The organism is Streptomyces daqingensis, from assembly GCF_014645895.1.
Taxonomy (GTDB): Bacteria; Actinomycetota; Actinomycetes; order Streptomycetales; family Streptomycetaceae; genus Streptomyces; species Streptomyces daqingensis.
This window is the reverse complement of sequence record NZ_BMMP01000029.1, coordinates 1-49,352: the sequence shown is the minus strand read 5'-3', so window position 1 is coordinate 49,352 and position 49,352 is coordinate 1. Positions and strand designations below refer to the sequence as shown.

The 49,352-nt window shown below is 72.9% G+C and carries 43 protein-coding genes and 1 pseudogene; 18 read left to right on the top strand and 26 right to left on the bottom strand.

Annotated elements, in window-relative coordinates; all coding sequences use genetic code 11:
• Positions 1–117: 117 nt before the first annotated feature.
• Positions 118–1,005: a GntR family transcriptional regulator gene (locus IEY56_RS27645; protein WP_308424183.1), complete on the bottom strand. Its 888-nt coding sequence runs from the start codon at positions 1,003–1,005 to the stop codon at positions 118–120.
• A gap of 197 nt (positions 1,006–1,202) precedes the next feature.
• Between IEY56_RS27645 and IEY56_RS27640 the strand changes: the two genes are divergently transcribed.
• The gene (locus IEY56_RS27640) at positions 1,203–2,063 is read left to right on the top strand and encodes a (2Fe-2S)-binding protein (RefSeq protein ID WP_189040020.1); all 861 of its coding nucleotides are present in this window, start codon (positions 1,203–1,205) and stop codon (positions 2,061–2,063) included.
• A 182-nt stretch (positions 2,064–2,245) separates the two neighbouring features.
• Entirely contained in the window at positions 2,246–3,268 is a 1,023-nt protein-coding gene (locus tag IEY56_RS27635) for a DUF2637 domain-containing protein (RefSeq protein ID WP_189040019.1), read from the top strand.
• 129 nt (positions 3,269–3,397) lie between these two features.
• On the opposite strand, the gene IEY56_RS27630 is transcribed toward IEY56_RS27635, so the two are convergent.
• Both IEY56_RS27630 and IEY56_RS27625 read right to left on the bottom strand, forming a co-directional pair.
• The gene (locus tag IEY56_RS27630) at positions 3,398–3,760 is read right to left on the bottom strand and encodes a hypothetical protein (RefSeq protein ID WP_189040018.1); all 363 of its coding nucleotides are present in this window, start codon (positions 3,758–3,760) and stop codon (positions 3,398–3,400) included.
• Positions 3,761–3,922: 162 nt separating this feature from the next.
• A complete protein-coding gene (locus tag IEY56_RS27625) occupies positions 3,923–5,269 on the bottom strand; it encodes a protein phosphatase 2C domain-containing protein (RefSeq protein ID WP_189040017.1) in 1,347 nt (448 codons plus the stop codon).
• A gap of 126 nt (positions 5,270–5,395) precedes the next feature.
• Between IEY56_RS27625 and IEY56_RS27620 the strand changes: the two genes are divergently transcribed.
• Positions 5,396–5,785, top strand: coding sequence for a PPOX class F420-dependent oxidoreductase (locus IEY56_RS27620; RefSeq protein WP_189040016.1), 390 nt, complete (start codon positions 5,396–5,398; stop codon positions 5,783–5,785).
• Between the two features lie 40 nt (positions 5,786–5,825).
• Here the strand turns inward: IEY56_RS27620 and IEY56_RS27615 are convergent, their stop codons facing one another.
• The 5 genes from IEY56_RS27615 to IEY56_RS27595 form a co-directional block, all read right to left on the bottom strand.
• On the bottom strand, positions 5,826–7,352 hold the full coding sequence (locus IEY56_RS27615) for an AlkA N-terminal domain-containing protein (protein ID WP_189040015.1): 1,527 nt from the start codon (positions 7,350–7,352) through the stop codon (positions 5,826–5,828).
• Between the two features lie 80 nt (positions 7,353–7,432).
• A complete protein-coding gene (locus IEY56_RS27610) occupies positions 7,433–8,695 on the bottom strand; it encodes an MFS transporter (protein ID WP_189040014.1) in 1,263 nt (420 codons plus the stop codon).
• Between the two features lie 90 nt (positions 8,696–8,785).
• On the bottom strand, positions 8,786–9,352 hold the full coding sequence (locus IEY56_RS27605) for a hypothetical protein (protein ID WP_189040026.1): 567 nt from the start codon (positions 9,350–9,352) through the stop codon (positions 8,786–8,788).
• Between the two features lie 163 nt (positions 9,353–9,515).
• Entirely contained in the window at positions 9,516–10,685 is a 1,170-nt protein-coding gene (gene rsgA, locus IEY56_RS27600; protein ID WP_189040025.1) for a ribosome small subunit-dependent GTPase A, read from the bottom strand.
• 307 nt (positions 10,686–10,992) lie between these two features.
• Entirely contained in the window at positions 10,993–12,123 is a 1,131-nt protein-coding gene (locus tag IEY56_RS27595) for a YihY/virulence factor BrkB family protein (protein WP_189040013.1), read from the bottom strand.
• 18 nt (positions 12,124–12,141) lie between these two features.
• Between IEY56_RS27595 and IEY56_RS27590 the strand changes: the two genes are divergently transcribed.
• On the top strand, positions 12,142–13,830 hold the full coding sequence (locus IEY56_RS27590) for an acyl-CoA dehydrogenase family protein (protein WP_189040012.1): 1,689 nt from the start codon (positions 12,142–12,144) through the stop codon (positions 13,828–13,830).
• Between the two features lie 169 nt (positions 13,831–13,999).
• Positions 14,000–14,620 carry a DUF1707 SHOCT-like domain-containing protein gene (locus tag IEY56_RS27585; protein WP_189040011.1) on the top strand — a complete coding sequence of 207 codons (621 nt, stop codon included), beginning with the start codon at positions 14,000–14,002 and terminating at the stop codon, positions 14,618–14,620.
• Between the two features lie 293 nt (positions 14,621–14,913).
• Here IEY56_RS27585 and IEY56_RS27580 read toward each other — a convergent pair whose 3' ends face one another.
• Positions 14,914–16,881, bottom strand: coding sequence for an LTA synthase family protein (locus IEY56_RS27580; RefSeq protein ID WP_189040010.1), 1,968 nt, complete (start codon positions 16,879–16,881; stop codon positions 14,914–14,916).
• Positions 16,882–17,184: 303 nt separating this feature from the next.
• Positions 17,185–18,171 carry a carbohydrate kinase family protein gene (locus tag IEY56_RS27575; protein WP_189040009.1) on the bottom strand — a complete coding sequence of 329 codons (987 nt, stop codon included), beginning with the start codon at positions 18,169–18,171 and terminating at the stop codon, positions 17,185–17,187.
• A 294-nt stretch (positions 18,172–18,465) separates the two neighbouring features.
• Here IEY56_RS27575 and IEY56_RS27570 point away from each other — a divergent pair, with 294 nt between their 5' ends.
• From IEY56_RS27570 to IEY56_RS27530, 10 genes are all read left to right on the top strand, one after another.
• Entirely contained in the window at positions 18,466–20,208 is a 1,743-nt protein-coding gene (locus IEY56_RS27570; protein WP_189040008.1) for an ABC-ATPase domain-containing protein, read from the top strand.
• A gap of 14 nt (positions 20,209–20,222) precedes the next feature.
• Positions 20,223–20,909: a GNAT family N-acetyltransferase gene (locus IEY56_RS27565; protein ID WP_373292206.1), complete on the top strand. Its 687-nt coding sequence runs from the start codon at positions 20,223–20,225 to the stop codon at positions 20,907–20,909.
• 92 nt (positions 20,910–21,001) lie between these two features.
• On the top strand, positions 21,002–21,085 hold the full coding sequence (locus IEY56_RS29165) for a putative leader peptide (protein ID WP_373292205.1): 84 nt from the start codon (positions 21,002–21,004) through the stop codon (positions 21,083–21,085).
• Positions 21,086–21,313: 228 nt separating this feature from the next.
• Positions 21,314–23,011: a nitrite/sulfite reductase gene (locus IEY56_RS27560; RefSeq protein WP_189040006.1), complete on the top strand. Its 1,698-nt coding sequence runs from the start codon at positions 21,314–21,316 to the stop codon at positions 23,009–23,011.
• 121 nt (positions 23,012–23,132) lie between these two features.
• A complete protein-coding gene (locus tag IEY56_RS27555) occupies positions 23,133–23,390 on the top strand; it encodes a hypothetical protein (protein WP_189040027.1) in 258 nt (85 codons plus the stop codon).
• A complete protein-coding gene (locus IEY56_RS27550; RefSeq protein ID WP_189040005.1) occupies positions 23,387–24,094 on the top strand; it encodes a phosphoadenylyl-sulfate reductase in 708 nt (235 codons plus the stop codon). Before IEY56_RS27555 ends, IEY56_RS27550 begins: the two co-directional genes overlap by 4 nt.
• Before the next feature lie 41 nt (positions 24,095–24,135).
• Positions 24,136–24,681 carry an adenylyl-sulfate kinase gene (gene cysC, locus IEY56_RS27545; protein ID WP_189040024.1) on the top strand — a complete coding sequence of 182 codons (546 nt, stop codon included), beginning with the start codon at positions 24,136–24,138 and terminating at the stop codon, positions 24,679–24,681.
• Positions 24,678–25,613: a sulfate adenylyltransferase subunit CysD gene (gene cysD, locus IEY56_RS27540; RefSeq protein ID WP_229712250.1), complete on the top strand. Its 936-nt coding sequence runs from the start codon at positions 24,678–24,680 to the stop codon at positions 25,611–25,613. The genes cysC and cysD overlap by 4 nt, the downstream gene beginning before the upstream one ends.
• A gap of 2 nt (positions 25,614–25,615) precedes the next feature.
• Positions 25,616–26,998 carry a sulfate adenylyltransferase subunit 1 gene (locus IEY56_RS27535; protein ID WP_189040004.1) on the top strand — a complete coding sequence of 461 codons (1,383 nt, stop codon included), beginning with the start codon at positions 25,616–25,618 and terminating at the stop codon, positions 26,996–26,998.
• A 53-nt stretch (positions 26,999–27,051) separates the two neighbouring features.
• Complete coding sequence (locus IEY56_RS27530; protein ID WP_189040003.1) at positions 27,052–27,840, top strand: sirohydrochlorin chelatase; 789 nt, start codon at positions 27,052–27,054, stop codon at positions 27,838–27,840.
• On the opposite strand, the gene IEY56_RS27525 is transcribed toward IEY56_RS27530, so the two are convergent.
• The 7 genes from IEY56_RS27525 to IEY56_RS27500 all read right to left on the bottom strand — a co-directional run bounded on the left by IEY56_RS27525 (position 27,830) and on the right by IEY56_RS27500 (position 35,009).
• Positions 27,830–28,369: a winged helix-turn-helix domain-containing protein gene (locus tag IEY56_RS27525; protein ID WP_189040002.1), complete on the bottom strand. Its 540-nt coding sequence runs from the start codon at positions 28,367–28,369 to the stop codon at positions 27,830–27,832. The genes IEY56_RS27530 and IEY56_RS27525 overlap by 11 nt on opposite strands.
• Before the next feature lie 328 nt (positions 28,370–28,697).
• Entirely contained in the window at positions 28,698–28,892 is a 195-nt protein-coding gene (locus IEY56_RS29160) for a putative leader peptide (RefSeq protein WP_373292204.1), read from the bottom strand.
• 195 nt (positions 28,893–29,087) lie between these two features.
• Positions 29,088–30,323, bottom strand: a complete 1,236-nt coding sequence (locus IEY56_RS27520) for a S8 family peptidase (protein ID WP_189040001.1) — start codon at positions 30,321–30,323, stop codon at positions 29,088–29,090.
• A gap of 414 nt (positions 30,324–30,737) precedes the next feature.
• A complete protein-coding gene (locus IEY56_RS27515; protein ID WP_189040000.1) occupies positions 30,738–31,265 on the bottom strand; it encodes a DUF1697 domain-containing protein in 528 nt (175 codons plus the stop codon).
• A 72-nt stretch (positions 31,266–31,337) separates the two neighbouring features.
• Positions 31,338–32,564, bottom strand: coding sequence for a macrolide-inactivating glycosyltransferase (gene mgt, locus IEY56_RS27510; RefSeq protein WP_189040022.1), 1,227 nt, complete (start codon positions 32,562–32,564; stop codon positions 31,338–31,340).
• A 164-nt stretch (positions 32,565–32,728) separates the two neighbouring features.
• Positions 32,729–33,991 (bottom strand): DUF5919 domain-containing protein, encoded by a 1,263-nt coding sequence (locus IEY56_RS27505; RefSeq protein ID WP_189039999.1) that lies wholly within the window; start codon positions 33,989–33,991, stop codon positions 32,729–32,731.
• A 388-nt stretch (positions 33,992–34,379) separates the two neighbouring features.
• Complete coding sequence (locus IEY56_RS27500) at positions 34,380–35,009, bottom strand: FHA domain-containing protein (protein ID WP_189039998.1); 630 nt, start codon at positions 35,007–35,009, stop codon at positions 34,380–34,382.
• Between the two features lie 300 nt (positions 35,010–35,309).
• On the opposite strand from IEY56_RS27500, the gene IEY56_RS27495 reads away from it, so the two are divergent.
• Positions 35,310–36,293 (top strand): GNAT family N-acetyltransferase, encoded by a 984-nt coding sequence (locus IEY56_RS27495; protein WP_189039997.1) that lies wholly within the window; start codon positions 35,310–35,312, stop codon positions 36,291–36,293.
• A 63-nt stretch (positions 36,294–36,356) separates the two neighbouring features.
• Here IEY56_RS27495 and IEY56_RS27490 read toward each other — a convergent pair.
• The 6 genes and pseudogenes from IEY56_RS27490 to IEY56_RS27465 form a co-directional block, all read right to left on the bottom strand.
• Positions 36,357–37,005 (bottom strand): annotated as a pseudogene (locus tag IEY56_RS27490) (LysE family translocator).
• A gap of 100 nt (positions 37,006–37,105) precedes the next feature.
• Positions 37,106–38,638 (bottom strand): MFS transporter, encoded by a 1,533-nt coding sequence (locus IEY56_RS27485; RefSeq protein ID WP_189039996.1) that lies wholly within the window; start codon positions 38,636–38,638, stop codon positions 37,106–37,108.
• Positions 38,639–38,842: 204 nt separating this feature from the next.
• On the bottom strand, positions 38,843–39,250 hold the full coding sequence (gene msrB, locus IEY56_RS27480) for a peptide-methionine (R)-S-oxide reductase MsrB (protein WP_189039995.1): 408 nt from the start codon (positions 39,248–39,250) through the stop codon (positions 38,843–38,845).
• 120 nt (positions 39,251–39,370) lie between these two features.
• On the bottom strand, positions 39,371–40,801 hold the full coding sequence (murC, locus tag IEY56_RS27475; protein WP_189039994.1) for a UDP-N-acetylmuramate--L-alanine ligase: 1,431 nt from the start codon (positions 40,799–40,801) through the stop codon (positions 39,371–39,373).
• Positions 40,802–41,045: 244 nt separating this feature from the next.
• Positions 41,046–41,513 carry an indole-3-glycerol phosphate synthase gene (locus tag IEY56_RS27470; RefSeq protein WP_189039993.1) on the bottom strand — a complete coding sequence of 156 codons (468 nt, stop codon included), beginning with the start codon at positions 41,511–41,513 and terminating at the stop codon, positions 41,046–41,048.
• Between the two features lie 118 nt (positions 41,514–41,631).
• Complete coding sequence (locus tag IEY56_RS27465) at positions 41,632–42,495, bottom strand: pyrimidine reductase family protein (protein WP_189039992.1); 864 nt, start codon at positions 42,493–42,495, stop codon at positions 41,632–41,634.
• Between the two features lie 74 nt (positions 42,496–42,569).
• Here IEY56_RS27465 and zapE point away from each other — a divergent pair, with 74 nt between their 5' ends.
• Together zapE and IEY56_RS27455 are read left to right on the top strand one after the other, a co-directional pair.
• On the top strand, positions 42,570–43,712 hold the full coding sequence (gene zapE / locus IEY56_RS27460) for a cell division protein ZapE (RefSeq protein ID WP_189039991.1): 1,143 nt from the start codon (positions 42,570–42,572) through the stop codon (positions 43,710–43,712).
• A 128-nt stretch (positions 43,713–43,840) separates the two neighbouring features.
• Positions 43,841–45,238, top strand: a complete 1,398-nt coding sequence (locus IEY56_RS27455; RefSeq protein WP_189039990.1) for an alkaline phosphatase PhoX — start codon at positions 43,841–43,843, stop codon at positions 45,236–45,238.
• A 79-nt stretch (positions 45,239–45,317) separates the two neighbouring features.
• Here the strand turns inward: IEY56_RS27455 and IEY56_RS27450 are convergent, their stop codons facing one another.
• From IEY56_RS27450 to IEY56_RS27440, 3 genes are read right to left on the bottom strand one after another with little or no spacing between them, the layout of a single operon-like run.
• On the bottom strand, positions 45,318–47,522 hold the full coding sequence (locus tag IEY56_RS27450; RefSeq protein ID WP_189039989.1) for a xanthine dehydrogenase family protein molybdopterin-binding subunit: 2,205 nt from the start codon (positions 47,520–47,522) through the stop codon (positions 45,318–45,320).
• Complete coding sequence (locus IEY56_RS27445) at positions 47,519–48,508, bottom strand: FAD binding domain-containing protein (RefSeq protein WP_189039988.1); 990 nt, start codon at positions 48,506–48,508, stop codon at positions 47,519–47,521. The genes IEY56_RS27450 and IEY56_RS27445 overlap by 4 nt, the downstream gene beginning before the upstream one ends.
• Positions 48,495–49,019 carry a (2Fe-2S)-binding protein gene (locus tag IEY56_RS27440; RefSeq protein ID WP_189039987.1) on the bottom strand — a complete coding sequence of 175 codons (525 nt, stop codon included), beginning with the start codon at positions 49,017–49,019 and terminating at the stop codon, positions 48,495–48,497. Before IEY56_RS27440 ends, IEY56_RS27445 begins: the two co-directional genes overlap by 14 nt.
• Positions 49,020–49,352 lie beyond the last annotated feature (333 nt).

Genomic DNA, 49,352 nt, shown 5'->3' with positions numbered 1-49,352 from the left:
TTCGACAGGGGGCAACAGTCATGCCGGGCCCGGAGGCCAACGGCCCCATTGCAGGACCGCGAAAAACATAACGGGGGCGGCTCCCCGCCGCTCGCCGTCAGCCGGGCCGAACCGGCCTCAGCACGCGACGTGTTCGCGCATGAGCCTCTCGACGGTGGCCAGGTCACGCGTCCGCAGGGCGTCGAGCATCTCGAAGTGCCCGCGGGCGTCCTCCAGCAGCTCCGCCGCGCACGTCGACGGCGCGACGGGAGCCGGGCGGCGCTGTGCGCGGCGCTGTATGTCCGCGGCGACGGCGACGAGTTGGCGGTTTCCCGTCAGCTCCAGAAGAGCGCCGTGAAAGGCGCTGTCGGCCTCCGCGTAAGCCGTACGGTCGCCGCCCTGAGCCGTGCGGAGCGCCTCGTCGGCATAGGGGCGCAGCCGCTCCCAGCACTCGGGCGGCATCGCGCGGGCCGCCTCCAGCACCGACGGGACCTCCAACAGAGCTCTTATCTCCGCCAGTTCGGCGAGGTCCCGGTCGCTGCAGACGGCGACGCGGAATCCGCGGTTGGGCACCGTCTCGACGGCCCCTTCGCAGACGAGCCGCTGCATGGCCTCCCTCACCGGCGTCGCGGAGACGCCGAACCGCTCGGCCAGCGCCGGTGCCGAGTAGACCTCGCCGGGGACGAGTTCTCCCGAAAGCAGCGCCTCGCGCAGGGCGTCGAGCACCTGCGCGCGCACGGAGTGGCGCTCCGGCTGCTTCGGCGCTCCGGCCTCGCCCGGGTCGCGAACGCCCCTGGCACCCCTCGCGGGCGTGCCGCGGCCGGACGGCCGCGGGCCCGCGGCGCCCATGGCGGTCGCGGCGGCGCCCACGCCCGCCGCCCGTGCGGCGTCGCGCGATCCCGACGTTCCCCGGGCCCGCGGGACGACCGGGACGCTGGTCCCTCCCGGTGCCGCGGGCTCGCTGTGCACATGCTCACCCCGTGCCCCCTGGTCGTCGTCGGCCCCCGCGGGGTGCTGCTCTCCCACGGGAAGCGACTGAGGCAAAAGGCGGGGGTGGAGTGCGGTGCGACCCTCCTGTTCGGGCGCATCCGCTCCGGTCTGCTCCATCTGCCCCTCCAGGTCTCGCTGTGCACCATAGGCGGACCCGGCGCGAGATCAAACCTCCGCGGCATCGGATAAGGTAAGGCTAACCTGCCGGTGATCTTCGATTCGGTGGTCCGCCCATGACCCTGCACGCTGTCGCCCCCGCCCCGTCCGAGCCGTCCCTCGCCTCGCCGCTCACCGCGGCCTACGCGCGCCTGACCGAGGTGTTTCCCGCCCTGCGCGTACGAGAGGTGCCCCGGGGAGGGACCCCGGCATCCGGTGCCGGCTGGGTGCGGGCCGCCCGTCTGGCCGAAGGCGGCGCGACTTTCGAGAACTTCCTCTCCTGGGACGCGGAGCAGGCGCGGCGGGACTACGGGCAGGAGCCCCGCCCCGACGTCGTCGCGAGCTTCGCTCTGCACCGCTACGCGTGGCCCGTCTGCCTTCTCGTCACGATGCCCTGGTTCCTGCACCGGCGGGTGCCGCGGATCCCCGTCGAAGCCGTCTCCTTCCAGCGGACGCTCGGTGAACTCTCCGTCCGTATCGAAGAGTTCGCCTGCCTGCCGGGCGATCCCGCCGCGCACGAGCCCGGCGCCCGCGTCGTGGCGGACGAGGAGGCGCTGCGCGCCGAGGTGCGCGCGGCCGTCGCGGAGCACCTGACCCCCGTACTGGAGGCGTTCCGCTCCAGGGTGCGGCGCGGCAGCAGGGCGCTGTGGGGCATGGCGACCGACGAGATCACCGAGGGGCTCTGGTATCTCGGGCACCTGCTCGGCGAGGAGGAGCGCGCGATGCGCGAGGCGGGTGCGCTTCTCCCCGGCGGCACCACTCCGTACGCGCAGGGCGCCGGTTTCCGTCGACTCACCGGCAAGAAGGGCGAGTTGCTCACCACCCGGGACCGGGCGAGCTGCTGCCTCTACTACACGCTGCGCCCGGAGGACACCTGCGTGACGTGCCCCCGCACGTGCGACGCGGAACGGGTCGCGCGCCTGTCCCCCGATCGCTGAGCAGTTCGACACACAACGCCCCCGTCGATGCGGACTGCCCCCCGTTGGCGGCCAGTTGTACCGAATTCACCTTCTTGCGGCCTCCGCTGCGCCAGGATGCTCCGCGACAACGCAGCAGCCGAGGCGAGCACGGCGCCGGCGGGCCACCGGCCTGCCCGCTCCGGGCGGCAAGGGGCAGACCGATGAGAGTGACGGACATACCGCTGAGCTGGGTGGTGGCGAGCGCCGTGCTGCTCGCCGGCGCCCTCGCGGCGGCGGTGGTGATCGCACGGACACGGGCCGCCGGAGGGAAGGGCGGCGACGAACACGCGGACTCCTGGGAGCAGATGGAGCAGCGGCGCAGACGCAAGGAGACCCTGTACGCCACCGCCGCGTACCTGCTCCTGTTCTGCTGCGCGGCGGTCGCCGCGGCGCTCTCCTTCCACGGCCTCGTCGGCTTCGGAAGGCAGAACCTGCGCCTCTCCGGCGGATGGGAGTACCTGGTCCCCTTCGGGCTTGACGGAGCGGCGATGTTCTCGGCCGTCATCGCGGTGCGCGAGGCCAGCCACGGGGACGCGTCCCTCGGGTCGCGGCTGCTCGTCTGGGCGTTCGCGGGGGCCGCCGCGTGGTTCAACTGGGTGCACGCGCCGCGGGGCGACGGCCATGCCGGGGCGCCGGAGTTCTTCGCCGGCATGTCGCTCTCCGCGGCGATCCTCTTCGACCGGGCGCTCAAGCAGACACGGCGGGCCGCCCTTCGCGAACAGGGCCTCGTCCCGAGGCCGTTGCCGCAGATCCGCGTGGTGCGCTGGCTCCGGGCACCGCGCGAGACCTTCCGCGCCTGGTCCCTGATGCTGCTCGAGGGCGTACGGACGCTCGACGAGGCGGTGGAAGAGGTCCGGGACGAGCGCCGCCGGCAGGAGCAGGAACGTCTCCGCCGGCGCGAGCAGGAGAAGCTCGACCGGGCCCGCGTCAAGGCGCTGAACCGCCAGCACCGGCGGCGGGGACGCGGCCGGGAACACCCCGACACGGACGCTCCGGCGCCCGCTGCGGCCGTCCCGGCCCAGGCAGTGGGCGAGGCCGGTACGGGGATGCTGCCGTTGCGTTCGCGACCCGCGAGCGGAATGGGCGGCGGCGTCGGCGATCTGGACGGATCCGTCGGCGCGGCGAGCCCGCGGCTCGACTCGCTGGAGGAGAAACTCTCCCAGATCGAGCGGCAGTTCGGGTGACCGGCCCGGCTGACGCCGGCCGCCCGGAGAACGGAACCGGCCCGGCCTGCCCCCTGGGGGCGGGCCGGGCCGGTGTCCGTCTGTTTTCAGGCCGGTGCGGGGTCTACGCGTTCAGGCCGGGGACGCGGCTCAGCGGCCGGTGTAGGCGCAGATCGCGAACACGCTGATGCCGACGGTGGGGCTGCCGGGCTGCCTGCCCAGGCCGATCCAGCCGCGGTTGTCGTCGGTGGGGAAGCTGCCGACCAGGATCGCCTCGTTGCCGCGCGCCTCGGCGCCGCCGCCGATGACCTTCTTGCCCTTCGGGCAGCGGGCGACGCGGCGCTGGAAGTTGGGAACGTTCTGGTTCTCCAGCCTGACGACCTCGTAGCCCGGGATCTTCGCGCCCCCGGCGGGCTTCTGCGCGCTCGCCGAGTCCGCCTGCGCGGACCATCCGCCGCCGGCCAGCAGCCCCAGGGCCAGCACGCCTGCGCTGATCGCACGGTTCATCTTCATACGCGTCTCCTCTCCTCGACGGCCGGCTGGACGCCGGCTCACCCGAGCAGTATTGAGCGCGCGTAATTCGCATGCGTGGACGGACACGGACAGATCGGGTGAACCTGTCTCATCGTCAGGAAGCCGCATTTCCGGGCCGTCCTCGTACCGGCCGGCGCCCGGTCAGCCTTCCCAGACGGCGACGGCCGTGCGGTCGTCCGCGTAACCCCGTACCCGGAGCTGGACGTCCGCCAGGAACGCCGCCAGGCCCGGCGGTTCGGGATTGTCCGTCCACGCACCGGCCAGCTGCCGGGCGAAGGCGGGCTCACCCCGCAGCGGAGCCGCGAGCCCCTGGCTGCACAGCAGCAGGACATCACCCGGCTGCGCCTCCGTGGCGCGGAACCGGAACGCGTCGGGGTCCTGGCGGGGAGCGGGCGGCGGCACGGGCACGCGCTGCGTGGAGGGGACGCTCAGCGCGGCCAGGTCGGCGAGTTCCGAGGGGTCGAGGAGCCCGGCGGAGGAGGCGGCCGGCTCCTGCCCGGAGCCGTTCGCCTCGGATTCACCGGGGTGCAGGGCGGAGCCGCCCGGGCCGGTCTCCAGGTCGCGCCAGGACCCGGAGCGCAGCCGGAAGAGTCCCGCGTCCCCCCAGCCGAAGAAGACCCGTGTACGGCAGCGCGGGTCGGCCGACAGCAGCAGGCAGCGCAGGTCGGCGGTGTACTCCTCCGGCTGGACGCCCAGCGCCGCCGCCTGCGCGCGCAGCTTGCCGTAGCAGCGCTCCGTCAGCCGCTGCAGGCCGGGCTTGAGCGCATCGCGCCGGTCGGCGCGTATGTCCTCGGCCAGGCGTGCGTGGCTGCGTCCCGCCACCTCTCCCATCGAGTGGCAGATCTCGCGTGCCGCTCTGTGCCCGCCCGTCGCCGCCCGGCCGCCCGCCGCGACGGCGACCAGCAGCAGGGCGGACTCCCCCGAACCGAACCGCGCGGTCAGCAGGGCGTCGCGCCGCAGCGCGCCGCGGTGGCGGGCGGAGTCACCGCGCAACGACGCGGCACGCAGGGTGAGTCCGCCGTAGTGCGCCCCGTCCAGCACCGTGTCGGGGACGAGTTCGGACAGGGCGGCGGGGTCGGCGGCGGGGAAGGTCGCGGGCTCCGCTTCGTACGTCGGCGGCCGTTCTCCGACGTGCGCGGGGCTCCGGGGGACGTCCGGCGTCACGGCCTCCGGCCCGGCGGGCTCGGACGCCACGGGCCCAGGGCCGGCGGGCTCGGGCCCGTCCGACGCGGGCGTCGTGGCGGGCGGCTGCGCGGGCGGCTCCTGCTCCGTGGCGGGCGGCGGCGAGGCGGGTGGTGCGGCGGGCGGCGGCGAGGCGGGTGGTGCCGTGGCGGGGCCCATCGTGCGCCGCACGGACGCGTAGCGGTCGTCGAGGGTGTCGCCCGCGCCGCTGCGGCCGGTGTCCGGTGACCCCGGGTCGTACAACTGGCTCCACCAGTCGTCCTGCCGGCCCGAGTGCGGTCCGCGAGGCCTCCCCTGCTGAGTCATGCTCATATTGTTGCCCGCACTCGCGGCGGGGAAGACCTCCCCGGGCGGCAGTCCCGGCCCCGCACCGGCCGCCCGGTCGGACCGGCGCCCGGTGCGTGCGCGTCCCCGGCGTGTGAGCCTTCCGTCATGAGCGCTTCACCACGCGGCCGGTCCCTCGGCGAGGCCGAACGCGCCTATCTCGCCGGCCGGCGGCTGTGCCGCATGGCCACGGTCGACCCCTCGGGCCAGCCGCAGGTGAACCCCGTGGGGTACTTCCTGCAGAACGACGGGACGGTCCTCTCCGGCGGTGTCGCCCTCGCTCAGACCCGGCGCTGGCGCAACCTGCTGGCCGAGCCGCGGCTCGCGCTCGTGGTCGACGACGTCGTGAGCACAGACCCGTGGACGGTGCGCGGGGTCGAGATCCGGGGAGAGGCGGAGCTGCTGACGGGGCCGCACGACCTGGCGCCCGGTCTGAGCGACGAGCTGATCCGCGTCCACCCCCGCTGGGTGCACAGCTGGGGACTCGACGAGGTCTGACGGGGTGTGAGCGCACGTCCCGCCCGGCGGCCCCCGGCGCTCAGCGCCCGCCGCTCGCGGCGAGCTGCCACAGGTGGTGCAGGGCGTAGGAGCGCCACGGCCGCCACTGCCCGGACAGGGCCGCGTCGGCGCCGCAGAAGGCGAGTCCGTTCCGCACTCCCACGTCACCCGGCAGGAAGACGTCCGGGTCGCCCAGCGCCCGCATGCGCATGTAGCCCGCGCTCCACGGCCCGATGCCGGGCAGGGCGAGCAGCGACCGCTCCGCCTCGTCGCGGTCCGCGCCCGCGTGCAGGGAGACGGTGCCGTCGGCGAGCGCCGCGGCGACCGTACGGATCGTGGCCCGGCGGCGCTCCGGCATGCCCAGCTCGCTCAGCGGTGCCTCCGCGAGCGAGTCCGCCTCGGGGAAGAGGTGGGTGAGAGCTCCGTCCGGCGAGGGCAGCGGCTTCCCGTACGCGGCGACGAGCCGTCCGGCGAGGGTGCGCGCCGCCGCGACCGTGATCTGCTGGCCGAGGACGGCGCGGACGGCCAGCTCGTGCGGGTCGGCCGTGCCGGGGGCCCGCAGACCGGGGCGCCGCGCGACGAGCTCGCCCAGCACCTCGTCCGCGCCGAGCCGTTCGGCCACCGCAAGGGGATCGGCGTCCAGGTCGAAGAGCCGCCGCACGCGCTGCACCGCCGTCGTCAGGTCACGGAGATCGGCCAGGTGGAGCCGGCAGTCGAGCCATCCGCTCGTCTCCCCCGGCGCGCCCGGCTCCCGCCCCGACGGGCGGTCTCCGGCGTGGTGTTCGTCCACTTCGACGATGCCCGTGCCGCACGGCAGCAGCAGCGTCCGCCGGTACGTGCGGGACCCGGCAGCGCCTGAAGTCTCCTCGACTCCCCCGATGGCGCGGCGCTCCAGAAAGTCGAAGACCTCCCGCGCCGCGTACGGCCCCCTGTACGCCAGCCGCAGGGCGACGCCCGTGGTGGCGGGACGGCCCGCGCCCTCCTCCGCCGGCTGCCGGCCGTGCCCGCCGCGCGGTGCCGCGCTGCGCAGCTGCCCCGGCGTACGTGCGTAGATCTCACGCATCGTGTCGTTGAACTGCCGGACGCTCGCGAACCCGGCGGCGAACGCGATGTCCGTGACCGTCAGGGACGTCGTCTGCAGCAGCACCCTCGCGGTGTGCGCCCGCTGGGCGCGTGCGAGGGCCACGGGGCCGGCGCCCAGCTCGGCGGTCAGCTGCCGCTGCACCTGGCGGGGGCTGTACCCGAGCCTGCGGGCGAGCCCCGAGACGCCCTCGCGGTCCACGACGCCGTCCCCGATCATGCGCATCGCCCGCCCGACCAGGTCCGCGCGCACGTTCCACTCGGCGGAGCCCGGCACGGCGTCCGGACGGCAGCGGCGGCAGGCGCGGAACCCGCCCCCCTGGGCCGCTGCCGCCGAGGGGTAGTAGCGCACGTTCTCCCGCTTCGGAGTGACCGCTGGGCAGCTCGGGCGGCAGTAGATGCCGGTCGTGCGCACGCCCAGGAAGAAGACCCCGTCGAAGCGGGCGTCACGGCTGCGTACGGCCTCGTACCTGCTCTCGTCCGTCATCACGGCATCCAGTCTGCTCCGGCCGCAGGGTCCGCCACTCGCGGATTTCGGACGTCGCCGTCCCACGCCGCCGGCGGACGTCACCGCCGGGCGCCCCGCTGCCCCTCGTCCTCGCCCTCGTCCTCGTTCTCGTCCTCCCCTTCGTCGGGCGCGCCCCCCGGGGCCGGTGGTCTCCGGCCGTGCCGCAGCAGTGCGAGCGCGATCAGCAGGTACGGGACCGCGGCGAGCACGAACAGCGTGCTGTGCCCCCACCGGGCGGAGCCCAGGCCGTAGGCGGCGCACAGCAGCACCGAGAACACTTCGGCGCCGAAGCCCGCCACGGAGGCGACCGTCGCGCGTGCCCGGTCGGTCACCCGGTCCTGGAGCAGCGCGTCGCAGGTGACCATCGCCCATTGGAAGATCCCGAACGCCAGGGCCAGCAGCGGCGTTCCGGCGGGACCGCTCACCGAGCCCGCCGCCAGCGCCAGGGCCGCCACGCCCAGCGCGGGTCCCAGGAGCCGTGGCGTACCGCGGCCCGCGCACCAGCCGCCCACCGCCACACCCGCCGAGACGAGCAGCATCAGCGTGGGCACCGTCGACGCGGCGACGTCCATCGACCCCACGAGGAGCGGCACGTACTCGTCGATCATCAGCGCACCGGTGACGGCTGAGCTCAGCAGCACGGCGCGCAGAGCGGCGCGCGAGCCGCGCAGTTCGGCGGCTCCGGCGCGGAGTACGGCGCCGAACCCGCGCTCCGGCGTACCGCCCGCATTCCGCTCGCCGTCGTCCGGGCGGGCTCCGCGCGCGCTGCCGCGCCGCGGCTCGGGCAGGGTGAGGCCCACGGCCGCGCCGATCAGGCACACCACGACGCTCGCCGCCCCGACGGCCTCGTAGCCGCCCGCGCCGAGTACCGGTCCGGCCAGGGCGGTCGCCGCCATCATGGCGGTGGTGCCCATCGCCTGCGAACGGCCCATGATCCGGGCGTACGAGGCCGTCGCGCCGTGGCGGGCCAGCTCCTCGTAGACGAGGGCCTGCAGCGAGCCCGAGGACAGCGAGCCGCCCGCCCCCCACAGCAGGAACCCGCACGCGAACGCCGGGTACGAGGGCAGCCACGTCCACAGTGCGAAACCGGCACCGGTCAGCAGGGGCGCGAGGACGACCAGCAGGCGCCGTGAGAAGAGGTCGGCCCACATCCCGGAAGGCACTTCCAGGACGAAGGTCACGCACGACCAGATGATGAACAGGGAGGAGATCTCACCAGTGGACAGGCCGTGCTCGGCGAAGAGCAGCGCGTAGACCGGGTAGAGCAGGATCAGGTCTTCGAAGAAGGCGTACGCGCACAGCCGTCGGGCAAGGCGCCCCACTGCGGCGGAACGCCGGGGCCGGGCCCGGGCCGTCGCCGCGGTGCTTCTGGAATCCCGTGAGGGTCAATGTCGCCAGGTCATGCGTTCAGGCTACGGCAGCTCCGGGCCGCCGGGTAGGGCGCGCACCTCGGGGAGCCGCTGCAGCAGCCCCCAGGTGAACTCGGCGATCACTCCGTGCCGTAGGCCCGCGGCGTCGCGGACGGTGAAGCCCAGACGCCAGCGGCTCGGCGCCGAGCCCTCCAGGGGCCGGGCCGGGGCGAAGGCGCGCGCCGCCTCGTCGACCGTGCAGGACCACGGGGTCAGGTCCTCCAGGGTGTTCAGCGGAGGCGGCGCGGCACCGGGAGCCCGCACCAAAAACTCCGTGACGGCCCCGCCGCCGGGGAGGCTCAGCACCTCGAAGCGGAGGTCGGGCCAGAGCGGCAGCCGCCACGTCAGCGCTTCGCAGTCGAGATCGCCGAGCTGCCGCCGGACGGCCCCGTCCGGCGGGCCGAGCACCGAGCGGTACCGCCCCGCGGCGCTCCGGCCGCCCGGCGCGCGCAGCATGGCCTGCCAGCGGCGGTTCGCCTCCCTCATCTCCGCGCGTCCGGCGCCCAGTTCGACGAGCGCCTCCTGGACGAGGTCCTGCTGGAAGTCGGCCATCCGGCGCAGCAGCACCATCTGGAACTCGCGCGGCCCGAACGGGCTCACCGCGGCGTCCGCCGGGTACGGGCTCCGCTCCCGCCCGCACGGGAGCCGACGCGTGCGGAGGGGCCGTCGAGCGGGCTGCCGGGCGGGAGGGGCATGGGGGGACGGTAGCAACCGCCCTCCCATGCCCCCGCGGTCACGGCTTGCGCCGCACGCCCCGCTTCCGCTCCGCCATGTGCCGGCCCAGGGCCGACATCTGCTTGAAGCGCTGCTTCTCCTCGGCTCTCAGCCGCGCGTCCGTGCGGGCCGCGAGGCGGGTGTTCTCGCGCAGCAGCTTGCGGTAGCTCTCCAGACGGCGGTGCGGAAGGGTGCCGTCCTCGACGGCGGCGAGCACCGCGCAGTCCGGTTCGCTGTCGTGACGGCAGTCGTGGAAGCGGCATTCCCCGGCGAGCGCCTCGATCTCCGCGAAGGCCCGGCCCACTCCCTCGTGCGCGTCCCACAGGCCGACGCCGCGCAGCCCGGGGGTGTCGATGAGGACGCCGCCGCCGCGCGCCTCGGGCAGCGGCAGCAGGTCGCGGGTCGTCGTGGTGTGCCGTCCCTTGCCGTCGTTGTCACGGGTGGCCCGGACGTCCTGCACCTCCTCCCCCAGCAGCGCGTTGGCCAGCGTCGACTTGCCGGCGCCCGACTGGCCGAGGAGGACGCACGTGCCCCCGGCCACGACCGCGGACAGCACGTCGAGGCCGTCCCCGGTGGCTGCGCTGACGCTCAGCACCGTCACGCCCGGCGCGGACTGCTCGACGTCGGCGATGAGTTGGGCGAGCGTCGCCGGGTCTTCGACGAGGTCTGCCTTGGTGAGGACGACCAGCGGCTGGGCCCCGCTCGTCCATGCGAGGGCGGTGAAGCGCTCGACGCGTGCGAGGTCGAGCTCGACGGCGAGCGACGTCGCGATGAGGACGTGGTCGACGTTGGCGGCCAGCACTTGGCCCTCGGAGCGGTTGGTGGCGGTCGAGCGGAGGAAGGCCGTGCGCCGCGGCAGCACGGCGCGGACCTCCGCGAGCCCGGAGCCGGGCCCGGGACGGAGCACCGCCCAGTCCCCGGTGCAGATCGTGCGCGTGGGATCGGCGGTGGCCACGGGCGCGGTGTCGGCGCGCACGGTGCCCTCCGCGGTGACGGCGTCGCACCGCCCGCGGTCGACGCGCACGACGCGGGCGGGTACGAGCCCCTGCCCGTCGTAGGGGGCGAACGCGTCGGCCACGTCGGCGTCCCAGCCGTAGCGGGCGAGGGGGTGCGGGGCGGCCGGGCCGGCGGAGGACGAACTGCGCTGCGAGCGGGGTGAGTTGTGCGGTGAGTTGAGCGAGGAGTTCACGGGATTGCCCTTCACGGAAGGGTGGCCCTCCCGGTGCCGCGCGCACCGCACGGACGAAGCGTGCCGCTGCGCGTCAGACGGGGGCCACGGAGGTGGAGAGGACGGACTTCGGGATGCGGGCAGCGCCCACCACAACGACGGCCATCTGTCTTCACCTCCTCATCGCGAGAGCTTCCGGGGCGGCGGCCCGGCAAGGACACGCCGCTCGCCGGACTGTAGCGCGGCAAGCGGGCGGCGGCCACGGAATTTCCGCCGGCCGGCGGCCGGGGCCGGCGCCCCGGCACCGCAGGAACGCACGCGCCCCGCGTCAGCGGTCGCGGCGCGAGCGCAGCCGCGCCCGTACGTCCGCGTGCGGAAGGAACTTCGTCCACCGCTCGGGGAATTCGGCAGGCGGATCGTCCCCCGGTTCCTCCGCGCCGGAGCTCTCCGCGTCGCGCATCGCCCTGCGGGCGGCAGCGGCGGCGATGACCTCCGCGGCCGCCTCCTCACGGGCGCGCTCGTTCATGCGGCGTGCGGCGGCGGTCGCCACGGACGGCCACACGTGGTCGATGGCGGCGTTGACGGCGGCGCCCACGAGCACCGCGAAGGCGGAGACGCCGATCCACAGCAGCACGGCGACGGGCGCTGCCAGCGAGCCGTAGATCGTGAGGCCCTCGACGGTGCTCGTGATGTACAGGCGCAGCAGGATGCTGCCGACGACCCACATCAGCAGGGCGACGAGCGCACCCGGGATGTCCTCCCGCCACGGCGAACGCACCGGCACCGACACGTGGTAGAGCGTCGTGAGGAACGCGACCGAGAGCAGCAGCACCACCGGCCAGTAGAAGACCGCGACCAGCCCCTGCGCCTGCGGGACCAGCCGCAGCACCGCGTCCGGGCCGGCGACCATCAGCGGCAGCACCACCGCGCCGATGGCAAGCGCCACGAGGTACAGCAGGAAGGCCAGCAGGCGCGTCTTGACGATGCCGCGCTGCCCGTCGAGGCCGTACATCACGGTGATGGTGTCGATGAAGACGTTCACCGCCCTCGACCCGGACCACAGCGCGATGGCGAAACCGAGCGAGATCACGTCGGGCTGGCCGCCGCGGATGACGTCGTCGATGAGGGGACGCGCGATCTGGTCGACGCCGCGGTCGGAGAGCACCGCGGCGGAAGCGGTGAGGAAGTTGGTGCGGATCGAGTCGATCGTGTCGGTGCCGATCCAGGCGTCGAGGTAGCCCAGCAGCCCGATGAGGCCGAGCAGCAGCGGGGGGATCGAGATCAGGGTGAAGAACGCCGCCTCGGCGGCGAGGCCGAGGACCCGGTACTCCATGCAGGAGTTGACCGTGTCCTTGAGCAACAGCCAGGCCATCCTCCGTTTGGGGACGTTCCGGTAGATGACGCGCGCTCTGCGGAAACGTCCGCTCGGGCGAGGTGGGGTTTCGTCGGCTGGTTGCACCTCCTTAACGTATCTGCCATGCCAGCCTCCACTCACACCGTCACCAACCAGCCGCCGCCGCTCGTCGACTACGACGTCTTCTCGGCCGACCACGCTCTCGCCGAGGCGGTCGCCCGGCACGCAGCGCCCGAACGAGCCGAGGAGGTACGCGCCGAGCTGAGCGAACTCGGCCGCGGCGCCGGCTCGGCGGAGGCGCAGGAGTGGGGCAGGCAGGCCAACGAGGTGCCGCCCGTACTGCGTACGCACGACCGGTACGGCAACCGCATCGACGAGGTCGAATTCCACCCGGCCTGGCACCGCTTGCTCGACCGTGCCGTCGGCGCGGGCCTCACCGACGCCTGGTCGCGGCCGGACGGGCAGCTCCGCCGGACCGCGGGCTTCTACGTGTGGGGGCAGGTCGAGGCGGGCCACGGCTGCCCGGTGTCGATGACGCACGCCGCGGTGCCCGCCCTGCGCAAGGAGCCGTCCCTGGCCGCCGTCTGGGAGCCGCTGCTCTCCTCGCACACCTACGCGCCCGGCCTGGACCGGCCGGCGACGCAGAAGCCTGGCGCCATCGCCGGCATGGGGATGACCGAGAAGCAGGGCGGCAGCGACGTACGCGCGAACACGACGCAGGCCGTTCCGGTCAGCGGCGGCGGCGAGGGCGAGGGCGAGTACGTGCTGACGGGGCACAAGTGGTTCTGCTCCGCGCCGATGTCGGACGTCTTCCTTGTGCTCGCGCAGGTGACGGGCGGCGGAGAGGGCGAGGGCCTCACCTGCTTCCTCGTGCCCCGCGTACTGCCCGACGGGTCGCGCAACACCTTCCGCGTGCAGCGGCTGAAGGACAAGCTCGGCAACCGCTCCAACGCCTCCAGCGAGGTCGAGTTCGACGGGACGACGTGGGCGCGGCGCGTGGGCGAGGTGGGGCGGGGCGTGCCGACCATCATCGAGATGGTCGCCGCGACCCGGCTGGACTGCGTGACGGGCTCCGCCGCCCTCATGCGCCACGCGGTCGCGCAGGCCACGCACCACACCGCGCACCGCAGCGCGTTCGGCGGACTGCTGACGGACAAGCCGCTGATGCAGAACGTCCTGGCCGACCTGGCGCTGGAGTCGGAGGCGGCGACGGCGCTGACGATGCGGCTCGCGTCCGCGTTCGACGCGGCCCAGGGCGGCGGCCAGGACGCCGAGCAGGAACGGCAGTTGCTGCGTCTCGCGGTCCCCGCCGCCAAGTACTGGGTGACGAAGCGCTGCACGCCCGTGGTGGGCGAGGCCCTGGAGTGCCTCGGCGGCAACGGGTACGTCGAGGAGTCGGGCATGCCCAGGATGCTGCGCGAGTCGCCGCTCAACTCGATCTGGGAGGGCTCCGGCAACGTCCAGGCCCTGGACCTGCTGCGCGCGCTGCAGCGCTCCCCGGAGGCGCTGAACGCGTTCCTCACGGAGATCGGCCTTGCCCGCGGAGCCGACCACCGCCTGGACGCGGCCACGAAGGACCTCCTGGCCGAACTCGCCGACCTGGAGGGCATCGAGGCGCGTGCGCGCCGCCTCGTCGAGCGGATGGCGCAGGTGCTCCAGGGATCACTGCTGGTGCGGTACGCCCCGCCGGAGGTGGCCGACGCCTACTGCGCCTCCCGGCTCGGCGGCGACTGGGGCGCGGCCTTCGGCACGCTGCCGCACACGCTCGACCTGCCGTCGATCGTGGAGAGGGCGCGTCCCGCGACGGCCTAGGGGCCGGCCGGGACGCACGCTCCCGGCCGGCCCCTCGGGCGTCGGCGGTCTTCGGGACGTACTGCCGCGGTCCGTGGCCGAAACGTGGCCGAGAAGCGCATCTCCCGGCCCCTGCGCGGGATTCGCGGTCCCGGTCCGCTGAGTCCGCCGGCTGCATACCCTGTCGGACATGACCGCCCAGCCGCCTGAGCCCTCACCGCGCCCCGCTCCGTCAGGCGAGCTCCGCGCCTCCCACGACGACCGCGAAGCGGTGGTGGAGCAGCTGCGCGACGCGGCGGCCGAGGGGCGCATCGGCCTCGACGAGCTGGACTCGCGTCTGGAGCAGGCCCTGAAGTCCAGGACCTACGGCGAACTGGCCGCCCTGACCGCCGACTTGCCGAGGCCGCCTTCCCCGGAGGACCGGCCGCCGCTGGTGGTCAAGGGCGGCATGCTCGGCGCGTCCCTGGGCCCCGGGCGCTGGGAGGTCCCCAGGCGTGTGGTCGCTTACGGAGGCGTCGGGGGCGTGAAGATCGACTTCACCCGGGTCGAGTGCCGTCTCCCGGAGGTCGCGGTGGAGGCGCACGGCGAGATCTCCGGTGTCACGGTCGTCATCCCCGACGGCTGGGCCGCAGACGCCGGCGGCGTGGAACCCGGCGTCGGCGGCCTGAAGGACGAGACCACACCCGACCGGCTCCCGGGGACTCCGCTGATCCGGCTCACCGGGTCCGGCGGCCCGGGAGGAGGAGTGGTCGTCCGCCACCCCAACCACCGGGAACGGCGCAAGCTGCACGGCAACCCGTCGCAGCGCTAGGCACGTGCCTGGGGTGGCGGCCTGGATCCGGAGCGCCTCCGGGACACGCCTCGTGGGGTGATCCCGCACACCGTTCCGGAGCAGCGCGACCCGGACGGGCACGGCTTCCGGCGGCCTTCCGGCGGTCCCGCCCACCCACGCGGAAGACCTGTTCCCACCGCCCGCTTCCGAGCCGACCGCTGCGCCCGGTACGGCAGTCGGCGCCGCGACGCGCGCACTCCCGGTGCGCGGAACCGGAGTTCGACCGCGCGATCGGCCTGGGACGGTCCGTGGGCTCCTGACGGAACGGACTTCTAGTCCTTCTTGCCGCCCCCGGACTTGCCCTCGTCGCCCTTGTCCTTGCCGGACTCACCTTCGCCGGAGCCCTCCTTGCCGGAGCCCTCCTTGCCGGGCTTGTCGCCGTCCGCCGTGCCGGTGCCGGAGGACACCGAGTCCCCGTCGGGCCCGTAGGCGGTCATGAACCGGTCGCGGAACTTGTCCATGCGCCAGACCGGGGTGTCCTTGTCGGGCCGCAGACCGTCCTTCCAGTTCCAGTCGTGGATGCGGTCCATGACCTTGTCGTCCTTGGCGATGACGGAGACCGGCACGTCCCGGCTGGCGTGGTTGCCGACGACGGTCGGGTTCGGCTGGTGGTCGCCGAGGACGACGAGGACGGTGTCGTCGTGGCCGTACTTCTCCAGGTAGGACGTGAGGGTCTTCATCGAGTACCGGACGGAACGCGCGTACTCCCGGCGTACCTGCCGTTCGTCCCGCCAGACGTCCTTGGGGTCCTTCCCGGCCTTCTTGATCCGGTGGTAGACGGACCCGTCGCCGACCTCGTCCCAGCCGATCATCTTCGGCAGCGGCGCCCAGGGGTTGTGGCTGGTGGCGAGGATGATCTCCGACATGAGGGGCTTGCGGTTCTTCTTGCCGCTCTCAAGACGCTCGTACGCCTTCATCGTGTACTGGTCGGGCACCGGCGACCAGCTGAACTTGGGGCCCTTGTAGCCCATTTCACGTGAGTCGTAGACGTGGTCGAGGCCGTAGAACTTGCCCTCCGGCCACGCCTTGGTGACGCCCGGCATCATGCCCGCGGTCCGCCAGTCCTCGGTGCGGCGGAAGGCCCGGGTGAGGGTCAGCCGGTCGCTGGAGGTGAGGGTGCGGTAGCGCTGCTGGTTGTCGATCCACAGGCCCGACATGAACGTCGCGTGTGCCATCCAGCTTCCGCTGCCCGTCACGGGAGAGGTGAGCCAGCCGCTGCGGGAGGAGAATCCGGCTCCCTCGAGACGCTCCTTGCCGTCCGCGAGACCGGCGTTGACGCCCGCGGACATCTCCGGGTTCTCGATCGCGTCGCGGCCGTAGCTCTCGATGAACGCGAAGATGACGTCCTTGCCGCGCAGTCCGGTCAGCAGCTCGTCCGGCGGCGTGTTCTCGAACTTGTCGTGAGCGGCTTCCTTGGCGAATATCCGCTCGTCCTCGAGCCCGTCCCCGACCTGCTCGATGCGGTTGTTGACGAGCCCCGCGGTGATCTTGGAGGCGACCGGCACGTCGATTCCCGGTATCTGCAGCGTCGCGAGGGTGAACCACGCGGTGGCAAGAGCGAGCGTCGTCCGCGTCGCCAGCCGGATGTCGCGCAGGACGATGGGGCCCAGCCGGCGGACGGCGAGGGCGCTGAGGACGAGCAGGGCGATGATCAGTACGACGAGGCCGATGACGGCTGCGATCGCCCCGGCCTTGCCGACGGTGTCCTCGAGGAAGGACTCGGCGTCGTCGAAGAGCACCCAGTCCAGGACGAGGTCGAAGGGGCGGTCCAGGAACTCGTAGAAGCCCATGTCGAAGAACTTCAGGACGGTCAGCAGGCCCAGCGCGGCGCCCATGGCCGTGGCGGTGCCCCGCCTCGCCCTGGGCGGGAGGACCAGCAACAGCGCGACGCCGAAGATCGCCTCCCCGGGTATTCGCAGGAACGCGCCGAGGGTGAGGCGGTCCATCTCGTTCGGCAGGACGAGCGCGACGTATACGAGAAGAGCCGCCAGCACAGTCGTGCCGTGCTTCGTCCAGCGGGCCGCGGCCGGGTACTCGGCCCGCCAGCCCCGCACGCCACCGGAGGCCCCACCCTTGGCAGCGGCCGTCTCCGTGTCAGCGGCCGCCCCCTCACCGGCGGCGGCCTCCTCGTCGGCGGCCGTCTCCGTCCGAACGCTCTCCGGGGAAGCGTCTGTCGAGGCGCCCTCCGGGGTTGCCTCGTCCTGTTTCTGCAGCCGGCGGGAGCTGGTGAAGAGCGGCAACCCGGAGGTCCTTCCTTGCGAACTTCTGTGGTGACACGGCGGGCCCGGTTCTGGGGGAACGGGGGCCGGCCGCCGGTGTACGGCCTGCGGCGGGCCCAGTTCGATCACTGGAGCCGCCTGCGCGGGCAGCGTACGCCGAGAGGGTGAACGGGTTGGCTAATTTGGCAGCCCGGACGGAGAACTTGCCAGCGCTTGGCATTACCCCGGAGAAGTCTTGAAGGTGCGGGCGCCTGCTCGCGTCCCGAATGCGTCCCACCAGGAACAAAGAGGCACAAGGCAGCGGAAGCGGCGGGAAAAGTACCGCTACAGCTCGCTCGCCCAGGGCGGGTTCGCGCCGCGCACCGCGCAGACCGCCGCCGCCACGCGGGCGCCGAACGCCATCGCGTCCTTGACCTGGCCGGGACGGAGGCCGTCCAGGCGGCCGCCCAGTGCCCCCGCGCCGTGCAGCGAGTGCAGGAATCCGGCCATGAAGGTGTCGCCCGCACCCACGGAGTCGACGACGTCCACCTGAGGGGCGGGAACCCGCAGCCGCTCCCCGCCGAGGGACGCGAAGACGCCGCCTGCGCCGAGGGTGACGACGACGAGGGGCACGCCGTCCCGGTGGAAGATGTCCGCCGCCGCCTCCGGGGAGGCGCCCTCGGGCATGAGGTGGGCGAGGTCGTCGTCGGAGAGCCGCAGGATGTCCGCGGCGGCGCACCAGCGCGGCAGCGCGGCCCGGTAGACGGCGGGTTCGACGAGGAGCGGGCGCACGTTGGGGTCGACGGAGACGGTGGCGCGGGTGGCCGCGTCCTCCAGCAGCTCCTCGACGGCCGGGCCGCCCGGCGTCCGCACCAGCGCCAGCGAACCCGTGTGCAGGCAGGAGAGGGGGCCGCCGGAGGCGGCGGCGAGCTCCCGCGGAGTCCACTGCCAGTCGGCGGTGTTCTCCGCGTGGAACGAGTAGTCGGCCCGTCCGTCGTCGTCGAGGTCGGCCACGGCGAGGGTGCTCGGCTCGCTCGCGGCGACCGTCCGGCTCAAGTCGACGCCCGAGGCGGCGAGATGGTCGCGGAAGAGACGGCCGAAGACGTCGGAGGAGAGCCGTCCGAGGAATCGGGTGGGCGTGCCGAGCCGCGCCAGGGCGACCGCCGTGTTGGCGGGGCCGCCGCCGGGGAGTACGTCCAGCCCGATGGCGGGCGTGCCCGCGCTCGCGGACGGTGCCCGCACGAAGGCGTCGGCGACGCACTCCCCGAGCACCGCGACGGGCGCGGCGCCCTCGGCGGGGGAAGTCGGTGCGGACGGCTCGTACACGGGCATGCTCGGGACCTCACGGTGGGGTGGTGGAGTGGACGGACCGGGCCGGTGCGGCAGGGGGCGGGCGGCAGCCGCCGCGACCCGCGCTGGAGTCCAGCAGCCGCCCGTTTCCCTGTCAACGACGGGCCGCCCGCAACGGGCAGGGAACGGGCACGCCCGGTGCGGCCCCGGGCAGCGGAGGCGGAAGCCGCCGCGCCGGTGCGGCGCGGCCGGGTACCGGTCGCCCCAGGTCCGCGCCCTCGCGGGCGTTATGTATCGTCCCGTCGCAGAAGCCCCCCGGCGGAAGGAACTCACTCAGTGCCACGGGAGCAGGCCGCCCCGCGCGAGGGCCTGGAGGAGCAGCTCGGACGCCTCGAAGGCGCGCCGTACGGCCGCTACAAAGGTCTGGTCGGCACCTGGAGACTGCCCGGTGACGGCCGGTCCGGCGCGACGCTGCGGCTGGTACGGGCCCAGGCAGACCCCTTCGCTCCGCCGGCGCGGGCCGCCCTCCACCTGCCGCCGGATGCCGCCGCGTTCCCCGCGGAGCTGTGGGCGACGCCCGTGCGCCGCCGGGCGCTGGCGAGCTTCCTTGCCCGGCGCGCCGCCGAGGCCGCGCACGGCGAGAAGTCGCTGCGCGTCGACGCGGGCGGCCAGGAGGTGCTGGACCGCAGCTCCTGCACGGTCGGCGCCGACGGCGGTGTGACGCTCCGCTTCGGCCTGGCCCTGCCGGGCAAGGGCCGCCGCATCGACGCCCGCTACGCGCAGCGCCTGATGCGCCGCACCGTGCCCCGCGTGGCGGAGCGCGCACTGCGCTACGGGGCTCTGGACGCGGCGGCCGTACGGGAGTTCGTGGAGACGGTCGAGGACTCCGACGCACTGCGCGCGGCCCTGCCCGGGCTGGGCCTGGTGGCGTTCGTCGCCGACGGCGCGGTGCTGCCGCGCGGCAGCGGCGTCGACGACCGCCCGGCGAGCGGCCCCGGAGTCGTGCCGTTCCTCTCGCCGGAGAACCTGCGGGTGACGGTGGAGCTGCCGCACGCGGGCACCGTCACCGGCATGGGCCTGCCGGAGGGCGTGAGCCTGGTCGTCGGCGGCGGCTTCCACGGCAAGTCCACGCTGCTGCGCGCGCTGGAGACGGGCGTCTGGGACCACGTACCGGGAGACGGCCGCGAACGCGTCGTCTCACGGCCCGAGACGGTGAAGCTGCGGGCCGAGGACGGGCGACGGGTCGAGCGGGTCGACGTGCACGCCTTCGTCGACCACCTGCCCGACGGCTCGGACACCACGGACTTCTCCACGGACAACGCCTCGGGCTCCACCTCGCAGGCGGCGTCGCTCTGCGAGGCCGTCGAGGCGGGTGCGCGGGTGCTGCTCATCGACGAGGACACCGCCGCCACGAACCTGATGATCCGCGACGCCCGCATGCAGGCGCTGGTGGCGAAGGACCGCGAGCCGCTGACCCCCTTCGTGGACTCCGTACGCTCACTCCACCGCGACCACGGCGTCTCGACGGTGCTCGTCATGGGCGGCTCCGGCGACTACCTGGAGGTCGCGGACCGGGTGCTGATGATGGACGCCTACCGTCCCTCGGACGTCACGGCGCGCGCCCGCGAGGTGGCTTCCGTGCCGACGGGGCGGCACGCGGAGGCCGAGTCGTTCCCTGCTGTCGTGCACCGGGTCCCCGAACCGTCCTCCCTGGAGGCCGAGTCGCGCGGACGCAGGCGCGTACGCTCCCGCGGAGAGGACGCGCTGACGTTCGGCGAGCACGAGGTGGACCTGCGGTCCGTGGAGCAGATCACCGACTCCCGGCAGGTGACGGGCATCGGCCTCGCCCTGGAAATCATGGTGCGCCGCGGCCACGTGGACGGCGAGCGCACCCTCGCCGAGGCGCTGGACCTGCTCGACCGGGACCTGGCACGCGGGGCGGAGTCGTTGCTGGCGGTGCGGGACGAGGACTTCGCCGTCCCGCGCCGCTTCGAGACGGCCGCCGCCCTCAACCGCCTCCGCGGCATGCGCGTCCACCGCCAGTCCCCGCTGCCGGCCGGGAACGGGGCGGGCGCATGACCGTCGACCCGGGAATGAGGACGGTCACCACCTGGTACCTGGAGCAGACCGCGCCCGGCGACCTGCGGGAGGCCCCGGGGCCCGAACCCTCGGCCGGCGTCCGGATCGTGCGGGCGCAGGTGCCGAGCGCCGAGTTCAGCCGCTTCCTCTACGCGTCCGTCGGAGCGGACGTCGAGTGGACGGACCGGCTGCCGTGGCCCGGCGCGCGGTGGCAGGAGTGGCTGGAGCGTCCGGGCGTCGAGACGTGGGTCGCCTACGAGCGGGGCACCCCCGCGGGATTCATGGAACTCGACGGTGCGAGCCCGGACACCTCCGCGCGTGCCACGCGTCCGGGCCGGGCCGTGGAGATCAGCTACTTCGGGCTGCTGCCGGCCTTCCGTGGGCGCCGCATCGGCGCGCACCTCCTCGGGTTCGGGGCCGCGCGGGCCTGGGACATGGCGGAGCGCTGGCCGGACAGGGAGCCGACGAACCGCGTGTGGCTGCACACCTGCACAAAGGACGGGCCGCACGCGCTGCGCAACTACCAGCGGCGGGGGTTCCGCATCTTCGCCAAGGAAGTCGCGCAGGAGCCGGCCGCGCCCGCAGCGAACGCGTCGGCAACACCCGCGTCCGCGGGTCAGGGCCCGGCCCCAGCAGCTCCCCTGGTGCCGCGCCCGGACCGACGGGAGCCGTCGCAGGGGTCCCGACCTGCGGATATGTGAGCGGCGACACCTCGTCTCATAGAGCGAGACAATTACGTCCGTGATATGGACGGCAGTGGACTGCCCGTTCCGCGCCGTGCGAGGCTTCCGTCATGTCTCGCGCTGGAATCGCCTTGGTGAGTCGACGCCACGTCGACCTCGGCCGCATGTCCAGCGCCATCTGTCAGGCGGGCTGACAGTCCCAGCACCGCCGACACACCTGCCGCCCTCACTGACGCGGGCGCGCCCACTCCCCGCTCGAACCGCATCGGCCCTGCCTGCCCGTGGCCGCACGTCATCGACGTACGCGCAGGTCAGGGACTGCTGAGCGACGCCCGCCGCCCAGGATCGTTCCCGAGACCGGCCGCGCCCCCGGCACGGCGCCCGCACCGGGAACCCCAAGGACGCCCCGAAGGACGACCAACATGGCTGACACCTCCAAGCAGCCCGCTTCCGCCCCGAGCCGGCGCAAAGCCGGCCGCCACCGCGGCGAAGGGCAGTGGGCCGCTGGGCACTTCACTCCGCTCAACGGCAACGAGCAGACGAAGAAAGACGACGACGGTCTCAACGTGCGGACACGCATTGAGACCATCTACGCGCACCGCGGCTTCGACTCCATCGACGGGGCGGACCTGCGCGGACGGATGCGCTGGTGGGGCCTCTACACGCAGCGGAAGCCCGGCATCAGCGGCGGCAAGACGGCCGTCCTGGAGCCGGAGGAGCTGGACGACGAGTACTTCATGCTCCGCGTCCGCATCGACGGCGGGCAGCTGACGACCCGGCAGCTGCGCGTCATCGGCGAGATCTCGCAGGAGTTCGCGCGCGGCACCGCCGACATCACCGACCGGCAGAACGTCCAGTTCCACTGGATCCGCATCGAGGACATGCCGGAGATCTGGCGGCGGCTGGAGGGCGTCGGCCTGTCCACGACGGAGGCGTGCGGGGACACGCCGCGCGTCATCCTCGGCTCGCCGGTGGCCGGGATCGCCGCCGACGAGATCATCGACGGCACGCCCGCCATCGACGAGATCCACCGCCGCGTCATCGGCAATCCGGCGTACTCGAACCTGCCCCGCAAGTTCAAGACCGCGGTCTCCGGTTCGCCCCTCCTCGACGTCGCCCACGAGATCAACGACGTCGCGTTCGTCGGCGTGGAACACCCCGACCACGGCCCGGGCTTCGACGTGTGGGTCGGCGGCGGTCTGTCCACCAACCCCAAGCTCGGGGTCAGGCTGGGCGCCTGGGTGCCGCTCGACGAGGTCGCCGACGTGCACGAGGGCATCGTCTCCGTCTTCCGCGACTACGGCTACCGGCGTCTGCGGACCCGGGCCCGCATCAAGTTCCTCGTCGCCGACTGGGGCCCCGAGAAGTTCCGCCAGGTGCTGGAGGACGAGTACCTGCTGCGCAGGATGGCCGACGGGCCCGCGCCGGAGAAGCCTGTGCAGCAGTGGCGCGACCACATCGGCGTCCACCAGCAGAAGGACGGCCGCTACTACGTCGGCTTCGCGCCGCGCGTGGGCCGCGTCGACGGCGGGACGCTGGCGAAGATCGCCGACCTCGCCGAGTCGCACGGCTCGTACCGCGTCCGAACGACCGCCGAGCAGAAGATGATCGTCCTCGACGTCACCGAGGACGAGGTGCAGCCCCTCACGGACGCGCTGGAGGCGCTGGACCTCACCGCCCGTCCCTCGGTCTTCCGACGGGGCACGATGGCCTGCACGGGAATCGAGTTCTGCAAGCTGGCCATCGTCGAGACGAAGGCGCGCGGCTCCTCGCTCATCGACGAACTCGAGCGCAGGCTCCCGGACTTCGACGAGCCGGTCACGATCAACCTCAACGGCTGCCCCAACTCCTGCGCCCGCATCCAGGTCGCCGACATCGGCCTCAAGGGCCAGCTCGTCACCGACTCGGACGGCGAGCAGGTCGAGGGCTACCAGGTGCACCTCGGCGGCTCCCTCGGCATGGAGCCGGGCTTCGGCCGCAAGGTGCGCGGCCTGAAGGTCACCGCCCGCGAACTGCCCGACTACATCGAGCGGGTGCTCCTCAACTTCCGCGCGCAGCGCGAGGACGGTGAACGCTTCGCCCAGTGGGCGGCCCGCGCGGAAGAGGGTGCCCTCAAGTGAGCGAGCCTCGGCACGCGGCGACGGCTGGACCGAGGAACCGCGCAGCGACGAAGGAGCGAGCAGTGACGAGGGAAGCCGACGCGTATGAGCGTGCCGAGGCTGAGCGGGGGACGGAGACACCATGAGCGAGCGAGCGGCACCGTTCTACTGCCCGTACTGCGGCGACGAGGATCTGCGTCCGTCCGACGCGGAGGCCGGGGGCGGCAAGGGCGCGGCGTGGGAGTGCGCCGCCTGCAACCGGGCGTTCCGGCTCGCGTTCCTCGGGCTGCTGGCCCGCGGCCTGGCCCCGGGGAGCCCCGCCGGCCCGGCGGACGCCTCCGGCCCGGGAGGCCCGGGCATCGACGGCGGACAGGACCCGGAAGGGGGCGTGACGCGATGACCACCGCTCAGCGGCACTCCGCGGCACAGCTGCGGCAGCTCGCGCTGGAAGCGGGACGCGAGCTGGAGGACGCGCCGGCGCTGGAGATCCTGCGCTGGGCCGCCGGGGCCTTCGGACGCCGCTTCTGCGTCACCTCGTCCATGGAGGACGCCGTGGTGGCGCACCTGGCCTCGCGGGTGATGCCGGGTGTGCAGGTGGTGTTCCTCGACACGGGCTACCACTTCCCGGAGACCATCGGAACGCGGGACGCCGTCGCCGCCGTCATGGACGTCGAGGTCGTCACGCTGACGCCGCGCCGGTCCGTCGCCGAGCAGGACTCGGAGCACGGCCCGAAGCTGCACGACCGCGACCCCGACCTGTGCTGCGCGATGCGCAAGGTCGCGCCGCTGGAGGAGGGGCTGCGGGAGTTCGACGCGTGGGCGACGGGCCTGCGCCGCGACGAGTCGCCGGCCCGCGCGGGAACTCCCGTCGTCGGCTGGGACCAGCGGCGCGGGAAGGTCAAGGTCTCCCCCATCGCCCGCTGGACGCAGGACGACGTCGACTCCTACGTCACCGAGCACGGTGTGCTCACCAACCCTCTGCTCTCGGACGGATACGCGTCCGTCGGCTGCGCCCCGTGCACGCGGCGCGTCCTCGAGGGCGAGGACGCCCGCGCCGGACGCTGGTCCGGTACGGGCAAGAGCGAGTGCGGGATCCATCTGTGAGCGCGGACGCGGAGACCCGGCTCGAGGACAGGGAGCGGGAGATGAACGGAACGGCCGAGGGCGCGACCGTCTGGCTGACGGGCCTGCCCAGCGCGGGCAAGACCACCATCGCGGGCGTGCTCGCCGGGCAGCTGCGCGCGGCGGGCCGCCGCGTGGAGGTGCTGGACGGCGACGAGATCCGCACGTTCCTCTCGGCGGGGCTCGGCTTCTCCCGCGAGGACCGCGACCTGAACGTCCAGCGGATCGGTTTCGTCGCCGAGCTGCTCGCGTCGCACGGCGTCATCGTCCTGGTGCCGGTCATCGCACCGTACGCCGACAGCCGCGAGGCGGTGCGCAAGCGCCATCAGGCGGCCGGCACCGGCTACTTGGAGGTGCACGTCGCCACGCCGGTGGAGGTCTGCTCCGAGCGTGACGTGAAGGGTCTGTACGCGCGGCAGGCGTCCGGGGAGATCTCCGGACTGACCGGCGTGGACGACCCGTACGAGGCCCCCGAAGAGCCCGATCTGCGGATCGAGGCCCACCGGCAGGGCGTGGAGGAATCCGCCGCGGCGCTGCGGGCGCTGCTGAGTGAGAGGGGACTGGTGTGACGACGGCGATCACGACGCTGGAGGAGAAGGACAACCCCTACGCGCTGTCGCACCTGGACGCGCTGGAGTCGGAGGGCGTGCACATCTTCCGCGAGGTGGCGGGGGAGTTCGAGCGCCCGGTGATCCTCTTCTCCGGCGGCAAGGACTCCATCGTCATGCTGCACCTCGCGCTGAAGGCGTTCGCGCCGGCGCCGGTGCCGTTCGCGCTGCTGCACGTCGACACCGGGCACAACTTCCCGGAGGTGCTGGAGTACCGCGACCGGGTCGTCCGGCAGCACGGGCTGCGCCTGCACGTCGCCTCGGTGCAGGAGTTCATCGACCGCGGCGAGCTGAAGGAGCGGCCGGACGGCACGCGCAATCCGCTGCAGACGGTGCCTCTGCTGAACGCCATCGAGACGTCCCGTTTCGACGCGGTCTTCGGCGGGGGCAGGCGCGACGAGGAGAAGGCGCGCGCCAAGGAGCGGGTCTTCTCGCTGCGCGACGAGTTCGGCGGCTGGGACCCGCGGCGTCAGCGGCCCGAGCTGTGGCAGCTCTACAACGGCCGGCACGCGCCCGGGGAGCACGTGCGCGTCTTCCCCCTGTCGAACTGGACCGAGCTGGACGTGTGGCAGTACATCGCGCGCGAGCGCATCGAGCTGCCCGCCATCTACTACGCGCACGAGCGCACCGTCTTCGCCCGGTCCGGCATGTGGCTGGCCCCCGGCGAGTGGGGCGGCCCCGGCGAGGACGAGCGTGTCGAGCAGCGCCTGGTCCGGTACCGCACGGTGGGCGACATGTCCTGCACCGGTGCCGTCGACTCCGACGCCGACACCGTCGAGAAGGTCATCGCGGAGATCGCCGCCTCCCGGCTGACCGAGCGAGGCGCCACCCGGGCCGACGACAAGCTCTCGGAGGCCGCCATGGAGGACCGCAAGCGCGAGGGGTACTTCTGATCATGAACTCACCCGCCACGCCCGCCGGTTTCGGCCCGCTCGACGACGCGCCGGCCGCGACGTCGCTGCTGCGCTTCGCCACCGCCGGCTCCGTCGACGACGGCAAGTCGACCCTCGTCGGACGGCTGCTGCACGACTCGAAGTCCGTGCTGAGCGACCAGCTGGAGGCCGTCGAGCACGCCTCCCGCAGCCGCGGCCAGGACGCCCCGGACCTCGCCCTGCTCACCGACGGCCTGCGCGCGGAGCGCGAGCAGGGCATCACCATCGACGTCGCCTACCGCTACTTCGCCACGCCCCGCCGCCGGTTCATCCTCGCCGACACCCCCGGCCACGTGCAGTACACCCGGAACATGGTCACCGGGGCCTCCACCGCGGAGCTGGCCGTCGTCCTCGTCGACGCCCGCAACGGCGTCGTCGAGCAGACCCGCCGGCACGCCGCGGTGGCGGCGCTGCTGCGCGTCCCGCACCTGGTGCTCGCCGTCAACAAGATGGACCTCGTGGGATACGACGAGGGCGTCTTCGCCTCCATCGCCGAGGAGTTCACGCGGTACGCCGCCTCGCTCGGCGTACCGGAGATCACCACGATCCCGATCTCCGCGCTCGCCGGCGACAACGTCGTGACGGCCTCGGCGCACATGGACTGGTACGGCGGCCCGACCGTCCTGGAGCACCTGGAGACCCTCGCCGTCACCGACGACCCAGGCGAGGACCCGGCACGCTTCCCCGTCCAGTACGTCATCCGGCCGCAGACCGCCGAGCACCGCGACTACCGCGGCTACGCCGGGCAGATCGCGTCCGGCCTGCTGCGGGTGGGCCAGCGCGTCAAGGTGCTCCCCTCGGGGGAGAGCAGCACCATCGAGGCACTGGACATGCTGGGCGAGTCCGTCGACGTCGCGTGGGCGCCGCAGTCCGTCACCGTGCTGCTGGCCGACGACCTCGACGTCTCCCGTGGCGACATGATCGTGCCGTCGGACGCGTCCGTCACCGCCGGCCAGGATCTGACGGCGACCGTCTGCCATCTCCACGACACGCCCCTGGAGCCCGGGGCGCGGGTGCTGCTGAAGCACACCACGCGCACCGTCAAGGCGATCGTGAAGGAGATCCCCTCCCGGCTGACGCTCGACGACCTCTCCCAGCACCCCGAACCGGGGCGCCTGGTGGCCAACGACATCGGACGCGTCGTGCTGCGCACGTCCGAGCCGCTGCCCGTCGACGCCTACGCCGACTCCCGCCGCACCGGCTCGTTCCTGCTCATCGACCCCGCCGACGGTTCCACGCTGACCGCCGGCATGGCGGGCGACGCCTTCGCCGAAGCCGTACGGGAGGCGACGGGCACCGCCGAAGCGGGCGCCGCCGCCCCGGACGACGACGGCTGGGACTTCTGAGGCCGCCGGCAGCCGCCGACGTGCCGAAAGCCCTCCGGAACGGACTCACCACCATGCACGCCGCCACACGACCCGCCCTCGTGGTCATCGCACACGGCAGCCGCGACCCCCGGCACGCCGCGACCGTCGACGCGCTCTGCGAGCGCGTACGGGCGCTGCGTCCCGGCCTGCGGGTGGAGACCGCCTACCTGGACTTCGACGCCCCCTCCGTGCCCCGCCTGCTGGAGCGGCTGGACGCGGAGGGCGTCCGGGACGTCGTCGCCGTTCCGCTTCTGCTCAGCCGCGCCTTCCACGCGAAGTCCGACATCCCGGCGGTGCTCGGCGAGGCGACCGCACGGCTGCCCCGTCTCGACGTGCGGCAGGCCGGCGTGCTGGGCCCGCATCCGTTCCTCCTGACCGCCCTGGAACGGCGGCTGAGGGAGGCCGGGCTGACCGGATCGTCGCCGGACGAGCGGAGTTCGACCGGAATCGTGCTGGCCTCGGCCGGCTCCTCGGACCCGGAGGCGATCGCAGCGATCGCACAGACCGCGCGGGAGTGGCGGCGCACCACAGGCTGGTGCGCCGTGCGTCCTGCGTTCGCCTCCGCCGCACTGCCCCGCACCGCCGACGCCGTCCGCGGGCTGCGCGCGGACGGCGTCGAGCGGGTGGCCGTCGCCCCGTACGTCATCGCGCCGGGGCGCCTCCCCGACCGCATCGCTGCCGGTGCGCGCGAGGCGGGCGCCGACGTGCTCGCGCCCGTGCTCGGCGCCGCCGGCGAGCTGGCCGAGGTGCTGGCTCTGCGCTACGAGGAGGCGGTGCGCCGGCCGGGCCGCGCGCACAGCCCCGTCGCACTCAGCGCCTGACGCCCGGCGCGCGGTCCGGCTCGTACTTGTAGCCGACCCGCCGCACGGTGACGATGCGCTCCCTGTGCCGCGGGCCGAGCTTGCGGCGCAGCCGGGCGATGTGGACGTCGACGGTGCGCCCGTCCCCCACGTGGCTGTAGCCCCAGAGCGCCGCGACGAGCTGCTCGCGTGTGTGCACGCGGTGCGGGTTGGCGGCGAGGTGGGCGAGCAGTTCGAACTCCAGGTAGGTCAGGTCGAGTCGACGGCCGTCTGCCTCCACGGTGTGCTGCTCCGTGTCGACGGTCAGCCCCTCCCCCGCGGGAAGCGGCGGCCCGGAGACCGCAAGGGGGTGCCGGGCCTCGCGGGCCGGGAAGGGTCTGAGCTCGGCCCGTACGCCCTCCGCGGCGAACAGCGCCTCGGGGTCCGTTCCTTCCGGAACGAGGACGAGGTAGCCGACGAGGGGCGGGACCGGTTCCTGCCGCGCTTCCTCCTCGACGACTCGGAGATGGCGCGCGGCGGCCGAATGGGCAGTGGAATGCGGGGAATTCATCGCGTGGCTCCTTCGGGAAAGCCTCGTAAGCGAAACGGCCCGGCGGCCCCACCGATCCGCGCCTTCCGCACTTCGGACTTCGCGGCTTCCGCGAGGATTCTCCCGCGCGGTATCCCGGCGGGGGCGCGCAGCTTCACACGGAACCGGACGTCAGGCGGCGCGGAATTGGTCGGGGAATCCGCCTGAAATCCGCCGGGAAAGGAATGCGCGACCGCCGATCGGCCGCGAATTCCCGTACGGGAGAAGGGGATCGACCCGCAGCGCGGGAGGGCTTCCGCCGGACACCGGCGGGCTTGCGCGCGAGGTGGAATCAGCCGGAGGTCAGGGCTCAGGAACCGGCGGCACAGATCGCGCTGGCGTGCCGTCGAAGGTCGACGTGCAGACGCGCGACAAGGTTCGCAGAATGATTCACAGAATGAGGATGCCAGCAATTCCCGTAAGCCGTCAACGAATTCCCCGGACGTCTCGAATGGCGGATGGGAGCCTTCTCGGAAGGCGGGCCGGCCGCTCTGCGGAGCCGCATTCCGGAACCTCGGGGGGCGTGCCCGGCGGGCGGCAGGAGGACGGGCAAGCAGGGGCACACAGAGAGCCGCCCGCCGCGGCCCTCAGGGGCCACGACGGGCGGCTCTGCCGCTCTCGTCGAGCGGATGTTGCTCAGGCGTTGCTCAGGGTTCCTACCAACCAGGGGTCAGGTACTACCCGTTGGAGATCGCCCTGTTCACTCGCCGACGTTGAGGAGCAGGTTCGGGGTCTCGCCGGTCGGGTTGGATATCTTGTCCTTCAGGGCACCGTCGGTCAGACCCTTGGCCACGTCGGCGGGCTTGGCGTCCGTGTTCGCGCCGAGGAAGAGCGCGGCGGCACCGGTGACGTGCGGGGCGGCCATCGAGGTGCCCGAGAGCGTCGCGGTGGCGTCGTCGCCGGTGTTGGTGGACGAGACGATGTCCACGCCCGGGGCGTAGATGTCGACGAGCGGGCCGTGGTTGGAGAAGTCGGCCTGCGCGTCCTTGTCGTCGCTGGCTGCGACGGTGATGGCGTCCTTCACACGGGCCGGGCTGCTGCCGTCGGCGTCCGCACCCTCGTTGCCCGCGGCGATGCCGTAGGTGATGCCGGCGTCGATGGACTTCTGGACGGCCGCGTCGAGCGCCTCGTCCGCCGGGCCGCCGAGCGACATGTTGGCGACGGAGGGGCCGTCGGCGTTCTCGGTCACCCAGTCGATGCCCGCGACGACCTGCTCGGTGGTGCCGGAGCCGTTGTCGTCGAGCACGCGGACGGCCACGATCTTGGCCTTCTTCGCGACACCGTGGTCGGTGCCGGCGACGGTGCCCGCGACGTGCGTGCCGTGGCCCTGGCCGTCGTCCGCGCTGTCGTCGCCGTCGACGGCGTCGAAGCCGTGCGTGGCGCGGTCGCCGAAGTCCTTGTGCGTGATGCGGACACCGGTGTCGATGATGTAGGCGGTGACGCCCTCACCCGCGGTGTCGGGGAAGGTGTACTTGTTGTCCGCCTCGGTGGGCTCCTGGTCGATGCGGTCCAGGCCCCACGACGGCGGGTTCTCCTGCGTCTCGTTGATCGTGAACTTGTGGTTCTGCACGACCTTGTCGACGCTGGAGTCACCGGCGAGCTCGCGGGCCTCCTGCGCGCTCAGGCCCTTCGCGGAGAACCCGTTGATGGCGGAGTCGTAGGTCTTGTTGACCTTGCCGCCGTACTGCTCGGCCAGGTCCTTGCCCTGCGCCTTGACGGAGTTGCCGCCCTTGCTGTCCTTCAGCATGACGATGTAGCTGCCGTCGATCGCGCCCTTGGCCTTGGTGCCGTAGACGTGGCCCTCGGTGGTGGAGGACGCGCCGGCGGTGCCCACCAGGGTGGCCGCGCCGATCACGGCGGCGGTGACGCCGACTGCCAGGGTGATACGGCGACGCTTCGCCGACTTCTCCGCATTGCTAGGCGTGTTGGTTGCCATGACGAGGGGTCCTCCTCGTGAGGTGTGGGGGGATGTATGTCTGTTTCGCGACCCGGACAGCTTGCGATGGTGATCCGCAACCGGGTGACTCGAAACACTGTCTGATTGATCCCCGGACCTCAAGCACTCTGAACTTGTGTGACATAAACAACTCCAGAGGCGCACGGCAAAGCGCCCTGTATCCCCCCAACTTGACCTGACGGCCCATCAGTTCGGTCAGATATCTGACCGCGGGGAGAACCCTCCGGTAACTTCGGCCCCTCCACTGGCAGCCCGTTCCGTGCCCCGGGCTCCCTCGAACGGCTCCCGCGGGCAGCGCGTGCCCGGACCCGCGAACCCGCCCGCCCGGCGGCGCCGTTCGGGATCCGGTTCGCTGCGTATAGGGAGTGACGGAGGCAGGTCCGCGCGGCCGGTTCAGCTCGCGAGTTCGGTCAGCCGCTGCACCGTGCGCCAGTTGCGGCCGGTCATCGTCATCCGCGGCCGCACCGCTTCCAGAGCGGCGGGAAGTCTACTGCGGCCCATTCCGTCCGGGAAGTAGCAGTACACGGCGCTGCCGACGTGCTCGAAGACGTCGGGCGCGAAGGACGAGGCGTCGACCGAGTCGAAGTGCCCCTTCGGCGGGGCCTCTTCAAGGAAGAGCACCAGCAGCTTCGCCGGGTCCAGCTCGGCGGCCGGGTAGGGGCACGCGGCCGCCACGGCGCGCAACTCCTCGGCGGTGCGCACCAGGCAGGGCACCTCGAAGCCGAAGTGCTCGGCGACGGCCCGCTCCAGCAGCGGGCCCGGATCCGCCTCGTCGGTGGTGAAGACCGCGTTGCCGCTCTGCAGGTAGGTCCGGACGTCGACCCACCCCAGCCCGGACATGAGCTCCCTCAGCCGTTCCATGGGGACCTTCTTGTGTCCGCCTACGTTGATCCCCCGCAGAAGCGCCGCATACGTAGTCATGTGCGGCAGCTTAGAAGAGCGGACCCCCCGCCTGCGGGAGGTCACGCACCCGGGCGCCGTTCTCCGCGCCCCTCAACTCCCCCTCGATGCACGGGTTTCCGCCATCCCGGCGGCACCGGCGAGGTGGCCCCGGAGAGCCTCCTCGATGAGGTCCGCGGCCTGCCGTGTTCCTCCCTCCGCGGCCACCGCGGCCTGCGCCTTCGCGCACCGCCCCGCGACCTCCGGGTCGCCGACGAGCGATTGCAGCGCCTCCCGCAGTGCCCGCGCCGTCGCCTCCTCCTTCGGGACGTGCCGGGCGACGCCGAGTGAGACGAGCATCTCCGCGTTACCGAACTGGTCGACGGCCTGCGGCACGGCGATCATCGGCGTCCCCGTCGCCATGCCCTCCTGGCTGCCCCCCGCGCCCGCGTGTGTCACGAAGGCATCCGCCTCCTTCAGCACGGCCAGCTGCGGTACCCACGAGTGGACTTCGACGTTGGCGGGAAGTGGCCCCAACTCCTGGGCGCGGACGTGCTTTCCGATCTGCAGCACCACGTGCCAGCCCTCCATCCCGCCGAAGGCCCGCAGGCACTCCCGGTAGAAGCCCGGTTCCCTGGTGAAGGCGGAGCCCAGCGAGATCAGCAGCACCCTGTCGCCCTCGGCGCCCGGCGGCCGTTGCCACCGCCCCTGGTGGGACCGGTCGCCCTGGCAGGCGCCGACGAAGGTGTACACGCTCTCGTCGACGCGGTCCGCGTGCGGCTGGAGCAGCCTGGGGATCAGCACGAGCGACCGGTCCGGCCGCCCCGCGAAGTCGTCCGGCCCCATCGGCATGCCGTTCTCGGCGAGCCACGCCGCGAATCTCTCGCGGTACGCCCTCCCCCGCGGGGTCGACATCAGCTCGGCCGTGAGGGCGGCGCCCACCTCCTCCTCATACCCCTCCCACGCCACGAGGTTGGGCGAGAGCTGGATGTGGGGCACGCCCCAGCGGTGGGCGAGCACCCGCGCGGGATAGGAGGTGATGTCCGAGAGCACCAGGTCCGGCACGTCCCCCTCGTACGCCGCGGCGAGCTGCGGGAGGGCCTGCCGTGCGTCCTCGAGGAACGGCTCGACGTGGTCGATCAGTTCGGTGCCCCACGCCGCGGGGTCGTCGTCCTCACCCGGGAGCGTCGAACGGTAGGGGCGCGGCTGCGCCCCGGTCCCGGCCACCAGATCGGCGAAGGCCGGCGGGATCGCGTACGTGACGCGGTGCCCGCGCGCGACGAGTTCGCGGACGACTTCGAGGCTGGGGTTCACATGGCCGTGTGCAGCGACGCTGAACATGGCGATGTGGGCGGCAGGTGCTGAGGGAGCGTTCACGCATTCACGCTAGACGAGACGTAGCGTCTCGCGCAACGGAGTTTTCCATGGCACGGCCCAGCAGGAACAGGAACAGGAACAGGAGCGTCGAGCACTCCGGGAACAGGGGAATCCTGCGCCCGCGGCCCTCAGGAGACGGGACGCGAGTCGGCCCAGGCCGACTCGAACTCCTCGCGGTAGGTCTGGAACAGGCCCTGCACGCCTTCGTCCTGCGGCTTCCCCTGCCCGGCGCCGCGCTGGACGATGTCCCGCCCGCTGCCCCGCAGCACCAGCACCGGAGACTCCATCCCCCGGACGCGGCGCAGATAGTGCTGGACGACGGCCAGCCCGTCCGCCCCGTCTCCGTCGACCATGTACGCGCAGAACCGGGGTGTCTCGTCGAAGACGTGGATCTCGAACGCGGCGGGGTCCCGCAGCCGGGAGCGCACCCGGCGCATGTGCAGGATGTTCGTCTCGACGGTCCTGCTCAACTCCCCCTTCTTTATGCCCAGTTCGCGTTCGCGCCGGCGTACCGCACTGCTCGCCGGGTTGAGGAAGAGCAGGCGCGTCCTGCAGCCCGATGCGGCGAGCCGCACCAGACGGCGGCCCGAGTAGTTCTGCACGAGGAGGTTGAGACCTATGCCCATCGCGTCCAGCCGCCGCGCCCCTCCGAACAGGTCCTCCGCGGGGAGCTGCCGCTGCAGCCGCACACGGTCGGAGTGGACGCTGACGACGTCGGCGAAGCGGTCGCCGACGAGGTCCTCGACGGCGTCGACCCGCAACCGGTGCGCCGAGGGCGCCGCCTCGCCGTTGGCGCCCAGCAGCTCCAGCAGCCGCGCGCACATCCGCTCGGCCTGAGCGAGCACCGTCTCCGAGAGTGCGCGGTTGCGGGCGACGGCGCTGCGCGCCACCTCCAGCTCGTCCAGGGCGAGTTCGACCTCGCGGCGCTCCTCGATGTACGGCTCGAAGCAGGGCCAGTGCTGCACCATCAGCTCACGCAGCTGCGGCAGCGTGAGGAAGGAGAGGACGTTGTCGTCCGCGGGGTCCAGCAAGTAGCCCTTGCGGCGGCTCACTTCCCGAACGGCGACGGCGCGCTGGACCCACTCCTGGCCGGCCGGGCCGGCCGCCGCGATGACCCAGTCGTCCCCGTGCACGGGCTCGTAGATGGGCCTCAGTACGGCCGACACCACTGCCCGCAGCCGCTGTTCGACGAGGTTCAGCCAGACGTAGGCCCGTCCTGCACGCCGGGCACGGGTGCGCACCTCGGTCCAGGCGTCCGCGTCCCAGTCGAGGTCCGCGCCGATCTCCATCGGGCGGGCGACGGACACCGCGCCCGCTGGCGCGTCGGCGGCCTCCGCCTCACCGCCGTCGCCGCCTTCGCCTGGGGGGAGTTCAAGCCCTCCCGCACCCACCCGCGCACCGCCTTCCTAGCCCCGTTGAGCGATCAAGGAAGACTACTGCGGCGCCTGGAGCACCGCACCCTGAACCCCCATCAACTCGCTCTGCGCGTACGGCCGTAGGCGACGGCGGTGCGGATTTCGTCCGGAACGCGGTACCTGTGCCGGGCACGGGCGCGAACTGCGCGACCGCGCGGGCGGGGACAGTCACCTGGTCACGCCTTCCTCCCGGGGGTTCCACAGACCCTCGTCCTACCCGCTGACCGGGCCGCGCGCTACTCCGACAAGTCGACGGGCACGGGTAATTCACCGTTGCCCCGCAGCACTCACGTACGGCCGCCCGCGCGCGCAAGCACGCGACGGCAGCCGGGCGCGGACCGGCGGAAAAGCGGAAGGCGGACCGTCAGAGCTGTGGCGGCGGTCCCGGCGGCAGGGCGGGCGGCGGTCCCGACGGGAGGGCCGGCGGCGAGGCGGCCGGGGGCGGCTGGGCCACGACGAGCCGGAACCCGATCTGGCCGAAGCGCACCACGTCGCCGGGGCGCACGGTGACCGAGCCCGTCACCCGGCTCCCGTTCACCCAGGTTCCGTTGCTGGAGCCCAGATCGCGCAGCTTCCAGCTGCCGTCCCCGGCGCTGCGCAGCTGGGCGTGGGCGCGGGAGACGGTGTAGTGGTTCAGCCGCAGCATCGAACCCGGCGCGCGGCCGATCGAGAAGGGGTACGCGGCGGGAGCGGGCAGCAGAAGCTCCGGCAGCCGCTGGGACTGCCATGCCTTGCGCACGCGATGCCTGAAGTCGAAGAGCCGCGTGATCGCGGCGACGTACCAGCGGCTGCGGGGGCGGCGGCTGGGCAAGTCCTGCAGGACGGCGTCCAGTTCGCTGTGCCACTGCGCCCTGAGGATGGCGTCCGTGCGCCGCATGAAGGTGTCCTGGGAGACCCGGCCCTGCGCGGCTCCCTCGCGAAGCACCTCAAGAGCCCGCTCCCGGTCCGCGTCCGACAGGCGCGGCGGGTAGGCGCCGAACTCGAGAGATGTCATGCCCACATTGTCTGGACGCGCAAAGACCCTGTCCAGGCCGGGCGGCGGGCAGTAGCGGAATGAAGACATCTGCCCCGCCCCGGCCCGGCCCCGCGGGTCGGCGCACCGTCCCGGCGTGGCACCCGAAATTCGCTGGCGCCGCACCGTGCCACGCCCTAAGTTGCCCGTACGCCCAAGTCCGAGGAAGGAGGCGAGAGTTCGATGTCCATCAGCTGCATCACGCGCTCCCGCCCCGTCCGCAGGGCGTACGACCGGCACTGATCCGGGAGCGCGACACGCCTTCCGGAAGGTCCTTCCACCATGACCGCACATCTGGTCGTCCGCGCGCTCGGCGAGTCCGAGGCGCGTCCGCTCTTCACCTCCCTGCAGGACCCCGGCCTCGTCGGCCGTCCCCTGCTCGGGCGCCCGTACACGACCGTCGCCGAAGGCGGCGAGTACCGGCCCGAGTGGACGTGGGTCGCGCTCCGCGGAGACCGCGTCGTCGCCCGTGCCGCCTGCTGGGCCGCCCCGGACGACGAACTGCCCCTCCTCCTCGACTGGTTCGACTTCCTGCCCGGCGAGGAAGAGGCCGCCGTACGGCTGCTGCGCGCGCTGCCGTACGACGTCGACTTCGAACTCGTCCTCCCGCCGGGCTGGCGGACGGAGCCCGGGGCGCGCGCCGCGGCCGAGGCCCGCATCGGCGCTGCCGCGACCGCCGGCTACCGCCCGCTCGTCGAACGCTTCCGCTACCGCTGGACGCCCGACTGCGGGCTCCCGGAGCATCCGGGACGGCTCACGTTCCGGCCCGAGCCGGACGACGAGGTGATCCTGGACGTCCTGCGGCGCGTCCAGCACGGCACCCTCGACGCTCACGCCCGGCGCGCCCTCGAAGCGGCCGGACCCGGCGGGCAGGAGGCCGGGATCGAGCAGGCCGCCCGGGAGGATCTGGAGCACCTCCGCTGGATGCCGTCCCCGCGCGAGTGGTGGCGGCTGGCTCATACGGCGGACGGGGCGCTGGCCGGGCTGCACGTGCCCGGCGCGATCCCCAGCGGCCCGGCGGTGGGGTTCATCGGGGTCGTACCGGAGCAGCGCGGCAACGGCTACGCCTACGACCTTCTGGCCGAGTGCACCCGGCAGTTGAGCCGCGAAGGCGCCGAATCGATCGCGGCCTCCACCGACTTGGGCAACACCCCGATGGCGGCGGCCTTCGCGAAGGCGGGCTACCCGGTCGTGGACCACCGCTTCTGCATGTCGGCACCGGAGCGGAGCTCCGACCCGGCCCCTGCCCCGGCCGCGAAGGAGTAGCCGCAGCCCCCGGAGGGCCACCTCGGCGTCCGCACTACCTCGGCGTCCGCCGCCCTGGACGCGTCAGCCGTCCAGGGCGAGCCGGACGCCGAGGGCGACCAGCACGCCGCCCGAGATCTGTTCCAGCCTGCGGCGCACCGCCGCCCGGGCGAGGACCCGCCGCAGCCGGCCCACGAAGGCGACGTACAGCGAGTAGTAGCCGACCTCGAAGACGGCCCACACCGCGGCCAGCGTCACCGTCAGCGGCAGCTGGGGCGCGCCGTGCGGCACGAACTGCGGGAGGGGCGAAGATCGCCGCCTTGGGGTTGGCGAGGTTGAGCAGCAGCCCCGCCCGGTACGCCCGCCAGGTTGAAGGCTCGCCCCGCACGACCGCGTCACCGCCCTGCCCGGCCGCTTCCCCGCCGTCCTCCGGCGTGCCGGGTCCGCCGCCGCGCCGTGCCGCGCGCAGCGCCTGGACGCCGAAGACGATCAGGACCGCCGCTCCCCCGAACCGCAGGACGTCGTAGGCCAGCCGGGAGGCGGCGAGCAGCGCCGTCAGCCCGAAGGCGGCGACGACTCCCCAGACGAAGACGCCCGTCTCGTTGCCGAGGACGGTCATCTGCCCCGCGCGGCGGCTGTGCAGCGAGTTGCGGATGATGAGCACCGTGCTGGGGCCGGGCGACACCGCCACCAGCAGGCACGCGCCGAGGAAGGGCAGAAGCGTGGAGAGCATGGGGCCATCGTGACGCTCGCCCCGAAAGCCGGCCAAACGGTTTCAGGTCCGCCGGTATCCCGCCCGGGCTCCGGCGCCGCCCGGCAACTGGTCCCGGCCGCTACTCCCCCGTCCGGGCGCCGGCCCCCGCCCCCGCCTGCCCGTCCCGCCCGCGTCCCGGCAGGAACGCCGCGATCAGCAGCCCCGTGAGGGCCGCGCCGGCGGCGATCAGGAACGAGACGCGGAAACCCGCCGGCGTCGGCACGGCGGCGTCGCCGAACGGCATGCTCATCCGGGCCAGCACGACGCCCACCACGGCGCTCGACGTCGACGTTCCGATCGAGCGCATCAGCGTGTTCAGCCCGTTCGCGGCGCCCGACTCGGACGGGTCGACCGCGCCGAGGATCAGCGCGGGCATGGCCGAGTAGGCGATGCCGATGCCGAACCCGATGAGCACGGCGATGATCACGACCTGCCATACCGCGCCCATGAGCGCCGTCCCGGCCAGGTAGGCGACGGCGAGGATGACGAGCCCCGTCATCAGGGAGACCTTGGGGCCGCGGGTGTCCGAGATGCGGGCGGACAGCTTCGAGACGAGCATCATCGCGAGGCCCATGGGCGCCACGCACATCCCGGCCACGAGCATCGAATGGCCCAGTCCGTAGCCGGTGGAGCGCGGCAGCTGCAGCAGCTGGGGAAGGACGAGGGTCGCCGCGTAGAACGCGAGCCCGACGGTGATCGAGGCGAGGTTGGTCAGCAGCACCTGCCGGCGGACCGTGCTGCGCAGGTCCACGAGCGGCTGGGAGAGGCGCAGCTCCATCACGCCCCAGCCGGCGAAGATCACCAGGGAGGACGCGAAGAGCCCGAGCGTGGTCGCGCTGCCCCAGCCCCACGCCGCGCCCTTGGATATCGCGAGCAGCAGCGCCACGAGCCCGGCCGCCAGCCCGAGGGCGCCGGGGAAGTCGAAGCGTCCTCCCAGCCGTCGTGGCGACTCCGGTACGACGGTGCGCACCAGGACCATCGCGAGCGCGCCGATGCCTGCGGAGCCGAAGAAGAGCACGTGCCAGTCGGTGTGCTGGGCGACGTAGGCCGCGATCGGCATGCCGAGGGCGCCGCCCGTGCCGAGCGAGGAGCTCATGAACGCCATCGCCGGCCCGAGCCGGTCCGGAGGCAGCTCGTCCCTCATGATGCTGACGCCCAGCGGGATCGCTCCCATCGCGAAACCCTGCAGGGTCCGCCCGGTGACCATCGGCACGAGCGTGGAGGAGAACCCGCACACGAGGGAGCCCAGCACCATCATGCCGAGGCTGGCGAGGATGAGGCGGCGTTTGCCGTAGAGGTCGCCGAGGCGCCCCATGACGGGCGTGGCCACGGCTCCGGAGAGCAGCGTCGCGGTCACGACCCAGGCGGCGTCGGACGTGGTGGTGCGGAGCAGCTGCGGGAGCTGGGCGACGACGGGGACGAGCAGCGTCTGCATGACGGCGACGGAGATCCCGGCGAAGGCCAGTACGGGCACCACTCCCTTGAGGTGGCGCTGCCCGTCCGACCCGCGTGCCGCTTCCTGCCCGCCGTGGGCGTCCGCCTCCTGCTGCGGAGCCTGCCGGCTGCTCGTCCCGGCTATGAGGGGTGGGGCGGCATCGCGGGCCTGCGTCATGCGGTCTCCGGGGAGTCGTTCGAAAGTACGGGGCGATGGCGCCGGCCTCGTCGAGATGCGCGGGCCGGCGAATACATGCAGCGTACAAACGAACGGGAGCACCCCGCCCGGTTATTCCTCTGTGCCCAGCACAGACGCGGCGGCCCCAGCACAGACGCGGCGGCGGGCCGGCGCCGCGCGCCGGCCCGCCGCTCGCCGTCCGTCTCAGCCCTCGGTGGGCTCCAGCCGCACCGAGATGCTGTTGATGCAGTAGCGCTGGTCCGTCGGAGTCGGGTAGCCCTCACCCTCGAAGACGTGCCCGAGGTGGGAGCCGCAGCGGGCGCACCGCACCTCGGTGCGGAGCATGCCCATCGAGCGGTCCTCGATCAGCTCCACGGCGTCGGAGTCCGCCGGGTCGTAGAAGCTGGGCCACCCGCAGTGCGACTCGAACTTCGTGCCGGAGCGGAACAGCTCCGCGCCGCAGGCCCGGCAGTTGTAGACGCCGGTCGTCTTGGTGTCCGTGTACTCCCCGGTGAAGGCGGGCTCGGTGCCGGCCTGCCGCAGGACGCGGTACTCCTCAGGGCTGAGCTCGGCCCGCCACTGCTCCTCCGGCTTGTCGATCTCGTATGCCACGACGGCCTCCTCAGCTCGATCCGGTCATGAAGTCCGCGCTGGTCGCGGTGTACTTCCCCGCCCCGCCCACGCCGTGCCGCCCCGAACCGGGCCCGGCCGTGCCGACGGCGGCCACGCCGCTCAGGGCGCCAGCCCGGCGAGGATCCGGGGGCCGAGATCCGTGACGTCCCCGGCTCCCATCGTCAGAACAAGGTCGCCGGGTGCGGCCATTCCCGCGACGAGCTCCGCCCCGGCGGTCCTGGACTCCGCGTGACGCACGTCGGCACCCGCCGCGCGCGCGGCGTCGATGATCAGCTCGCTGGTGACCCCCGGAATCGGGTCCTCACGGGCGGGATAGATGTCGAGGACGACGGAGGCGTCCGCCAGCGCCAGCGCCTCCCCCATCTCCGTTGCCAGCTCCTGGGTGCGGCTGAAGAGGTGCGGCTGGAAGAGGACGAGCACGCGTCCGTCGCCCGCACCGCCGCGGATGGCCTCCAGGTCGGCGGTCATCTCCGTCGGGTGGTGCGCGTAGGAGTCGATGACCTGCACGCCGTTCGCCTCGCCCATGAGCTGCAGTCGCCGCCTGACCCCGGTGTACGTGCCGAGTGCCTTGGCCAGGTCGCCCGCCGGCAGGCCCATCTCGGTGCCCGCGACGAGAGCGGCGACGGCGTTGCTCGCGTAGTGCCGGCCCGGCACGAAGACGGCGAAGGTGAGTTCGGTCCCGTCCAGCAGCACCGTCGTCTCGCTGGTCAGACCGTGCGGGGTGATGTCCAGGACGCGTACGTCGGCGTCGGCGGCCTCCCCGTACGTGCGCACCTTCACGTCCCCCCGCGCGCGGAGCCTGCGCGTCAGCTCGCGCGCTCCCTCGTGGTCCGCGGAGACGATCAGTGTGCCGCCCGGGCGGATGCGCCCCGCGAAGATCTCGAAGGACTCGTAGATCTCCTCCATGGAGGCGTAGTTGGCGTGGTGGTCCAGCTCCACGTTGAGCACGATGGCCACCTCGGGCGCGTACTTGTGGAAGCTGCGGTCGCTCTCGTCCGCCTCCGCCACGAAGATCTCCCCGCGGCCGTTGTGGGCGTTGGAGCCCGGCTCGTCGAGGTCGCCGCCGATCGCGTACGAGGGGTCGAGGCCGAGGGAGCCCAGGGCCACCGCGAGCATCGACGTCGTCGTGGTCTTGCCGTGGGTACCGGCCACGGCGAGGGGCCGGCACGCCTCCATCAGCGAGGCCAGGGCGTCCGAGCGGTGCACGACCGGCACGCCGCGCTCCGCGGCGGCGGCCAGCTCCGGGTTGTCGGGCCGGATGGCGCTGGAGACGACGACCGACGTGGCGTCGGCCGCCAGATTGGCGGCGTCGTGTCCGAGGTGCACCGTCGCGCCCAGTCCGCGCAGCGCCGTCACCGTCAGCGACTCCCTCGCGTCGCTTCCTTCGACGCGTGCGCCTCGCTGGCTGAGGATCTTCGCGATGCCGGACATCCCGGCACCGCCGATGCCGATGAAGTGCGGACGTGCCAGTGCCGCCGGAACGGTCGGGCTGACCGCTGCCGTGGCCGGGTCGGCTGCGTCGGCTGCCATGGGGGCGCCTCCAAAGCTCGTGCTCTCGTGAACGGGCGCGGTGCGCTGTCCGCCAGCGAGCCGCCCTCACCGGCGCGGAGCCACACGGCCGTCCGCACGACGAGGGCCACCGCTGTGCGACGTGCCGTACGCGCGCCGACCAGCCTATGCGCTGCGCGCCCCGGCACTCCCCGCGCACCGGACGCGGCACGGCACGGAGCGGGCCCCGGACGCGCGTCCGGGGCCCGCTCCGTGCCGTGTCCTGCTACTCCCCGTGCGCGAACAGCTTCAGCACGGGGACGCCCACCTTGTGCCGGGCACGCGTCGCCCAGTCACGGTGGAAGAACTCCTCGACCAGGTGCGGAGCCGTCAGCACGATCACCTCGTCGGCTCCGGCCGTGTCGACGACCTCGGCGAGCACGTCCAGCGGGTGGTCCTCGATGACCTGCCCCTCCGCCTCCGCACCCGTCTCGCGCAGCTTGGCGAGCGAACTGTCCAGCGCGCGCACGGCGAGACCCCTGGACTCCGGCTCGTCGGACTCGGTGCCCTCGCGCACGGCCTCGTCGAACTCGCCGAGCGCCACGTCGTCCAGCGCGCGCAGCAGGCGGTCCTGGTCTCCGCGCGGCTGCATCAGCACGACGAAGGAGACTGGCTCGTCGCCATGGAGCGTCGTGACGAGCTCCACGTCGTCGGACACCAGCGGCTTCTCGATCATCAACACGGTCGTGAACACGGCGGTGCCCTTCTCTCCGCTCGGAGCCCGGCCCGGGCTCCTCCGTACATCCCTGCTCCCGCCGGGGGCGGGCCTCGCACCCCGTCTTCCCAGCGGGGGGCTGCCGTAACTGCCGGTCCTACCGCTCCGGTTGCGCGGCGCGCCGGTAGCGGGTGAACAGGAAGCCGTCCTCTTCGAGTACCCCGTCGAGCCGGAACTCCACGGGGACGTCGAGTCCGGGTCCGTCGACGATGCGCGAAGCACCGCCCGAGGTGATGCGCGGAGCGAGGGTGAAGCACAGCTCGTCGAGGACGTCCCCCGCGACGAGCTGACCGAGCAGCCGCGGGCCGCCCTCCGTCAGGAGGCGCCGCAGGCCCCGACGGGCCAGCGCGGCAGGCAGGCGGGCCGGGTCGACGGTCTCGCCCTCGCCCGCGAAGACGACCTCCGCTCCCGCGTCGCGGGCGGCCGCGACCCGGTCCTGGGGCGCCGCGGCGCCCGTCACCAGGAGGGTCGGCACCAGCGGCCCGGTGAACAGCGGCAGCGAGAAGTCCAGGTCCAGCCCCGCGCTGACCACCGCGATGGCAGGAGCGGGGCCCTGCCCCGCCGCGGCCCGCCGCCGAGCGAAGACCTCCCGTTCGCGGGCGGGCCGGTACCCCTCCTGCCGTACGGTCTGGGCCCCGACGACGACCGCGTCGGCGAGGCCCCGCAGGACGCCGAAGACGCGCATGTCCGCCTCGGACGACAGGGGCTGCGAGCGGCCCTCGTGGTAGGCGGCGCCGTCCAGGGAGGCGACCATGTTCGCCCGCAGCCACACGCCCCCGCCGTCGTCGCCGTCCCCGCCGGAGCTTGCGGGGAGGGGCCGCGGGTAGGCGTAGGCGTCCGCCAGGGCGTCGATGCTCCACTGCCCTCCGTCTTCGGTGCCCTCTCCCGAGGGCTGCCGTGCCCCCTCGTCGTCGGGGCCGGGAACCTCGTCGTCAGCGGTGCGGGGGAACAGGCGTCGCATGTCCCGCAGTCTGGCACGCACCCCGCCGGGCTCCCCCGACCGGCCCCGCCGGCCGCCGCCCCCGGGCGTTTAGCATGAACAGCGTGTCCCCCTCCCCCTCCTCCTCAGCCGATTCCGCACGTCCGGCGGCGGCCACGTCCCCCGCCGGCGGCCCGGACGCCGGCCCCGGCCCGGCGTCCCTCACGGACCGCGAGCCGCACGTTCCCGCGGAGCGGCTCGTCGCGGAGATGGTGCCGCCGCCGCGCTTCGACGCCGTCCGCTTCGACACCTACGTGCCCGACCCGGCGCAGCCGAGCCAGAGTGAGGCCGTCGAGATGCTGCGCTCCTTCGCGGCGGGACTCGGCGGCGGCAAGGGGACGGGCAGCGAGCGGAAACGGTGGTTCCGCCGTCGCCCCGCCCAGCCGCGACCCTCCGGCCCGCGCGGCGTCTACCTCGACGGCGGGTACGGCGTCGGCAAGACGCACCTGCTCGCCTCGCTCTGGCACGCCACCGACGCCCCTGCCGGGCAGAAGGCCTTCGGCACCTTCGTGGAGCTGACCAACCTCGTCGGCGCCCTCGGCTTCCAGCAGACCGTGCGGACGCTCGGCGGCCACCGCCTGCTGTGCATCGACGAGTTCGAACTGGACGACCCGGGCGACACCGTCCTCGTCTCCAGCCTGCTGGGCCGCCTCGTCGACGAGGGCGTGGCTCTTGCCGCCACGTCGAACACTCTGCCGGGGAAGCTCGGCGAGGGCCGTTTCGCGGCCGCCGACTTCCTCCGCGAGATCCAGGGACTGTCCGCGCACTTCCGCGCCCTGCGCATCGACGGCGAGGACTACCGCCACCGGGGGCTGCCGGCCGCGCCCGCCCCTCTCGCCGAGGACGCCGTCGTACGCGCCGCGCACCGCACGCCCGACGCGTCCCTCGACGGGTTCGACGCGCTCCTCGGCCACCTCTCGCGCGTCCATCCGAGCCGATACGGCGCGCTCGTCGACGGCCTGGGAGCCGTCTGCCTCACCGGGGTCGGACCCGTTCCGGACCAGTCGACGGCGCTGCGGCTCGTCGTCCTCGCCGACCGCCTGTACGACCGGGAGCTGCCGGTGCTGGCGTCGGGGGCGCCGTTCGACGCGCTGTTCACTCCGGAGATGCTCGAAGGCGGCTACCGGAAGAAGTACTTCCGCGCCATCTCGCGGCTCACCGCTCTCGCCAGGGACGGCGAGCGTCTTGCGTCCGCGTGAACCCAACCTTTTCCGGATCTTCAACTCCCGTGCCCCACGCGCGTAGATACTGCTGTCGTGCCTAGTGCTCGCACACCCGTGCGCGTGGTAGACACACCTGAAACCTGGCCGCCAACAGGGAGTTCCGTATGACGACTTCACGACGTCAAGTGCTGGCAAGAACGGGCGCGGTGGGAGCAGGCATCGCCTTCACCGGTGCCCTCTCGGAATTGTTCACAGGCACCGCTGCCGCACAGGGCACCGGAGGACACTCGGGCTACGGTCCGCTCGTCCCGGACCCCGACGGCGTGCTCGACCTGCCCAAGGGCTTCCGCTACAAGATCCTCTCCCGCACCGGCGAGGACCTGCCGTCCGGCGAGGGCAAGGTGCCCAGCAACTTCGACGGCATGGCCGCCTTCGCCGCGGACGGCCACCACAACCGCCACGGCCACAAGCACGGCAAGACCTGGCTCGTGCGCAACCACGAGAACCGCCAGGACGGCAAGGTGGGCGTCCCCACCGTCGACGGGCTGACCTACGACCCGGACGCGAAGGGCGGCTGCACCCTCCTGGAGCTGGACCACGACAACGAGGTCCTGCAGGAGCGCGTGGGCATCGCCGGCACCTCCACGAACTGCGCCGGGGGGCCCAGCCCCTGGGACACCTGGCTGACCTGCGAGGAGACGGAGTTCAAGGCCGGCGAGGAGGGCTACAGCAAGGACCACGGCTTCATCTTCGAGGTCGGCTTCCGCCACGACCGCCCCACCTCGACCGAACCCCTCACCGCGATGGGCCGCTTCCAGCACGAGGCCATCGCCTTCGACCCGCGCAACGGCGTGGTGTACGAGACCGAGGACGCCTTCGAGAAGCCGTTCGGCCTCTTCTACCGCTTCCTCCCGGAGAAGCCGCTGGGCGGTTACGGCTCCCTGCACGCGGGCGGCAAGCTGCAGGCCATGCGCGTGCCGGGGCTTCCCGACCTGTCGGTCGCGCAGGAGCCGGGCGAGACCTTCGACGGCATCGAGTGGGTGGACGTCCCCGACCCGCTGGCCAAGGAGACGCCGATCCGCTTCCAGGACTTCGGCAAGAAGGGCATCACCCACGCCCAGAAGCTCGAGGGCTGCTACTGGGGCGGGAAGTCGGTCTACTTCGTCTCCAGCTTCGCCAAGAGCGACGAGGGTTCGAAGGCCGACCACTACGGCCAGATCTGGCGCTACGACCCGAAGCGCAAGCAGCTCACCCTCGTCATCGTCTTCGGCCCCGACACCGACCTGCAGATGCCCGGTGAGGAGCCCGACAACATCTGCCTGGCACCCAGCGGCGGCCTGATGGTGTGCGAGGACGGCGAGGGCGCCCAGCACGTCTACGGCCTGACCAAGCACGGCAAGGTCTACCCGATGGCCGGCAACCGCCAGGACATCGGTACGCCGGAGGAGCCCGCCTGGGGCGAGTTCGCGGGCGTCACGTTCTCGCCGGACTGCCGAACGATGTACTTCAACTGCTACGAGCCCGGCACCACCTTCGCGGTGACCGGTCCCTGGCAGCACTGACGTTCGCCGCCGTCCCGCCCAGGACGGCAGAAGCCGGCGGCCGGGCCCGCTCCCCGCGGGCCCGGCCGCCGGCGCGTGTCTACAGCAGGTCGTCCAGGGTGATCGGAAGCGAGCGGACACGCTTGCCCGTCGCGTGATGGACGGCGTTCGCGACCGCTGCGGCGATGCCGACCAGTCCGATCTCGCCGACTCCCTTGGTGCCGGCGGGAGTAGCCCTGTCCGGCTCGCCCACGAAGACGACGTCCATGTCCCCGACGTCGGCGTTGACGGGGACGAGGTAGTCGCCGAGAGTCGCATTGGCGATGCGGCCGGTCCTGTCGGTGGCGGTCTCCTCGAACAAGGCCTGCCCGATCCCCCCGACCGTCCCTCCGATGATCTGGCTGCGGGCGGTCTTCTCGTTGAGGATGCGCCCGCCGTCGATCGCCGACACCACCCTGGCGACGCGGACGACGCCGAGATCCGCGTCGACGCGCACCTCCACGAACTTCGCGCCGAAGGCGCCCGCCGGTGCCATGCCGAGCGTCGAGGGATCCGCCGGCGTGCTGGTCCCGTCGGCCGTCAGCTCCTCCTTGCCGTGGCGGTCGAGGACGTCCGCATAGGACTCTCCTTCAGCCGGACGGTCCCGCCGGTGCAGCCGCCCGTCCACGACGGTCACCTCCTCGCGCCGACAGCCCCGCAGCGGCGATTCTCCGTCCTCCCTCACCAGGTCGAGGACTTGCTGGACGACACGCTCGCACGCGTCCCGCACGGCCGTCGCCAGGGCGCCCGTCAGGCCGGAGCCCCCCGCCTGCGGTGCGGCGGGCATGTCCGAGTCCCCGAGGTCGAAGCGGACGCGGCCGAGCGGAATGCCGAGCGTGTCGGCCGAGACCTGCGTCATGACCGTGTACGTGCCGGTACCGATGTCCGTCGCCGCGCTCCGGACGAAGGCGCTTCCGTCACGGCGCACCGTCGCCCGCGCGTTGCACGGCTGGGCATACCACGGGTAGGTGACGCCGGCCATCCCGTAGCCGACGAGCCAGTCGCCGTCCCGCATCGAACGGGGCTCAGGATCACGGCGCGACCAGCCGAAGCGCTCGGCGCCGGCCAGGTAGCACTCCTTGAGCGCCTTGCTCGTCCAGGGCAGCCCGTTCCCCGGGTGGTTCTCCGCGTAGTTGCGCAGGCGGAGTTCCACCGGGTCCAGCCGCAGGGCGACGGCGAGCTCGTCCAGTGCCGATTCGAGGGCGAAGTTGCCCTGTGCCTCGGCCGGCGCGCGCATCGAGGTCGGGTCGGGGATGTGGAGGCGGGCCTGGGTGTCGCGGGTGAGCACGTTGGCGCAGGCGTACGAGACCGCTGACGAGGCCGCCACCGGCTCGTAGTCGTCGTCCTCCATGGCAACGGGGGATGTGGCACGGTGCTCGACGGCCGTGAGGGTGCCGCTCCGGTCGGCCCCCAGAGTGAGGTGCTGGACGCTGCTGGGGCGGTGGCCGATCGAGGTGAACATCTGGGGGCGCGTCAGGACCACCTTGACGGGACGCTTCACCAGGCGCGCCGCCAGCACGGTCAGGATGACGTGCGGCCACACCCGCAGCCCGTTGCCGAATGCCCCGCCGACATACGGGGCCAGCACCCTGACGGAGGTCTCGGGGAGACCGAAGACCTTCGCGAAGGTGGCCCGGGCCATGGAAGGCCATTGGGTGGTGTCGTGCACCGTGAGCTTGCCGCCTTCCCACACGGCGACGGTCGCGAAGAGTCCGAGGGGGTTGTTGGTGTTGTCGGGCGTGGTGTAGGTGGCCGACACCTTCACGTCCGCCGTCGCGAGCGCCTCCGCCACGGAGCCCCGGTCGCTGTCCAGCCCCCAGGGGTTCTCCACCAGTTCGGCACGCGCGTCTCCGAGGCCGGTCAAGGCGTCGTCCGCCGCATACTCCACCGCCACCATGCGGGCCGCCGCGGCGGCCTCCTCCGGTGTCTCCGCCACGACCATGGCGACATGCTGACCGTGATGCAGGATCCGGTCGTCCTGGAGCGGAGCCGGCGGCGACGCGCCCAGGGCGGTCATCGGGCCGTCGGGAAGGCGGGGCGTGACGTGGTGGGTGATGACCCGGAGGACCCCGGGTGCGGCTTCGGCCGCCAGGGTGTCGACGGACCGGATGCGTCCCGAGGCGACGGTGCTCTGGACGAGCGCTCCGTACACCTGGCCTGGCACGTTCACATCGCTCGGATACGCGGCCGCCCCGGCCGTCTTGAGGGCGCCGTCGACGCGGTCGATCCCGGCGCCGACGAGGGGGGCGGTCTCCACGACGCTCACGGTGTGACTCCCGAGACGGTCCGCAGCGCACGGACGAGGGTGCGCTGAGCGAGTTCGACCTTGAAGGCGGTACCGGGAACGGTCCACGCCCCCTGCACCGAGGCGGACGCGGCCTCCCGGAACGTCTCCTCGGTGGCCGGCGACCCGGTGAGGATCTGCTCGGCCTCCAGGCAGCGCCAGGGCTTCGACGCGACTCCCCCGAGCGCCACCCTGGCCTGCTCGACAGTGCCCTCCCTGGTGACGAGTACGACGCCCGCCGAGGCGAGGGCGAACTCGTACGAGGCCCGGTCGCGGACCTTGAGGTAGTGGGAGGCCGCCGCGGCCGGGGGCATGGGGATCGTGACACCGGTGATCAACTCGCCGTGCACGAGGACGTTCTCGACGTCCGGGCTCGCGCCGGACTCCCGGTAGAACTGCGTCAGGGGCACGCTGCGGCGGCCGGGGATCCCCTGGAGATGGACCGTGGCGTCCAGCGCGACGAGAGCGACGGCGAGGTCGGAGGCGTGCACCGCGATGCACTTCTCGCTGACGCCCAGGACGGCGTGCATCCTCGCGCTGTGCTCGACTGCGGCGCAGCCGGATCCGGGGTCGCGCTTGTTGCACTCGGGGACGGTCGGATCGCGGAAGTAGCGGCAGCGCGCCCGTTGCAGGAGGTTGCCGCCGACCGTCGCCATGTTGCGCAGCTGCGTGGAGGCGCCGAGCAGCAGCGCCTGCCGGACGATGGGCAGGGCCCTCTCCACCGCGGAGTCGGCGGCGAGTTCCTCCATCGTCGTGAGCGCTCCGACGTGCAGGGCGCCGTCGCTCCGGGTGATACCGCGCAGGGGCAGCCGCGTGATGTCGACGAGCCGCTCCGGTCCGAGCACACCGTCCTTCATCAGATCCAGCTGGGTCGTGCCGCCTGCGAGGTAGGAGGCGGACGGGTCGGCGGCCAGCAGATTCACGGCCTCGTCGACGTCGGCCGCCCGGACGTAGTCAAAGGGAAGCATCGGTACCCCCCGCCGATGCCACGTCGCGGATCGCGGCGACGATGTTGGCGTACGCGCCGCAGCGGCAGAGGTTGCCGCTCATGAACTCACGGATCTCCGCATCGGAGCCGGCTCGTCCTTCGGTCAGCAGGGCCGCCGCCGACATGATCTGGCCCGGCGTGCAGAAACCGCACTGGAAGCCGTCGTGGCGGACGAACGCCTCCTGCAGGGGGTGCGGCTCGTCCGCGGAGCCCATCCCCTCGATCGTGGTGATCTCCCGGTCTTCGCACTGGGCGGCCAGCGTCAGGCACGACAGCACGCGCTTGCCGTCCGCGTGCACAGTGCACGCTCCGCAGGCCCCCTGGTCGCAGCCCTTCTTCGTGCCGGTCATGCCCAGGTGGTCGCGCAGTGCGTCGAGCAGGGTGACCCTGGTGTCCAAATGAAGTTTGTACCGGCGTCCGTTGACGGACAGCTCCACCGGCATGTCCGGAACGGCCGGTGCCCGTCGTTGCCGGCTCAGCGCTTTGGCCATCGCCTCTCCTCTGTCGGGAAGACCGCCTCATCTCGCGGACGCGTCACCGGCCGGAGCCCCGGAGGACGCCGCACGGTGCGACGGGTCGGCTCGAAGGAGTGGCCCTCGCGAGGGACGGTCGCTTCACCCAGAGCCGATTCACAAAAAGAAGATCCGGCAAACTTCCCCCGATTCAGGCGGAAGCGGGCGAGCACAGCCGGCGGCCGGGCCCGCTCCCCGCGGGCCCGGCCGCCGGCGCGAGGCGGGGCGGGCGGCTCCTAGTGACCTGAGTCGGAGATTCGTTGGCAGTAGGCGGCGACTTTGTCGAGGATTTCGTCTGCGGTCTTTGTCCAG

Bases quoted from the DNA above. Each gene is read 5' to 3' on its own strand.
- IEY56_RS27625 (WP_189040017.1), bottom strand. From the start codon at position 5,269: ATGACTCAGCAGGGGAGGCCTCGCGGACCGCACTCGGGCCGGCAGGAC.
- IEY56_RS27440 (WP_189039987.1), bottom strand. From the start codon at position 49,019: ATGGCCAAAGCGCTGAGCCGGCAACGACGGGCACCGGCCGTTCCGGAC.
- IEY56_RS29160 (WP_373292204.1), bottom strand. From the start codon at position 28,892: ATGCGGCTCCGCAGAGCGGCCGGCCCGCCTTCCGAGAAGGCTCCCATC.
- IEY56_RS27635 (WP_189040019.1), top strand. From the start codon at position 2,246: ATGAGAGTGACGGACATACCGCTGAGCTGGGTGGTGGCGAGCGCCGTG.
- IEY56_RS27535 (WP_189040004.1), top strand. From the start codon at position 25,616: ATGAACTCACCCGCCACGCCCGCCGGTTTCGGCCCGCTCGACGACGCG.
- IEY56_RS27550 (WP_189040005.1), top strand. From the start codon at position 23,387: ATGACCACCGCTCAGCGGCACTCCGCGGCACAGCTGCGGCAGCTCGCG.
- murC (WP_189039994.1), bottom strand. From the start codon at position 40,801: ATGGCAGCCGACGCAGCCGACCCGGCCACGGCAGCGGTCAGCCCGACC.
- IEY56_RS27520 (WP_189040001.1), bottom strand. From the start codon at position 30,323: ATGGCAACCAACACGCCTAGCAATGCGGAGAAGTCGGCGAAGCGTCGC.
- IEY56_RS27495 (WP_189039997.1), top strand. From the start codon at position 35,310: ATGACCGCACATCTGGTCGTCCGCGCGCTCGGCGAGTCCGAGGCGCGT.
- IEY56_RS27565 (WP_373292206.1), top strand. From the start codon at position 20,223: ATGAGGACGGTCACCACCTGGTACCTGGAGCAGACCGCGCCCGGCGAC.
- IEY56_RS27485 (WP_189039996.1), bottom strand. From the start codon at position 38,638: ATGACGCAGGCCCGCGATGCCGCCCCACCCCTCATAGCCGGGACGAGC.
- IEY56_RS27445 (WP_189039988.1), bottom strand. From the start codon at position 48,508: ATGCTTCCCTTTGACTACGTCCGGGCGGCCGACGTCGACGAGGCCGTG.
- IEY56_RS27465 (WP_189039992.1), bottom strand. From the start codon at position 42,495: ATGCGACGCCTGTTCCCCCGCACCGCTGACGACGAGGTTCCCGGCCCC.
- IEY56_RS27500 (WP_189039998.1), bottom strand. From the start codon at position 35,009: ATGACATCTCTCGAGTTCGGCGCCTACCCGCCGCGCCTGTCGGACGCG.
- IEY56_RS27615 (WP_189040015.1), bottom strand. From the start codon at position 7,352: ATGACGGACGAGAGCAGGTACGAGGCCGTACGCAGCCGTGACGCCCGC.
- IEY56_RS27630 (WP_189040018.1), bottom strand. From the start codon at position 3,760: ATGAAGATGAACCGTGCGATCAGCGCAGGCGTGCTGGCCCTGGGGCTG.
- IEY56_RS27530 (WP_189040003.1), top strand. From the start codon at position 27,052: ATGCACGCCGCCACACGACCCGCCCTCGTGGTCATCGCACACGGCAGC.
- IEY56_RS27555 (WP_189040027.1), top strand. From the start codon at position 23,133: ATGAGCGAGCGAGCGGCACCGTTCTACTGCCCGTACTGCGGCGACGAG.
- IEY56_RS27525 (WP_189040002.1), bottom strand. From the start codon at position 28,369: ATGAATTCCCCGCATTCCACTGCCCATTCGGCCGCCGCGCGCCATCTC.
- IEY56_RS27605 (WP_189040026.1), bottom strand. From the start codon at position 9,352: ATGGTGCTGCTGCGCCGGATGGCCGACTTCCAGCAGGACCTCGTCCAG.
- IEY56_RS27515 (WP_189040000.1), bottom strand. From the start codon at position 31,265: ATGACTACGTATGCGGCGCTTCTGCGGGGGATCAACGTAGGCGGACAC.
- IEY56_RS27590 (WP_189040012.1), top strand. From the start codon at position 12,142: ATGCCAGCCTCCACTCACACCGTCACCAACCAGCCGCCGCCGCTCGTC.
- zapE (WP_189039991.1), top strand. From the start codon at position 42,570: ATGAACAGCGTGTCCCCCTCCCCCTCCTCCTCAGCCGATTCCGCACGT.
- mgt (WP_189040022.1), bottom strand. From the start codon at position 32,564: ATGTTCAGCGTCGCTGCACACGGCCATGTGAACCCCAGCCTCGAAGTC.
- IEY56_RS29165 (WP_373292205.1), top strand. From the start codon at position 21,002: ATGTCTCGCGCTGGAATCGCCTTGGTGAGTCGACGCCACGTCGACCTC.
- IEY56_RS27455 (WP_189039990.1), top strand. From the start codon at position 43,841: ATGACGACTTCACGACGTCAAGTGCTGGCAAGAACGGGCGCGGTGGGA.
- IEY56_RS27560 (WP_189040006.1), top strand. From the start codon at position 21,314: ATGGCTGACACCTCCAAGCAGCCCGCTTCCGCCCCGAGCCGGCGCAAA.
- IEY56_RS27620 (WP_189040016.1), top strand. From the start codon at position 5,396: ATGAGCGCTTCACCACGCGGCCGGTCCCTCGGCGAGGCCGAACGCGCC.
- IEY56_RS27575 (WP_189040009.1), bottom strand. From the start codon at position 18,171: ATGCCCGTGTACGAGCCGTCCGCACCGACTTCCCCCGCCGAGGGCGCC.
- IEY56_RS27640 (WP_189040020.1), top strand. From the start codon at position 1,203: ATGACCCTGCACGCTGTCGCCCCCGCCCCGTCCGAGCCGTCCCTCGCC.
- cysC (WP_189040024.1), top strand. From the start codon at position 24,136: ATGAACGGAACGGCCGAGGGCGCGACCGTCTGGCTGACGGGCCTGCCC.
- IEY56_RS27585 (WP_189040011.1), top strand. From the start codon at position 14,000: ATGACCGCCCAGCCGCCTGAGCCCTCACCGCGCCCCGCTCCGTCAGGC.